The organism is Parvibaculum sp., assembly GCF_030651915.1.
Classification (GTDB): Bacteria; Pseudomonadota; Alphaproteobacteria; order Parvibaculales; family Parvibaculaceae; genus Parvibaculum.
On record NZ_JAUSBV010000002.1, the window covers coordinates 1 to 57,671 of the forward strand.

General features: G+C 63.9%; 47 protein-coding genes and 1 tRNA gene (1 of these 48 running past the window's edge). 23 read left to right on the forward strand and 25 right to left on the reverse strand.

What is annotated here, in order from left to right; translation table 11 throughout:
* Positions 1–135 precede the first annotated feature (135 nt).
* Positions 136–2,391: a xanthine dehydrogenase family protein molybdopterin-binding subunit gene (locus Q7V31_RS00480; protein WP_304731750.1), complete on the reverse strand. Its 2,256-nt coding sequence runs from the start codon at positions 2,389–2,391 to the stop codon at positions 136–138.
* Positions 2,392–2,405: 14 nt separating this feature from the next.
* The gene (locus tag Q7V31_RS00485) at positions 2,406–2,873 is read right to left on the reverse strand and encodes a (2Fe-2S)-binding protein (protein WP_304731751.1); all 468 of its coding nucleotides are present in this window, start codon (positions 2,871–2,873) and stop codon (positions 2,406–2,408) included.
* 189 nt (positions 2,874–3,062) lie between these two features.
* Between Q7V31_RS00485 and Q7V31_RS00490 the strand changes: the two genes are divergently transcribed.
* Positions 3,063–3,596 carry a superoxide dismutase family protein gene (locus Q7V31_RS00490; protein WP_304731752.1) on the forward strand — a complete coding sequence of 178 codons (534 nt, stop codon included), beginning with the start codon at positions 3,063–3,065 and terminating at the stop codon, positions 3,594–3,596.
* 228 nt (positions 3,597–3,824) lie between these two features.
* On the opposite strand, the gene Q7V31_RS00495 is transcribed toward Q7V31_RS00490, so the two are convergent.
* From Q7V31_RS00495 to Q7V31_RS00525, 7 genes are all read right to left on the reverse strand, one after another.
* Complete coding sequence (locus Q7V31_RS00495) at positions 3,825–6,281, reverse strand: PAS-domain containing protein (RefSeq protein ID WP_304731753.1); 2,457 nt, start codon at positions 6,279–6,281, stop codon at positions 3,825–3,827.
* Between the two features lie 279 nt (positions 6,282–6,560).
* Positions 6,561–7,979, reverse strand: coding sequence for an adenosylhomocysteinase (ahcY, locus tag Q7V31_RS00500; RefSeq protein WP_304731754.1), 1,419 nt, complete (start codon positions 7,977–7,979; stop codon positions 6,561–6,563).
* 182 nt (positions 7,980–8,161) lie between these two features.
* Positions 8,162–8,461 (reverse strand): HPr family phosphocarrier protein, encoded by a 300-nt coding sequence (locus Q7V31_RS00505; protein WP_304731755.1) that lies wholly within the window; start codon positions 8,459–8,461, stop codon positions 8,162–8,164.
* The gene (locus Q7V31_RS00510; RefSeq protein WP_304731756.1) at positions 8,458–8,865 is read right to left on the reverse strand and encodes a PTS sugar transporter subunit IIA; all 408 of its coding nucleotides are present in this window, start codon (positions 8,863–8,865) and stop codon (positions 8,458–8,460) included. The genes Q7V31_RS00505 and Q7V31_RS00510 overlap by 4 nt, the downstream gene beginning before the upstream one ends.
* Before the next feature lie 163 nt (positions 8,866–9,028).
* Complete coding sequence (locus tag Q7V31_RS00515; RefSeq protein WP_304731757.1) at positions 9,029–9,520, reverse strand: HPr kinase/phosphorylase; 492 nt, start codon at positions 9,518–9,520, stop codon at positions 9,029–9,031.
* A 6-nt stretch (positions 9,521–9,526) separates the two neighbouring features.
* Complete coding sequence (locus tag Q7V31_RS00520; protein WP_304731758.1) at positions 9,527–11,314, reverse strand: sensor histidine kinase; 1,788 nt, start codon at positions 11,312–11,314, stop codon at positions 9,527–9,529.
* 62 nt (positions 11,315–11,376) lie between these two features.
* Positions 11,377–12,078: a response regulator transcription factor gene (locus Q7V31_RS00525; protein WP_304731759.1), complete on the reverse strand. Its 702-nt coding sequence runs from the start codon at positions 12,076–12,078 to the stop codon at positions 11,377–11,379.
* Between the two features lie 291 nt (positions 12,079–12,369).
* Between Q7V31_RS00525 and Q7V31_RS00530 the strand changes: the two genes are divergently transcribed.
* Positions 12,370–13,860 (forward strand): M20 family peptidase, encoded by a 1,491-nt coding sequence (locus Q7V31_RS00530; protein ID WP_304731760.1) that lies wholly within the window; start codon positions 12,370–12,372, stop codon positions 13,858–13,860.
* A gap of 328 nt (positions 13,861–14,188) precedes the next feature.
* Complete coding sequence (locus Q7V31_RS00535; RefSeq protein WP_304731761.1) at positions 14,189–15,802, forward strand: phosphoenolpyruvate carboxykinase; 1,614 nt, start codon at positions 14,189–14,191, stop codon at positions 15,800–15,802.
* Positions 15,803–15,884: 82 nt separating this feature from the next.
* On the opposite strand, the gene Q7V31_RS00540 is transcribed toward Q7V31_RS00535, so the two are convergent.
* Complete coding sequence (locus Q7V31_RS00540) at positions 15,885–16,157, reverse strand: hypothetical protein (RefSeq protein WP_304731762.1); 273 nt, start codon at positions 16,155–16,157, stop codon at positions 15,885–15,887.
* Between the two features lie 119 nt (positions 16,158–16,276).
* A complete protein-coding gene (gene polA, locus Q7V31_RS00545) occupies positions 16,277–19,156 on the reverse strand; it encodes a DNA polymerase I (RefSeq protein ID WP_304732487.1) in 2,880 nt (959 codons plus the stop codon).
* 169 nt (positions 19,157–19,325) lie between these two features.
* On the opposite strand from polA, the gene Q7V31_RS00550 reads away from it, so the two are divergent.
* Complete coding sequence (locus Q7V31_RS00550; RefSeq protein ID WP_304731763.1) at positions 19,326–20,330, forward strand: ABC transporter ATP-binding protein; 1,005 nt, start codon at positions 19,326–19,328, stop codon at positions 20,328–20,330.
* A gap of 4 nt (positions 20,331–20,334) precedes the next feature.
* Here the strand turns inward: Q7V31_RS00550 and Q7V31_RS00555 are convergent, their stop codons facing one another.
* On the reverse strand, positions 20,335–20,844 hold the full coding sequence (locus tag Q7V31_RS00555) for a PAS domain-containing protein (RefSeq protein ID WP_304731764.1): 510 nt from the start codon (positions 20,842–20,844) through the stop codon (positions 20,335–20,337).
* A 110-nt stretch (positions 20,845–20,954) separates the two neighbouring features.
* Complete coding sequence (locus tag Q7V31_RS00560) at positions 20,955–21,527, reverse strand: TetR/AcrR family transcriptional regulator (RefSeq protein ID WP_304731765.1); 573 nt, start codon at positions 21,525–21,527, stop codon at positions 20,955–20,957.
* A 125-nt stretch (positions 21,528–21,652) separates the two neighbouring features.
* Here Q7V31_RS00560 and Q7V31_RS00565 point away from each other — a divergent pair, with 125 nt between their 5' ends.
* The 7 genes from Q7V31_RS00565 (at position 21,653) to Q7V31_RS00595 (ending at position 25,961) form a co-directional block, all read left to right on the forward strand.
* Positions 21,653–22,720 (forward strand): hypothetical protein, encoded by a 1,068-nt coding sequence (locus tag Q7V31_RS00565; RefSeq protein WP_304731766.1) that lies wholly within the window; start codon positions 21,653–21,655, stop codon positions 22,718–22,720.
* Positions 22,721–22,805: 85 nt separating this feature from the next.
* Positions 22,806–22,882 (forward strand) — tRNA-Arg (locus tag Q7V31_RS00570).
* A gap of 281 nt (positions 22,883–23,163) precedes the next feature.
* Entirely contained in the window at positions 23,164–23,517 is a 354-nt protein-coding gene (locus tag Q7V31_RS00575; RefSeq protein ID WP_304731767.1) for a YbaN family protein, read from the forward strand.
* Between the two features lie 221 nt (positions 23,518–23,738).
* Positions 23,739–24,323, forward strand: coding sequence for a transcriptional regulator (locus Q7V31_RS00580; RefSeq protein WP_304731768.1), 585 nt, complete (start codon positions 23,739–23,741; stop codon positions 24,321–24,323).
* Entirely contained in the window at positions 24,316–24,747 is a 432-nt protein-coding gene (locus tag Q7V31_RS00585) for a hypothetical protein (RefSeq protein ID WP_304731769.1), read from the forward strand. The genes Q7V31_RS00580 and Q7V31_RS00585 overlap by 8 nt, the downstream gene beginning before the upstream one ends.
* 297 nt (positions 24,748–25,044) lie before the next feature.
* Entirely contained in the window at positions 25,045–25,596 is a 552-nt protein-coding gene (locus Q7V31_RS00590; protein ID WP_304731770.1) for a Panacea domain-containing protein, read from the forward strand.
* Complete coding sequence (locus tag Q7V31_RS00595) at positions 25,593–25,961, forward strand: hypothetical protein (protein WP_304731771.1); 369 nt, start codon at positions 25,593–25,595, stop codon at positions 25,959–25,961. Before Q7V31_RS00590 ends, Q7V31_RS00595 begins: the two co-directional genes overlap by 4 nt.
* 158 nt (positions 25,962–26,119) lie before the next feature.
* On the opposite strand, the gene Q7V31_RS00600 is transcribed toward Q7V31_RS00595, so the two are convergent.
* The 5 genes from Q7V31_RS00600 to Q7V31_RS00620 form a co-directional block, all read right to left on the reverse strand.
* Positions 26,120–29,287 (reverse strand): type ISP restriction/modification enzyme, encoded by a 3,168-nt coding sequence (locus tag Q7V31_RS00600; protein WP_304731772.1) that lies wholly within the window; start codon positions 29,285–29,287, stop codon positions 26,120–26,122.
* A gap of 348 nt (positions 29,288–29,635) precedes the next feature.
* On the reverse strand, positions 29,636–30,715 hold the full coding sequence (locus Q7V31_RS00605; protein ID WP_304731773.1) for a nucleotidyl transferase AbiEii/AbiGii toxin family protein: 1,080 nt from the start codon (positions 30,713–30,715) through the stop codon (positions 29,636–29,638).
* Entirely contained in the window at positions 30,708–31,316 is a 609-nt protein-coding gene (locus tag Q7V31_RS00610; RefSeq protein WP_304731774.1) for a DUF6088 family protein, read from the reverse strand. Before Q7V31_RS00610 ends, Q7V31_RS00605 begins: the two co-directional genes overlap by 8 nt.
* A gap of 171 nt (positions 31,317–31,487) precedes the next feature.
* On the reverse strand, positions 31,488–31,841 hold the full coding sequence (locus Q7V31_RS00615; RefSeq protein ID WP_304732488.1) for an MmcQ/YjbR family DNA-binding protein: 354 nt from the start codon (positions 31,839–31,841) through the stop codon (positions 31,488–31,490).
* A gap of 773 nt (positions 31,842–32,614) precedes the next feature.
* Complete coding sequence (locus tag Q7V31_RS00620; RefSeq protein WP_304731775.1) at positions 32,615–35,917, reverse strand: carboxyl transferase domain-containing protein; 3,303 nt, start codon at positions 35,915–35,917, stop codon at positions 32,615–32,617.
* Positions 35,918–36,175: 258 nt separating this feature from the next.
* Here Q7V31_RS00620 and Q7V31_RS00625 point away from each other — a divergent pair, with 258 nt between their 5' ends.
* Positions 36,176–38,458, forward strand: a complete 2,283-nt coding sequence (locus Q7V31_RS00625) for a TonB-dependent receptor domain-containing protein (RefSeq protein ID WP_304731776.1) — start codon at positions 36,176–36,178, stop codon at positions 38,456–38,458.
* Between the two features lie 276 nt (positions 38,459–38,734).
* The gene (locus Q7V31_RS00630) at positions 38,735–40,117 is read left to right on the forward strand and encodes a porin (RefSeq protein WP_304731777.1); all 1,383 of its coding nucleotides are present in this window, start codon (positions 38,735–38,737) and stop codon (positions 40,115–40,117) included.
* 88 nt (positions 40,118–40,205) lie between these two features.
* On the opposite strand, the gene Q7V31_RS00635 is transcribed toward Q7V31_RS00630, so the two are convergent.
* The 3 genes from Q7V31_RS00635 to Q7V31_RS00645 form a co-directional block, all read right to left on the reverse strand.
* Positions 40,206–41,009 (reverse strand): PstS family phosphate ABC transporter substrate-binding protein, encoded by an 804-nt coding sequence (locus Q7V31_RS00635; RefSeq protein ID WP_304731778.1) that lies wholly within the window; start codon positions 41,007–41,009, stop codon positions 40,206–40,208.
* 89 nt (positions 41,010–41,098) lie between these two features.
* On the reverse strand, positions 41,099–42,106 hold the full coding sequence (locus Q7V31_RS00640; protein ID WP_370690623.1) for a zinc-dependent alcohol dehydrogenase family protein: 1,008 nt from the start codon (positions 42,104–42,106) through the stop codon (positions 41,099–41,101).
* A 93-nt stretch (positions 42,107–42,199) separates the two neighbouring features.
* The gene (locus tag Q7V31_RS00645; protein ID WP_304731780.1) at positions 42,200–43,534 is read right to left on the reverse strand and encodes an MFS transporter; all 1,335 of its coding nucleotides are present in this window, start codon (positions 43,532–43,534) and stop codon (positions 42,200–42,202) included.
* Positions 43,535–43,756: 222 nt separating this feature from the next.
* On the opposite strand from Q7V31_RS00645, the gene Q7V31_RS17325 reads away from it, so the two are divergent.
* The 4 genes from Q7V31_RS17325 (at position 43,757) to Q7V31_RS00670 (ending at position 46,329) form a co-directional block, all read left to right on the forward strand.
* Positions 43,757–45,229: an AlkA N-terminal domain-containing protein gene (locus Q7V31_RS17325; RefSeq protein ID WP_370690612.1), complete on the forward strand. Its 1,473-nt coding sequence runs from the start codon at positions 43,757–43,759 to the stop codon at positions 45,227–45,229.
* A gap of 11 nt (positions 45,230–45,240) precedes the next feature.
* Entirely contained in the window at positions 45,241–45,756 is a 516-nt protein-coding gene (locus Q7V31_RS00660; protein WP_304731781.1) for a methylated-DNA--[protein]-cysteine S-methyltransferase, read from the forward strand.
* A gap of 75 nt (positions 45,757–45,831) precedes the next feature.
* The gene (locus Q7V31_RS00665; RefSeq protein ID WP_304731782.1) at positions 45,832–46,011 is read left to right on the forward strand and encodes a PLDc N-terminal domain-containing protein; all 180 of its coding nucleotides are present in this window, start codon (positions 45,832–45,834) and stop codon (positions 46,009–46,011) included.
* A gap of 132 nt (positions 46,012–46,143) precedes the next feature.
* Positions 46,144–46,329 (forward strand): Thivi_2564 family membrane protein, encoded by a 186-nt coding sequence (locus tag Q7V31_RS00670; protein ID WP_304731783.1) that lies wholly within the window; start codon positions 46,144–46,146, stop codon positions 46,327–46,329.
* A gap of 64 nt (positions 46,330–46,393) precedes the next feature.
* Here the strand turns inward: Q7V31_RS00670 and bioD are convergent, their stop codons facing one another.
* Genes bioD through Q7V31_RS00685 form a run of 3 tightly spaced genes read right to left on the reverse strand, consistent with a single transcriptional unit; the run spans position 46,394 to position 49,207 of the window.
* Positions 46,394–47,047: a dethiobiotin synthase gene (bioD, locus tag Q7V31_RS00675; RefSeq protein WP_304731785.1), complete on the reverse strand. Its 654-nt coding sequence runs from the start codon at positions 47,045–47,047 to the stop codon at positions 46,394–46,396.
* 1 nt (position 47,048) lies between these two features.
* Positions 47,049–48,230, reverse strand: coding sequence for an 8-amino-7-oxononanoate synthase (bioF, locus tag Q7V31_RS00680; protein WP_304731786.1), 1,182 nt, complete (start codon positions 48,228–48,230; stop codon positions 47,049–47,051).
* Positions 48,227–49,207, reverse strand: coding sequence for an NADPH:quinone oxidoreductase family protein (locus tag Q7V31_RS00685; protein WP_304731788.1), 981 nt, complete (start codon positions 49,205–49,207; stop codon positions 48,227–48,229). Before Q7V31_RS00685 ends, bioF begins: the two co-directional genes overlap by 4 nt.
* A 121-nt stretch (positions 49,208–49,328) precedes the next feature.
* On the opposite strand from Q7V31_RS00685, the gene bioB reads away from it, so the two are divergent.
* The 6 genes from bioB (at position 49,329) to Q7V31_RS00715 (ending at position 55,575) form a co-directional block, all read left to right on the forward strand.
* Positions 49,329–50,366, forward strand: a complete 1,038-nt coding sequence (bioB, locus tag Q7V31_RS00690; RefSeq protein WP_304731789.1) for a biotin synthase BioB — start codon at positions 49,329–49,331, stop codon at positions 50,364–50,366.
* 11 nt (positions 50,367–50,377) lie between these two features.
* Entirely contained in the window at positions 50,378–51,679 is a 1,302-nt protein-coding gene (locus tag Q7V31_RS00695) for an adenosylmethionine--8-amino-7-oxononanoate transaminase (protein ID WP_304731790.1), read from the forward strand.
* Between the two features lie 246 nt (positions 51,680–51,925).
* On the forward strand, positions 51,926–52,621 hold the full coding sequence (locus tag Q7V31_RS00700; protein ID WP_304731791.1) for a ParA family protein: 696 nt from the start codon (positions 51,926–51,928) through the stop codon (positions 52,619–52,621).
* Positions 52,621–53,559, forward strand: coding sequence for an SPOR domain-containing protein (locus Q7V31_RS00705; protein WP_304731792.1), 939 nt, complete (start codon positions 52,621–52,623; stop codon positions 53,557–53,559). Before Q7V31_RS00700 ends, Q7V31_RS00705 begins: the two co-directional genes overlap by 1 nt.
* A 60-nt stretch (positions 53,560–53,619) precedes the next feature.
* Positions 53,620–54,261 (forward strand): HAD-IA family hydrolase, encoded by a 642-nt coding sequence (locus tag Q7V31_RS00710; RefSeq protein WP_304732490.1) that lies wholly within the window; start codon positions 53,620–53,622, stop codon positions 54,259–54,261.
* A 60-nt stretch (positions 54,262–54,321) separates the two neighbouring features.
* Positions 54,322–55,575 carry a cytochrome P450 gene (locus Q7V31_RS00715; RefSeq protein ID WP_304731793.1) on the forward strand — a complete coding sequence of 418 codons (1,254 nt, stop codon included), beginning with the start codon at positions 54,322–54,324 and terminating at the stop codon, positions 55,573–55,575.
* A 90-nt stretch (positions 55,576–55,665) separates the two neighbouring features.
* Here Q7V31_RS00715 and Q7V31_RS00720 read toward each other — a convergent pair whose 3' ends face one another.
* Positions 55,666–57,671 carry the 3' portion of an RND family transporter gene (locus Q7V31_RS00720; RefSeq protein WP_304731794.1) on the reverse strand. The gene runs 349 nt beyond the window's last position, so only the last 2,006 of its 2,355 coding nucleotides appear in the window; its start codon lies off the right edge, out of view; its stop codon occupies positions 55,666–55,668.

Genomic DNA, 57,671 nt, shown 5'->3' on the forward strand with positions numbered 1-57,671 from the left:
TCGGCAACAAAGGCTTGATTAAAGCCCATTCCGCATCGCTCAGATCGAACCGTCCCATCTCTCCCTCCCAGAAAACCGAGAGAGAAAGTGAATCACGCTTCGCCTGTCAGCGGAATCCCTTTATGAGTACAGAACCTAGTCCGCCGCGCGGGCGAACTGGCCGGAGGCGGGGGAGAGTTTGTGGTTCTTCAGCGGCAGTTGGCGGATGCGCTGGCCGGTCAGCGAGAAGACGGCGTTGGCGACCGCGGCCGAGATCGGCGGGGTGCCGGGCTCGCCGAGGCCGCCCAGCGGCGCACCGCTTTCGATGAAGTGGACGGCGATCTCGGGCGTGTCGGCCAGCTTCAGCATTTCGTAGTCGGTGAAGTTCGACTGCGCGACGGCGCCACCTTCGATGCTGATCTCGCCGAAGAGCGCAGCGGTGAGGCCGTAGATGATCGCCGACTCGACCTGCTGGGCCGCCGTGTCCGGATGGATGACCTCGCCGCAATCGACCGCGGCGGTGACGCGGTGGACCTTCACTTCGCCGGGCTCGACGATCGAGATTTCGGCAACCTCGGCGACGATCGAGCCGAAGCTTTGCTGGATGGCGATGCCGTGGGCGTGGCCGGCAGGAAGCGGGCGGCCCCAACCGGCTTTTTCGGCGGCCAGTTCCAGCACCGCCAGATGACGGGGCTGGTCCTTCAGCATGGCGCGGCGATATTCGAAGGGGTCCTGCCCCGCTTCATGCGCCAGTTCGTCGACGAAGCTTTCGTTGAAGAAGGTGTGCTGGGTGTGGGCGACCGAACGCCAGGGGCCGCGCGGCACCGGATTGTCGATCTCGACAAAACGGATCGACTGGTTGGGCACATTATAGGGAATGTGCGGGGCCTCGCCGGGCTCGTCCTTGTGGACATAGCGGTTTTCCCAGGCGAGCGGCATGCCCTTGTCGTCGAGCGCGGCGCGCAGGCGCGAGGTCGAAGCGATGCGATAGGCGTCGTGCTGGATGTCGTCCTCGCGGGTGTAGATCAGCTTCACCGGCGCGGCGACCTCTTTTGCGATGATCGCGGCGAAGTCGATCTCGCTCGGGAAATCGAAGAAGCCGGCGCGGATCGGGATGCGGCGGCCGAAACCGCCGCCGAGCAGCATCGGATGCAGCGTCACATTGTCGAAGTCGAGACCGGCGATTTCGGCGATGCGGGCGCGGGCGCCGAGCGGGTCCTGCACGCCGAGCCAGACATCGGCCTTGCCGTCGCGGATCCAGATGGTGCAGTTCATCGGCTCCATGCAGGCATGGGCCAGGTAAGGCACGCGGTAGGATGCTTCGACCACGCGGGTGGCACCTTCGAAGGCGCGGGGGGCGTTGCCGGTTTCGAAATCCTTGTCGCTCTTGCCGGCATCAAGCGCCGCGTCGTGACCGGCGAAAATCGTTTCCGACGAGATCGCTTCGTTGCCCTTGGTGTCGAAGGTCACGTCGAGGGCAAGCGCGGCTTCCTTGGCGCGCCAGTAATTGTCGGCGATGACGGCGACGCCGCCGGGAAAGTCGACGACCTGTTTGACGCCGCGGCGGGTGAGGATTTCCGATGCGTCGTAGGCGGCGACGGTGCTGCCGAAAACCGGGGCGAGATGGACCGCCGCATAGAGAAGACCTTCGGGGCGGGCATCGACGCCATACATTGCCGAGCCGTCGACCTTGGCCGGAATGTCGAAGCGGGGGCGCGCCGTGCCGACGATGGTGTAGTCCTTTTTGGCTTTCAGCTTCGGCGCGGCGGAAGGCGAATAATCCGCCGCGTCGGCCGCCAGCTCGCCGTAAGTGGCGGACTGGCCGTTCGGGCCCTTGACCATGCTCATGGCGGCCGTGCATTGCGCCGGCGAGACGCCCCAGCGGGCGGCGGCGGCCTTGACCATCATGTCTTTCGCGGCCGCGCCGGTGACGCGCATGCCGTGATGGCCGGTATAGCGCACGGCCATGGAGCCGCCGGTGACCTGCAGGTTCATGAACTGCGCGACCTTGGTCCAGGTGGCGGCGGTGACGCCTTTCAGCATCGGCGGCACGGCATCGCCATCGAGGAAGCGGTTGCCCAGCGCCTCGTTGGCGAAGGCTTTCTCGGCCGGCGCCTGTTCGGCGCGGACCAGCGACCAGTCGGCCTCGAGTTCTTCGGCCGCCATCATCGCAAGTGCGGTGATGGGACCCTGGCCCATGTCGGAATGGGGGACATAGACGGTGACAATGTTGTCGGGCGAGATCTTCAGCCAGGTGGTGACGAAGCGTTCGCCGTCTTCGGCTGCCAGCTTGTCGGCGAGGCCGCGGCGCGAGGGACCCGATACGGCGACGCCGAGCAGCAGGCCGCCGCCGGCGATGCCGCCCGCGACCAGCAATTGACGACGCGAGGGCTTTTTGAGTTCGATGGCCATGATGCTGTTCTCCCTCAGGCGGCGGTGACGGAACGGATGGCGGCGCGGACGCGCGGATAGGTGCCGCAGCGGCAGATATTGGTGATCGCCGTGTCAATCTCTTCATCCGTAGGCTGAGGAGTTTCGGCGATCAGCGCCGAAACCGCCATCAGCATGCCGGACTGGCAGTAACCGCATTGCGGCACCTGCGCCTCGATCCAGGCCTGCTGGAGGGCGCTCAGCATGCCCTCGGCAGCGCCGGCGGATGCGGCCAGTCCTTCAATGGTCACGATGTCGGCGCCGTCGACCGCTTCGACCGGGGTGACGCAGCTGCGCATCGCAACGCCGTCGACATGAACCGTGCAGGCGCCGCAGGCGGCGACGCCGCAGCCGAACTTGGTGCCGGTGAGGCCGATCTCGTCGCGGAGCGCCCAGAGGAGCGGCATGTCGGGCTCGATGTCGAGCTCGTGAAGGGTGCCGTTGACGCGCAGCGTGACGGACATGGGGGTTCCTCCGGCGGTTTGGGGGCGGGCGCGGGGTCGCGGTCGCCGTGACTGACCGGTTTTACCATTTCGGTCATTCGGTATCCAGCCTCGATTTGGCGGTCACGGTTTTGTGATGGCCGGGCTGGGCGCCGGGGGCGCGGCGGTCTATGTTTTGTCGAGGTTTGTCTGCCGTTTCCGGAGGTCCCGATGCGTGTTGCCGCTCTTGCCGCCCTGTTCACTCTTCTTGCCAGCGGCGCGCTGGCCGATCCGCGGCTCGCCGCCGGACAATTCATGAGCGCCGACGGGAAAGAAGCCGGCTCGGCCGATCTCAGCGAAGGGCCGACCGGCGTGCTGCTGCGAATCGAGGTGGAAGGCCTCGCGCCCGGCTGGCACGGGGTTCATTTCCACGCCACCGGCGATTGTTCGGACGAGAAGTTCATGGCTTCCGGCGGCCATCTCAACCACGCGCATGAGAGCGACAAGGCGCCGCACGGGCTGCTCAACCGCGACGGCCCCGACTTTGGCGACCTGCCGAACCTCCATGTGCATGAGGACGGGACCGGCAAGGCCGAGATGTTTTCGGCGCTGGTCAGCTTCGACGGCGCGGACGGGCGCGCCGCCCTTTTCGATGCCGACGGCGCGGCGATCGTGATCCATGAGGCGGCGGACGATCATGTGAGCCAGCCGATCGGCGGCGCCGGGGCGCGGGTCGCCTGCGCGGTGCTGGAGCGCGCCGAATAGGCCAGTATTTTTCGGTTGAATAATGACCCGCTACCGGGTCGGCGTGGGCGAGAAATTTCCGATGGCCGAACGGCTGAGGCGCGAATTCGAGCGCGGCGCCGCGTTCCAGGTCAAGGGGCCGGACAGACAGGCGGTGCCTTACCGGATTTTTTTGTAGAGGGCCTCTTCCCTCTTTCCGAACGAGAGACGGTGAACGAGACCATCCGCTTGCGGATTTTCCCGCTCGCCCTAGCCCACTTCGGCCCTTGTCGGCGCGTCGGGCGCGGGGGCGATGCGGGCCGGTGGCGCGGCGCGGACGGGGAGATGGCAGGCGACGCGGGTGCCGATGCCGGGCGTCGATTCCAGTGTCACCCAGCCGCCATGCAATTCGACAAAGGAATGCACGAGGCTGAGGCCGAGGCCGGCGCCGCGGCGGCGGTCGCCCGTTGCATGGGCCTCGAAACGGTCGAAGACGTTGGACTGGAATTCCGGCTTGATGCCGTCGCCGGTGTCGGCGACCCAGAGTTCGACCGAGTTCTCGAAACGCGCCGCGCCGACCGTGATGGTGTCGCCGGGACTGGTGAAGGCCAGTGCGTTCGACAAGAGGTTGATCATGATCTGCTTGATGCGTTTTTCGTCGGCGCGGACGATGCCGATGTCCTTCGGGCAGTCGACCTTCAGCACGACCTTGTTTTTCTGCGCCGGGCGCTGGGCAAATTCCTCGGTCGCATAAATCACTTCCGACAATTCGACATCGGAGAGATCGAGCGTCATGGCGCCGGCTTCGATGACCGCCAGATCGAGAATGTCGTTGACGACGTCGATCAGCGTTTCGGAGCTTTCGAGAATGCCCTGCATGTATTCGTGCTGACGCGGATTGAGGGCACCGAACATTTCGGCTTCGAGAATTTCGCCGAAGCCGAGAATGTTGGTCAACGGCGTGCGCAGCTGGTAGGAGACGTGGCTGATGAATTCCGACTTCAGGCGGTCGGCCGTTTCGAGCGCGTCGTTGCGCTCGCGCAGGGCCTTTTCGATCTGAATCGAATCCGTGACGTCGACGAAGGTCATCAGCGTGGCGCCATCGGGCAGCGGCACCTGCGCATAGTCGATGACGGTGGCGTCCGGCCGGTTGAGGCGGCCCGTCGATTGCGCGCGCGTGGCCGAGGCGCTGGTGATGCCGGCAATGACACCGGGCACTTCCGGCACGCCGTCGATCAGCGCGTGGGCGATCGTGGCAAGCTCGTTGACATGCGGTTCGCCCTCGAGGCTGGCGATGTCGAAATTCCAGATGCGGGCGAAGGCCGGGTTCGAGAGTTTCAGGCGGCCGTCGGAACCGAAAACGGCCACACCTTCATAAAGGTGGTCGATCGTTTCGCGCTGCACGCTGGCCAGCGTGTTGTAGCTGCTTTCGAGATTGAGCCGCTCGGTGATGTTTTCGTAGAGATAGACGACGCCACCGAAGGGATGTGCCTGACCGATCAGCTTGATCGTGCGGCCGTCGGGCAGGTGCCAGAATTCCTCGACCGGATCGGGCGAGGTGTAGAGCTCCATGCGGGCCTGTTTCCAGACCTGGAAATTCGCCTGTTCGGGCAGGCGGCGGCGGGCGCGCAGTTCGTCGAGAATTTCGCCGTCCGACGGGCCCTGATCGAGCCATTGCGCATCGAGACCCCAGAGCGTTTCGAAGGCCCGGTTGTGGAAGGCGAGGCGCTTGTCCGGCCCGCAGATCGCCACCGCCGTCGTCACCCGGTCGAGCGTCGCGGCATGGCTTTCGATGTGACGGCGGAGTTCGCTTTCCGCTCCGTCGAGCGCCGAGACGTCGATGGCGATGCCGGCGACACCGCCGTCGACGCGCTGTTCGACGATGTCGAGCGTGCGGCGCTCGCCGGCCATGATGGCGCGGCTGCGCTCGCGGGCGCGCGGGCGATCGAAAAGGCCACGGCGCAGAACCGAGAGCGTTTCCTCGTTCAGCAGTTCGAGGCCCTTCATCACCGCTTCTTCCGGCGAGGCCGCATCGACCGCTTCGGCATAGGCGGTGTTGACCCAGGTGAGCTTTCCGTCCGTATCGCGCCGCCAGGCCGGCAGCGGCACCGTGGTCAATTGTTCCTCGAAGCGGGCGCGCGCGGCTTCGGCGCTGCGCAGACGGTCCTTCAGGCGCGAGACCTCGGCCCGCTCGCCCGAGACGTCGCGCAACCAGAGCACGGCCAGCGCGCCAGCCGGCCGGCCTTCGGCCTCGAAGGTGCGCCCGTCGGTCGATTGCACATGAAGCGAAAAGCGCGCGCCGCGGGTGCGCAGGCGCTGAACCGCCGTGTTGAGACGGCCGGCGTTTTCGGGCTCGAGCCTGGTCAGCAGATAGTTGAAATCGAGATCGCCCGAGGAGGGATCGACCAGCGTCGCCGTCGAGCCGACGATGCGGGGACGGGCCTGGAAGGTCCCGGGCGCGGCGCGCAGACTTTCGGGCGTCCAGATGAAAACCGCGTCGGGCTCGGCGGCCAGTATTGCTTCAGCGGCGTCGAGCCTGGCGGCCAGCGCGCCGATACGTGCCTCGCGTTCAAGCGCCACCCGGCGCGCGGCGCGGGCGGCGCGCAGGCCCGTAATGGCGGCTAGCGCCCCGACAAAGGCAATGCCGCCAGCCACCGCATAGACGGCCGCAACAGCCGGATCGGCGGCCGCTTCCGGCGGCAGGCCAATGGCGGTCAGGCGGTCCATCAAGCCACGCGGCACAATTTCCTGGGCCGCGGCGGCAGAGGGGATCAACGCGGACCCAAGGCCCGCGGCAAGCTTCCCCATCCCTGAACGGCGTTTTCGCGCCCTCATGCCACATTTCCCGACTCAGGGTCGCCCCCCGGAGAGCACAAGACCCGATCGCCCGCAAATCAGCCGGCGGCGGTCATATTACACGATCAGCCGATGTGTCGCGAAAAAGGACAGAAAAAAGCCCGGCGATGCGGCCGGGCTTTTCCATATCAAATCATGCGTCGCGGCCGATCAGTAACGGTAGCTTTCGGCTTTGAAAGGGCCCTGCTGCGCGACGCCGATATAGGCCGCCTGCTTGTCGTTCAGCTTTTCGAGCTTCACGCCGATCTTGGCCAGATGCAGCATGGCAACCTTCTCGTCGAGCGACTTCGGCAGCACATAGACCTTCTTGTCGTAGTCGCCGGGCTTCGTCCAGAGCTCGATCTGGGCCAGCGTCTGATTGGTGAAGGAGGCCGACATGACAAAGCTCGGATGGCCGGTGCCGCAGCCAAGGTTCACCAGACGACCCTCGGCCAGCAGGATGATGCGCTTGCCGTCCTGAAACTCGATCTCGTCGACCTGCGGCTTGACGTTGTGCCACTTGAGGTTGCGCAAGCCGCCGATCTGGATCTCGCTGTCGAAGTGGCCGATGTTGCAGACGATGGCGCGGTGTTTCATCTTGCGCATGTGGTCGACGGTGATGACGTCGATATTGCCCGTCGTCGTGACGAAGATGTCGCCGCGCGGTGCGGCTTCATCCATCGTCGTCACTTCATAGCCTTCCATCGCCGCCTGGAGCGCGCAGATCGGATCGATTTCGGTAACGATGACACGGCAGCCGGCCTGACGCAGTGAAGCGGCCGAGCCCTTGCCGACATCGCCGAAGCCGGCGACGACGCCGACCTTGCCCGACATCATCACGTCGGTGGCGCGACGGATACCGTCGACCAGCGATTCACGGCAGCCATAGAGATTGTCGAATTTCGACTTGGTGACGCTGTCATTGACGTTGATGGCCGGCCAGAGCAGCGTGCCCTTCTTCTGCATTTCATAGAGACGATGGACGCCAGTGGTGGTTTCCTCCGTCACGCCCTTCACGCTTTTTGCGATCTGGCCGTAGAAACCGGGCTTGTGCTTCAGGCGGCGCTTGATGGCGGCGAAGAGGATTTCCTCTTCCTCGTTGCCCGGCGTCTCGAGGAAAGCGACGTCGCCTTCTTCCGCGCGCTTGCCGAGATGGATGAGGAGCGTTGCGTCGCCGCCATCGTCGAGGATCATGTTGGGCGCGCCGCCATCCGACCATTCGAAAATACGGTGGGTGTATTCCCAGTAGTCTTCGAGGTTTTCGCCCTTGATGGCGAAGACCGGAATGCCGCGCGCGGCAATGGCCGCCGCCGCGTGATCCTGCGTCGAATAGATGTTGCACGAGGCCCAGCGGATGTCGGCGCCGAGTTCGGCCAGCGTTTCGATCAGCACGGCGGTCTGGATGGTCATGTGCAGCGAGCCGGCGATGCGGGCGCCCTTCAGCGGCTTCTGCGCCCCGAACTCCTCGCGCGTCGCCATCAGGCCCGGCATTTCGGTTTCGGCGATGTCGATTTCCTTGCGGCCCCAATCGGCGAGATTGATGTCCTTGATCGCGTAGTCGCGCGGATCGGCTTTTGCGGCTTGGCTCATGGGGCAGGGCTCCTTCGGAGGGCTTGATTTCAGGCTGGCGGCGCGGGCGGCGCAACGCTGCGCCCCGGCCCGCAGGGCGGCCGGTTCGGGGTGGTTATAGCAATGGAGAGCGAAAGGGGCAAGGCAGATATAAAGAAATCTTTATATGCCCTGTTTCGCGAGACCGGAATTGGCGAAATCCCTCAATCGCGCTCGCCGAAGCCGTCCGAAACGAGCGCTTCGAGGGCCGAGAGCGCGGCTTCGGCGTCGGCGCCCTCTGCCTCGACCAGGATGCAGCAGCCGGGCGATGCGGCCAGCATCATCAGGCCCATGATCGATGTGCCGGGCACCGTATGGCCTTCGCGGGAGACGCGGATTTCAGCATCGAACTGTTCGGCGACCTGCACGAACTTCGCCGAGGCGCGGGCATGAAGGCCGCGGGTGTTGACGATGTTCAGAAGCCGGGATGCAGGACGCGATGCCCCGCCGCTTTCGACTGTCACGTGCCTTCGCCCGCCAGAACCCGGCTGGCGATCGAGATGTATTTGCGGCCCGATTCCTGCGCCTGATCGACAGCGTCGCCAAGGCTTGCCGTGTCGCGCACACTGGCGAGCTTGATCAACATCGGCAGATTGACGCCGGCAATCACTTCGACCTTCGCCTTGTCCATCACCGAAATCGCCAGATTGGACGGTGTGCCGCCGAACATGTCGGTCAGCAGGATGACGCCATCGCCGGAATCGGCTGCCGCAACGGCTTTCAGGATGTCCTTGCGGCGCTGCTCCATATCGTCATCGGGGCCAATGCTGATGGCCGCGACCTGCGCCTGGGCGCCGACGACATGCTCCATTGCGGCGACAAACTGGCTGGCCAGTTGACCATGCGTTACAAGTACCAATCCGATCATCGACCGCCCTCTTTGCCGCTGCCCGTCCGCCAAAGGCGACGGGGCGGCGATACCGCACCCCTGCGAGGGGCGTATCGTGACCTCATTCCGGCGTCAATGACAAGCGCTGCGATGCAACAATCGGCATCGGAATGACGCTTTTTCAAGAACCTGAATTTCGGGATCACAGGCGCCCGTCGGCGCCGGGAAAGCCGGCATCCGGGATCGCGGCCAGTGCGAGACGGAGCTTTTCGGGCGTTGTCGCGTCGAAGGCATGGATTGACAGCACCGGTAGCGACAGGCCGGCGATTTCCTCATGCCGCGGCTCGGCGAGGCGCGGCACGGCCTCGCGCGGCACCAGATCGACGATCAGCGCGACGGCGCCCCGCGCCGCGCTCGGCACCGTCACAAGGCCGAGGCCGCGCAATTCGATGAGACCGGCCAGCGCCACAGGCGCCGAGGCGACAAGACGATCACCATCCCGGACGAGCCGCACCTGATCGTCGGCAACGAGGCGCGTTTCACCCGCCGCATCGGCGCGTATCAGACGAAAGGCCAGATCGGATTTGCCGGCACCGGACGGCCCGCGCAGCAACAAGGCCCGGGCGCCGCAGAGAACGCATGTGGCGTGCATATAAAGAGCGTCATCGTTCGGCGGCGTGGCGGAGGAAGTCATGATGCGTCAATCCGCCGCTGGCAGGTCGACGGTGAAACTGGCACCGAGAATCTTGTCACCATCCATCCGGTTGCCGGCGCGGATGGTCCCGCCATGCACCTCGACAATCTGGCGCGAAATAGCGAGGCCCAGGCCCGAATGTTTGCCAAAACTGTCCGGTCGGTCGGTGTGGAAGCGATCGAAGATACGCTCGACGCTGTCAGGCGGAATGCCGGGGCCGTCGTCTTCGACACGGATGACGATGCGCCCTCGCCCGCGCGCGGCCGAAACGCGAATAACGCCGCGTGGCGGGCTGAAGGACAAAGCATTATCGATCAGGTTGCGCAGAACCTGGCCGAGCCGCATGTCGAAACCCTTGACTTTCATCCGCTCCCGGGGTGCGTCCGGATCGATTTCAAGTGAAACGCGAGCGTGGCTGGCGACGCCGGTTTCGGTGAAAAGATCGCAGACGGTTTCGAGCAGCGTCACGATATTCACATCTTCCATTTCCTCGCGCGACAACTCGGCGTCGAGACGAGAGGCATTGGAAATGTCGCTGATCAACCGGTCGATACGACGTACATCGTCCTGAATAATCTGCATCAAACGCTCCTTGGCGGCGTCGTCCTTCGCCAGGCGAAAGGTTTCGATGGCACTGCGAAGAGAGGTCAACGGATTCTTCAGCTCATGTGCAACATCGGCTGCGAAGCTTTCGATGGCGTCGATGCGACTGTAAAGTGCGTTGGTCATGTCGCGCAGCGAGCCCGACAACTCGCCGATCTCGTCCCGGCGGCCGGTGAAGTCCGGGATCTGGGCACGCGCATTCTTGCCGCGGCGGACGATCTCGGCGGCCTGCGCCAGACGGCGCACCGGCTCGGCGATCGTACCGGCAAGCACGACAGAGAGCAGGATGGTGACCCCCAGCGCAACCATGAAGACCTGCACAATCGCAAAACGTTCGGCACGGACGATGGCGTCGATATCGCCGCCACGTGTCGAGAGCATCAGCGCACCGAGCACCGCGCGATAGCGCTGGATCGGCACGGCAACCGAGACGATCAACTCGCCGCGATCATTGACGCGTTCCATGCTGGACGGCGTGCCTGACAGCGCGCCGATGACCTCGGCATACATGCTGCCGTTCTGGCTGCCCGCTTCGCGGAAGCGTTCGAGATCACGACCCGGCAGGACGCTCATTATCCGGTCGGCGATACCTTGAAAAAAGCCCGGATCTTCGGCGCCTTCGGGCGGCGGCAGTTCGAAAGCGACAACCTGCCCGGAGGCCGAGAGCTGACGCGAATCGAGAATGAGCCAACCATCCTTGTCATAGAGCCGGGCCCGGGTCTGGGTCGGCAGAACGAGACGCCGAAGGATGGGCGCCGCGTTTTCCGGAACGATCGGCAGCGCTTTTTCGGCCAGATCGCCGGCATCGAGCGGCGGCGGCGCGCCGATGCGGCTCGACGAAAGCGGATCGATCACCTGGGCGTCCGGCGTCGAGGTTGCGCCCTGCGCAATGGCGCCGGCAATGATTTCAGCCTGTGTCAGAAGGCTCTGGCGGCGGGCGTCGATCAGTCCTTCGCGAAACTGGTTGAGGTAGAGAATGCCGGTCAGAAGAACAAAAAGCGCGGCGACATTGAAAGCAACGATGCGGCGCGTGAGACTTGAAAAACGGCCGCGCGCCAGAAAGCCGCGAAAGGCGGCAAGCGCCCGCATCGCCGAGGCCGAGAGCCGGGCGAACGGCACCGCCGCATGAGGCGCGCCGGCGGGCTCGATGCGCCCACCATCCTCGCTCTCATCCTCGATCAGGCTCGCCATGACATCTCTTCGGCCCTTGCGTGTCGCAATGCGGCTTTGCGCATCCGTATCGACGACGGTTTTCAGGCCTCGCGGTAGCGATAGCCGACGCCATAAAGCGTTTCGATGGCGTCGAAATCGTCGTCGGCTTCCTTGAACTTCTTGCGCAGGCGCTTGATGTGGCTGTCGATGGTGCGGTCGTCGACATAGACCTGATCGTCGTAAGCTGCATCCATCAGCGCATCGCGGCTCTTGACGTAGCCGGGACGCTGAGCCAATGCCTGCAGGATCAGGAACTCCGTAACCGTCAGGACGACTTGCTTGCCGCACCAGGTGCAGGTGTGACGCTCCGGATCGAGCAGCAGAGAACCGCGTTCCATCACCTGATTGACCGCCCCTTCGGCAGGTGTGCCTTCGGTTTTGGGGGCGACGCGGCGCAATACCGCCTTGACGCGCTCCACCAGCAGGCGCTGCGAGAAAGGCTTGGTGATGTAATCGTCGGCACCCATCTTGAGGCCGAACAATTCGTCGATCTCGTCATCCTTGGAGGTGAGGAAGATCACCGGCAGGTCGGACTTCTGGCGCAAGCGGCGCAGCAACTCAATGCCGTCCATACGCGGCATCTTGATGTCGAAGACGGCGACATCGGGTGGGTTGGCCGACAGTCCTGCCAACGCCGCCGCGCCATCGGTGTAGGTCTGGACGTGATAGCCCTCGGCTTCGAGCGCGATGCTCACCGAGGTCAGAATGTTGCGGTCGTCGTCGACCAGCGCAATGGTCGGCATTTGCCCCTGTCCCTTTTGACACTCCAAGCCCTTTTGTAGGTCGGGCCCAATTCCGCTCATCTCGTTCCGGACCTCATCCATCGCGTACCCCGCTTTCGAACGCCACCCAGCGCGGCGACGAGGCTTAGGCATGCTTTTGGCCCAAAATATGGCGGCAGTATAAGGGGTTGATGTTTCACATGCCATGCCCCGCGCGGACCGCATTGTACCGATTTGACAAAGGAAGTGCCGGGCAGCCATGAGTAGGCGGACACACCAAAGCCGGGAAGCGGCCATCGAGGGGGGAATATCATGCTGAAGCGCGTACTTGCCGGGCTGGCCGGGCTCTTCATCCTGCTGGTCGCGGTTCTCGTCGGCCGGACGCTGATGGTGCCGGCGCTCGATGTCGCGGCGGCCGGGGACGCGGCCAGCATCGACGCCGAGCGGGCGGCCGCGCATCTTGCCCAAGCCGTACGTTTCGAGACGATCTCGCATCAGCGCGGCGCGGCGGCCGAAGATGTCGTGCGCTCGGAAGCGGCAATGACGGGCTTCCGCGACTGGCTGACCGCGACCTACCCCGCCTTCACCGCCGCCACATCGCGCGAAATTTTCGGCGGCTTCAGCCTTCTCTATACATGGCAGGGAACGGACGCCGCGCTCGACCCGGTGCTGCTGATGTCGCATCTCGATGTCGTGCCGATCGCACCGGGCACCGAGGACCGCTGGGAACAAGCGCCCTTTGCCGGCACGATCGCCGATGGTTTTGTCTGGGGACGCGGCACCATCGATACAAAGGCCTCGCTCGTCGCCATGGTGGAAGCGGCCGAGATGCTGGCGGCGAAGGATTTCCGGCCGACGCGCACTATCATGTTCGCGTTCGGGCATGACGAGGAAATCGGCGGCGGCACCGGCAACAAGGCGATCGCGACGGCACTGCAGGAACGCGGTGTGAAGCTGCATTGGGTCAACGACGAAGGCGGTGTGATCGGACATGGACTGCTGCCGGGTGTGACGGCGCCGGTGGCGATGATTGGCGTCGCCGAGAAGGGCTCGATCTCGCTCGACATCGTCGCCTATTCGCGCGGCGGCCACTCGTCAATGCCCTCGCCCGCCGCGGAAACGGCCATCGGGCGGCTCGCCCGCGCGCTGGAGCGGATCGGCGATGCTCCGTTCAAGAGCAGGCTCGACGGCGCGACGCGATGGATGATCGAGGATCTGGCGCCGGGTGTGCCGTTCCTGCAGCGTATGGTCTATGCCAATCTCTGGCTCTTCGAACCGGTGGTGCGCGGTGTGATGGAGAAGAGCCCGACCAGCGCCGCGCAGATACATACGACGATTGCGCCGACGATCATCGAAGGCGGCAACAAGGAAAATGTGCTGCCGCCGGAAGCGCGCGCGGTCGTCAATTTCCGTATCCATCCGCGCGACAATGCCGAGAAGATCATCGCGCATGTGCGCGCGGCGATCGACGATCCGGACGTGAAAGTCGAACCGCTGGACGGCATCCGCGAGGCGTCGCAGGTGTCGAACATCGAGGGCGACGGATACAGATTGCTGACGCGCGTGATTGGCGAAAGCTTTCCCGGCACGATCACCGTGCCCTATCTCGTCGTCGGCGGCACGGATTCGCGCCACTACCTGCCGATCACCGACAATGTCTTCCGCTTCATCCCGATCCATATGAGCCCCGACGACATGGCGCGCTTCCACGGTACCAATGAAAGAGTTTCGGTCGCCAATATGGGGGAGGCGGTGGCCTTCTATGTCCGGCTGATCGAAGCCATGGAGCCGGGCGCCGAATAGAGCCGGTTTCAAGGTTAAACCTGCCGCTTTTTGTATCATTCCCGCCGTTTTCCGGGCAGCGCGGGCGCTTCGCCGCACCCTTTGGACGTGGCCTGCAAAGCGGTTGCGCCCGGCAGGGGCGGCCAGTATGTTGGCGCCGAATTTCCGACCGACTGGAGAGGGACCGGGGCTTCTGGCCCGGGGTTTGCTATATTTTCAGCGGATGAGAGGCACGCCGGCCGGACCGGCGCGACAATGATCGCCCGGCGAAATTTCCGGAACCGGACGATGGGGAAGCGAACAAGCCAGACGGCCCGATCGGGCCTCTCGGGATCACGAGGAGAGAATTGTGAAACAGACCGGGCCCATAATCAGCCGTTTCGGCGCCGACAAAAGCGGCTTCAAAAATCTCGCGGCCGCGCACTGGAACTACCGCCCCGCCGCGCTTTACGAAGAAGCGATAAAACGGAACGAGGGCCATGTCGCCGCTGATGGACCGTTCGTCGTCAAGACCGGCGTCCATACCGGCCGCTCCGCCAAGGACAAGTTCATCGTCCGCGACGCCTCCACCGAAAAGACCGTCTGGTGGGACAACAACAAGTCGATGTCGACGGAAGCCTTCGACCTCCTCCACGCCGACATGCTGAAACACGCCGAGGGCAAGGAACTCTTCATCCAGGACCTTTTCGGCGGCGCCGACGAAACCCACCGCCTCGCGACCCGCGTCTATACCGAATTTGCCTGGCACTCGCTCTTCATCCAGAACCTGCTGATCGAGCCGAAGCCGGAGGAGCTCGACGACTTCATCCCGGAATTCACCATCATCGATCTGCCGAGTTTCGAGGCCGACCCCGCCAAATACGGCGTGCGCACAGGCACGGTCATTGCCTGCAACTTCGACAGGCGCATCGTGCTGATCGGCGGGACATCCTATGCGGGCGAAATCAAGAAGTCGGTCTTTTCGATGCTCAACTACGAATTGCCGCCCAAGCGCGTGATGCCGATGCATTGCTCGGCCAATGTCGGCGAAGCCGGCGACACGGCGATCTTCTTCGGTCTTTCGGGCACCGGCAAGACGACGCTCTCGGCGGTCGCAACGCGCACACTGGTCGGCGACGACGAGCATGGCTGGTCGGAAAACGGCGTCTTCAACTTCGAAGGCGGCTGCTATGCCAAGATGATCAAACTGTCGGCCGAAGCCGAACCCGAGATTTATGCCGTCACCAAGCGTTTCGGCACCGTGCTCGAAAACGTCGTGATGGACGAGGACACACGCGAACTCGATCTCGACAGCGCGGCGCTGGCCGAAAACAGCCGCGGTGCCTATCCGCTGTCCTTCATTCCGAATGCCAGCCCCACCGGCCGCGCGCCGCATCCGAAGAACATCATCATGCTGACGGCCGACGCCTTCAGCGTGTTGCCGCCGGTGGCGCGGCTGACGCCGAGCCAGGCCATGTATCACTTCCTGTCGGGCTATACCGCGAAAGTGGCCGGCACCGAAAAGGGTGTGACGGAACCGGAAGCGACCTTCTCGACCTGCTTCGGCGCGCCCTTCATGTCGCGCCATCCAACCGAATATGGCAACCTGCTGCGGGCGCTGATCGCCGAGCACAAGGTGTCGTGCTGGCTCGTCAACACCGGCTGGACCGGCGGCGTCTACGGCACTGGCAACCGCATGCCGATCAAGGCGACACGCGCGCTGCTCGCCGCCGCGCTTGACGGCTCGCTCAACAATGTCGCCTTCCGCACCGATCCGAATTTCGGGTTTGAAGTGCCCGTCAGCGTGCCGGGTGTCGACGACAAGATTCTCAACCCGCGCGACACATGGGCCGACAAGAATGCCTATGACGCGCAGGCGCAGAAGCTCGTCAAGATGTTCATCGACAACTTCGCCAAGTTCGAGGCGCATGTCGATCCGGACGTCCGCGCCGCTGCGCCCGCCGCGGCCCGCGCCGCCGAGTAAGCGTAAGCTTCATACGAGACAACAAAGCCCGGAGGAAAACCTCCGGGCTTTTTCGTTGGCGCGCGATCCGATGGTGCGGATTTTACTTCTTGTCCGGCGGGTTGTGACCGTCGCCGGCATGCGTTCCGGTCCATGAGGGCGGGTCGGAAGCCGGGAAGCTGTCGTCGAGCGTTTCGTCAACCTCCGCCTCTTCGGCCTCTCTTTCCGCCTCCCCCTCTTCGGCCGCCTTCACGGCGCGCGCCGCATCCGCCGCCGGCGCGGCGGTTTCGGTGTTGAGCACAGGCGGGTCGGAGGCGGGGAAGGATTCCTTCAACGCTTCGTTGACTTCCGCTGTTCTGCTTTTCGACCCTGTCATGGTTGGCTCTCCGGTTGTCGCACAAATCCGACGCCCCCCGACTTCTCAAAATCGATACAGGTCATATAAGGCGAAAATCCGGCGCGGCGAGCGCCCGCAGGTAATCACGGCTTCGAGCGCTAATGCGCCTCGTCCCAGTTTTTGGCGGCGCGGGCGTCGACATCGAGCGGTACCGAAAGCGTGAGCGCCGGCGCGGCGGCACCCGACATGATCTTCGCCACCGCGTCACAGGTCTTTTCGGCTTCCTTTTCCGGTGCCTCGAAGATCAGTTCGTCATGGACCTGCAGCAACATGCGGGCCGAAAGCTTTGCCTTTGCAAGCGCGTCCGGCATGCGGATCATGGCGCGGCGGATGATGTCGGCGGCCGAACCCTGGATCGGTGCGTTGATTGCCGCGCGTTCCATGAAACTTTTTTCAGCCGGATTTTTCGAATTGATCTGCGGCAGATGGATGCGGCGCCCGAAGATGGTTTCGACATAGCCGTTCTTGTGGGCAAAGTCCTTGGTGTCGTCCATATAGGCGCGGATGCCGGGGAAACGTTCGAAGTAACGCGCGATATAGTCGCCCGCTTCCTGACGCGAAATGCCGAGCTGGTTGGCGAGACCGAAGGCCGAAATGCCGTAGATGATGCCGAAATTGATCGCCTTGGCGCGGCGGCGGATGCCGGGGTCCATGTCCTTCAGCGGCACCGAGAACATTTCGGAGGCCGTCATGGCGTGAATGTCGAGGCCGTCGGCAAATGCCTTCTTCAACGCGTCGATATCGGCGATATGGGCCAACAGGCGCAGTTCGATCTGGCTGTAGTCGGCCGAGATCAGCAGGTTGCCTTTTTCGGCGACGAAGGCGGTTCTGATCTTGCGGCCATCTTCGGTGCGCACCGGAATGTTCTGCAGGTTCGGCTCGGTCGAGGCGAGACGGCCGGTCGAGGTCGCGGCCAGCGAGTAGGAGGTATGGATGCGGCCGGTGTCCTTGTCGATGAACTCAGGCAGCGCATCCGTGTAGGTGCTTTTCAGTTTGGCAAGACCGCGCCAGTCGAGCACGGCACGGGGCAGCTCATGGCCTTGTGCCGCCAGCGCTTCCAGCATCTCGGCATCGGTCGACCAGGCACCCGTCTTGGTCTTCCTGCCGCCGTCGAGACCCTGCTTGTCGAAGAGGATTTCGCCGAGCTGTTTTGGCGAACCGATATTGAAGCGCTCGCCGGCCAGCGCATAAATCTCGTCCTCGAATTGCGCCATCTTCTGCGCAAAATCGGCCGAAAGCCGCGCCAGCACCGCCTTGTCGACCTTCACGCCGGCACGTTCCATCTCAACAATGACGGCGACGAGCGGGCGCTCCAGCGTTTCGTAGACCGTCATGCGGCGTTCGGCGACGAGGCGCGGTTTCAACACATGCCAGAGTCGCAGCGTCACATCGGCATCCTCGGCCGCATAGGCGACGGCCTTGTCGACGGGCACGCGGTCGAAAGTGATCTGTGACTTGCCCTTGCCGGCGACTTCGGAGAAGGCGATCGGCTTGTGGCCGAGATGAAGCTCCGAGAGCTCGTCCATGCCATGACCATGGATGCCCGCATCGAGCGCATAGGACATCAGCATCGTGTCATCGAGGGTTGTGAGCGCGATGCCGTGCTGGCGGAAGACCAACATATCGAATTTGAGGTTCTGGCCGATCTTCAGTACCGAAGGATCTTCGAGCAGCGGCTTCAGCGCCTTCAGCGCATCCTTCAGCGGGATCTGGGTCTGCGCGGCGGCATCGGCGAAATCGAGGCCGTCGCCGGCACCGTGCTGCAGCGGCACATAACAGGCCTCGCCGGGCACCAGCGCCATCGAGACACCGACAAGGCGGGCCTGCATCGCATCCAGCGAATCCGTTTCGGTGTCGACGGCGACAAAGCCCTGTTCGCGCGCCCGGGCGACCCAGGTTTCGAGATCGGCGAGGGTCACGACCGCCGTGTACCGCGCATCGGCGAAATCGGCATCGATGCCCTTGGGCGTCGCGCCGGGCACGCCGCCTTTCGCGCTGCGCGAAACGCTTTGCTTTTCTTTCTGCGGTTCGGCGGCCTCTGCACCGATGTCGGCTTGTGGCGGGTGCGCACCTGTCGCCGGGATCGCATCGACATCGATGTTGAAACGCTCGCCGACGCGCCGCGTCAGCGTCGAAAATTCCATGTCCTTGCAGAAGCCGATCAGCGTTTCGGGATCGGGATCGCGCACGCCCATCGTGTCGAGATCAATATCGACGGGGACATTGGCGTCGAGTTCGACCAGCCGGCGTGATATGCGTGCCTGATCAGCGAATTCGATCAGATTCTCGCGCCGCTTCTGCTGTTTGATTTCACCAGCGCGGGCCAGCAGCGTTTCGAGATCGCCATATTCCACAATCAATTGCGCGGCCGTCTTGATGCCAATGCCGGGAACACCCGGCACATTGTCGGTCGAATCGCCCGCCAACGCCTGTACATCGACAACCTTTTCGGGCGGCACGCCGAACTTCTCGATCACCTGTTCGCGGGCGATGGTTTTCAGCTTCATCGTGTCGAGCATGTCGACCCGGTCGTTGACGAGCTGCATCAGGTCCTTGTCGGAGGAGACGATGGTGACGCGGGCGCCGGCTTCATGGGCGAGCCGCGCATAGGTGGCAATCAGATCATCGGCCTCATAGCCCAGCATCTCGATCGAAGGCACGCCGAAGGCGCGGGTCGCATCGCGCACCAGCGCGAATTGCGGGCGCAAATCTTCGGGCGGTTCGGTGCGATTGGCCTTGTATTCGGGATAGATGTCGTTGCGGAAGGTCTTGGACGAGGCATCGAAAATGACCGCGAGATGGGTCGGCTCGAACTCGTCTTTCGTGTCCTCGATCAGCTTGTAGAGCATGTTGCAGAAGCCGGCGACGGCGCCGACGGGCAGGCCGTCCGACTTGCGCGTCAGCGGCGGCAGGGCGTGATAGGCACGGAAAATATAGCCCGAACCGTCGACCAGAAAGAGATGGTCGCCCTTTTTCAGGGGCTTGCCCGCCTCGGTTTTCTTTTCCGTTTTGCCGCTTGCCACGCGCCTCGCCTTCCCTATCTATGAGGCCTATGCTTGCCCTCCGCCTCGCGGCGGGACGCCACTATAACGCGTTCGCCGCTCCGCAACAGAACCCGCATCGAAGCCTTTAAAAGAGCCCCGCGTCATGGCCCATTCGCTTGCCGACACCGATCCGACCGTCGAAACCCGCATGCCCGCCGAGCCCGCACCGCATTCAGCGGCGCGCTTTTCCATCGAGGCGCGGAATTTGCGGAAGGTCTACAAGGCGAGCGGCAACCAGCCGGCCAAGGAAGCGCTGAAGGGGATTGACCTTGCGATCCCGCGCGGTTCGATTTTCGCGCTGCTGGGGCCGAACGGCGCCGGCAAATCGACCTTCATCAATATTCTCGCCGGTCTCGTCATCAAGACATCGGGTGCGGCCTCCGTATGGGGTTTCGATATTGACGTCAATCCGCGCCAGGCGCGGGCTTCGATCGGCGTCGTGCCGCAGGAACTCAGCATCGATCCGTTTTTCACGCCGGCTGAAGTGCTGGAAATGCAGGCCGGGCTTTACGGCGTGCCGAAGCGCGAGCGCCGCACCATGGAGATTCTCGCGGCCATGGGGCTGGAGGACAAGGCGGATGCCTATGCGCGCACGCTGTCGGGCGGCATGCGGCGGCGGCTGCTGGTCGCCAAGGCCATGGTCCACAATCCGCCGGTGCTGATCCTCGATGAGCCGACGGCCGGCGTCGACATCGAGCTTCGCCGCCAGCTCTGGGACTATGTGAAGGGGCTGCATGCGCGGGGCACGACCATTGTGCTGACCACGCATTATCTCGAAGAGGCAGAAGCGCTGTGCGACACGATCGCGATCATCGACAAGGGCGCGGTCGTTTGCTGCGAGCCGAAGGAGCAATTGCTGGCACGGATCAGCGACAAGAAGCTGATCGTGCGGCCAGCCTCGCCCATTGCGGCGCTGCCGGCGGCGCTTCAGGGCCTGAAGGCCGAACTCAGGTCCGACGGCGCGCTGACCGTGCAGTACAATCCGGCCGAGACCGGCGTCATGGCGATCCTCGGGCAGATCGGGGCGGCCGGCATCGAGATCGGCGACATTTCGACCGAGGAATCCGACCTCGAAGACGTTTTCCTGCAGCTCACCTCGCCGCATTGACGGCTCAGGCCGAGGCGCGCTTGACCAGTTCGCCCATCACCATATCGACGCCCGCGCCGACGCTGAGCGGCAGCAGCACCGCCTCGATTTCGGTTGCCGGGCCCGACTTCGCAAAGACCGCCGCGCCATAGACGCGCAAGGGGCGGCGCAACTGGCAGACCACGCCCAGCACCTTGGCGAGGGCGGCGGCGGGCTTTTCCGAGATATCGCTTTCAAGCGTGCGGCCGGTGAAATCGCGGCCGAAAAGCTCGTTGAGCGCGGTGCCCATCAGGCGGACGCGGAAATGCGCCAGCGACAGCGCCGGCGGCTCGGCATCGACCAGAAAGACCGAGGGCAGGTGACTGACGATCTCGGCCGGGCGGATATCGGCGCGGGCCGGACAGGCCGTGCCGGCGCGCTTTGCTTCCCAATAGGCCAGCATTTCGCGGAGACGGGCGTCCTGGAACGACAGGAGCGGGTCGATGAAAACATCGAAAGGCGCGAGCCGCAGGGCTTCGGGCGCTTGGGTCGACATGGGAACGCGGAACTCTTTTCATGCACGGCGGGCGAAGGCGCGCGGCGGCGGAAATACTCGGTTCCTTCCTATAGGCGAATTCGAGAGGCCCGCCAAGGCGCGACGCGGCCTCAGGGCGCGGTCACCAGGCGCAGAATGGCGCGGGTCGCCTCGCGGGCGTTGAAATCGCTTTCGCCTTTGGCGCCCATATGCGGCCGCGTCATCGCCATGCCTTCGATGAAGGCGACGGCCTGGCGGGCGCGGCGCTCGCGTTCGCGCGGCGTCAGCGCCGGATTGAGCGTTTTGACGATGCCTTCAAAGCCTTCGAGATAGACCGCGTAATAGCGCTGCAACGCTGCGGCAATGGCCTGGTTGCGGGCGGCGAAGCTTGCGACTTCCAGCATGAAGATGCCGCAATCGCGGCGGTAGGCCTCGTCATTCAGCAGGAAATCGAGGGCGCGGTGGAGGCGCTGCTCGCCCGAACCGCCGCCGCCCGTGAAGCGCGCGATGATCTCATCGCTGTAGCGGCGGACGAAGCGATCGAGCAATTCCGCCAGCATTTCTGCGGGATTCTGGAAGTAATACTGCACATGGCTGAGGCGGAGGCCAGCGCGGGCGGCGACGCCGCGGGCGGAAAAACGCGCATAGCCGTCTTCGAGCAGCAGGGCGGAGGCCGCTTCGAGGATTTCCTCGCGGCGGCTCATGCCTTTTCCGGTGGCGGCGGGGGCGGATTGCATCATGGCCGGGAGACTAGCGCGCGCGCCCGGCCTTGACAAAATTGGTCATATGACCAATATCGCCCGCAACCGAAACACGAGGAGAGGCGACGATGACGAAACGCATTTTGCTGGCGGGCGGCTATGGCGTGGTGGGGGCGCAGGCGGCGCGGCTCCTGCGCAAGCACCACCCCGACGTCGAGATCCTGATCGGCGGCAGGCGCCAGGCGGAAGCCGAAAAGCTCGCGGCCGAAATCGGCAAGGCGCGCGGCGTCGCGCTCGACACGACTGAGGCCGATCCGTTGGCCGCGTTCGCCGAGATCGATGCCGTCGGCGTTTTTGTTCACGAGACGGACGATCTGCTGCTGCGCGCGGCGCTGAGGCGCGGCATCGCCTATATGGACATGACGCGCGGCTGGGACGCGATGACGCGCGGGCTGGCGACCGCCGCGCTTTTCGAGATGCGCGCGCCGGCGCTTTTCAGCTCGCACTGGATGGCCGGCGGACCGGCGATCGTCGCCCATGCGCTGGCGCAAGGGCTCGACGATGTGGCGCGCATCGACATCTCGATCCTTTATTATACCGGCGATAGAATGGGCCCGGATTCGGCGAGCGCGGGCACCGGCATGTCGCAAGAGTTTGTTGCGCGCGTAGGCGGCGATTGGCGGCGCGTCGCGCCGCTCAGCGACGAAAAGCGGGTGCGCTTTCCCTCCGGCGCGGTGCGGACGGTCTACCGGATGAACATGGGCGATGTGGTGACGCCGGCGCTGGCGAGCGGCGCGGCGGAAGTCGGCGTCAGGCTCGGCCTCGACAAGGGCAATGCGCTGGCGGCCATGCGGCGGCTGATCCGGCTCGGCATATGGGGTGTGCTGATGAAAATTCCGGGCATCAGCGCGATTGCGGCGACGAAGCCCGGCCCCGGCGCGGCGCATGAAATCGTCATCGAGGTCGAGGGCGCGACGGACGGGCGCCGCGAAACGCGGCGCGCGACGATCGTCGATCCGCTGGGCCAGTCGCATCTCACCGCCGTCGGCGCGCTTTATGCGCTCGAACGCGTGGCGGGGCTCGGACAGGCGCGGCTGCGCCCCGGCGCGGCGCTGCCCGAGAGCGATTTCACGGCGGCGGGTTTCGCGCGGCTGAAGACGCTTTACGCGGCCGAGGGCATCGCGCTGACGCTCTGAACAGGCGCCCATTCGGCCGATTGTCAGGACCCGCGCTTTGTTCTACCTTGCGCCCGCTTCGCCGGGCGACCCTCGTCCGGCCCTGGCACCCGTAGCTCAGCTGGATAGAGCGCTGCCCTCCGAAGGCAGAGGTCACAAGTTCGAATCTTGTCGGGTGCACCACTTTTCAGGCTGCGAAAACCGGCCTGGACCCCCCCCTCTGTCACAAATCTGTCATAAAACTGTCACAAACCGCCTTTTTATTGATCCGTGTACGGATGGAGCGGCCACTTATCCCCGGGTTTTACAGGCCGGCGCGCGGCGGGCCGGATGGTTTGAAGGGACGGGGATGGGGTTTTCGGCTAATAACGGCATCAAGATGTGAATGCCGCCGATCCACATCCCGGCCGCGCGCGGGGCGGCCGCGGGCGGATGGCCGGCGGTGGAAATCTCCGGAGCCTCGATTGACGAAACTTCTTTATCTGATCGCCGGGTTCGTGGCGCTGGGGCTGGGCGGGCTCGGCGTGTTGCTGCCGCTGCTGCCGACCGTGCCGTTCCTGATCCTCGCCGCCTTCTGTTTTGCGCGCAGCAACAAGGCGCTGGAGCAAAGGCTGCTGACGCATCCGACCTTCGGCTTCCATATTCGCCTGTGGCGGGAGCGCGGCGCCATCTCGCGCCGGGGCAAGCAGGCGGCGCTGATCGCTTTCGCCATCAGTGCGGTTGTCGCGCTGCTGCTGGCGCCGCTGCCCTGGTCGCTGGCGCCGCTGGCGGCGGCGCTGATCGGCGGCAGCTGGATCTGGACGCGGCCGGAGCGGTGAAGGGTTGGGGGGTGTACGGAGGAAGTTGGCGCCGCCCGCCGCCGCATGGGGCCTGTCCGCTGTGAAGGCGCGGCGGGCTTGGGCGGGCATAAAATCCCCAATTTGGGGTTGAACAAACCTGTTATGGGTATGTTGTTGATATAATAAGGTTATATCTGTCGTTCTTGAGTTTCCCCAAAATGGGGTCTATAATCCCCAATATGGGTAAAGAACGGAACCAGTTGAACATATCGGATGCGCTGTTCGCGAGCACGCGGCAGCGCGTTCTCGGTCTCCTGTTCGGCAATCCGAACCGCAGCTTCTACACTTCCGAGATCGTCAGGCACGTGCAATCGGGGACGGGCGGCGTGGAGCGGGAATTGTCGCGATTTCTGCGCAGCGGACTGGTGTCGGTCTCGAAGATCGGCAATCAGAAGCACTATCAAGCGAACCCGGCATCCCCGGTGTTCGAAGAATTGCGCGGACTGGTGCTGAAGACGGTCGGCCTGGCAGAACCGCTGCGCGCCGCGCTCGTGCCCCATGCGGGAAAGATCGAAGCCGCTTTCGTCTATGGCTCGATCGCAAACAGGACCGACACGGCGCGGAGCGACATCGACGTTATGGTGATCGGCGACGGTTTGAGCTACGCGGACCTCTATGTGGCATTCCAGCAGGCCGAGGCCATCCTGGGCCGCCAGGTTAAACCGACCTTCCTTTCGCCCGACGACTGGAAGCGCAAGCTTTGCCAAAAGGACTCGTTCGTCGACAAGATCAGTACGCAGCCGAAGATATTCCTCTATGGCTCGGAGGAACGGCTTCATGAGTAGCCAAGAACTCGACAACCTCGTCAGGATCGGCAAGCTCAAGCGCGAAGCCCCCGCGCGCGCGGAGTTCGACGGCCTCGTCGATTCCGCGAAGAAGCGGTTGGCGGACTCCCGGAACGAGGGCCTCTCGCCGGAGAGCCGTTTCGACCTCGCCTACAACGCTGCGCATGCCTTCGCTCTCGCGGCGCTGCGCCAGAACGGCTACCGCTCGGAGGATCGCTACATCGTGTTCCAGGCTCTCGTCCATACGGTCGAGATTGAGCCCGTTGTCTCGCGCGTGCTGGCGAGGTGCCACAACGAACGCAATCTCGCCGAATATCAAGGCCGCACCGAGGTGGACGAGCGGCTTCTGAGCGAACTGATCGACTGCGCCACGAAACTGGAGACGGCGGTGGCGCGACTCACGCCGCCGCCCGCCGCGAAATGAGGGCGGCGGGAGCGTCCGCCGCAGGCTGCGGCGAGCCGGCGGTGCTGATCGGCGGCAGCTGGATCTGGACGCGGCCGGAGCGGTGAGGGTTTGGGGGGGTTATCGAGACGCGCACCCGATAACACTTTGTCAGCACTATGAGTGCTATACCATTGAATTAATTGGGAGAAAATTTTCAGTACCGGGATTGTGCAGGATGCCGCAGGTGCTGTAAATGCGCCACACCGATTGAACCGGTGATTCCTGCGCGCCATATATAAAATGACAAGTCAAGAATTTTGTGAGATAGCCTCACGTATGAAGGCGAATATGCTGCGATTCCAGTTCAATGAGAAGAAGGGCGTCGAGGCATTGACATATATTGCCTCGACATGGCCCGGCCTGACCGCATTTTTCGCGGCCAAGGTTCTTTTCTTCGCTGAAAAGCAGCACCTGAACCGCTATGCGCGGCCGATTGTCGGCGACACGTTCATTGCCATGCCTAACGGTCCGGTGCCGTCGACGCTCTATGATTTCATCAAGGGCCGACTCGACCAAGCTGGCGACCCTGACGCTATTATGGCTGCGCTTCTGATCGAGCGCGATCCGTATCCGCGTGTTGCCGCCCAGCGTGACCCGGATCTGAATGTATTGTCGCCGAGCGACTTGGAGTGCCTCGACGAAGCGATCGCTTTTTGCAGGGGTCGCGGCTTTGGTGCTCTGTCGAGCCTGACGCATCAGGAGCGCGCTTGGCTGGAAGCTCCGGCCAATGGTCCGATGGACTACGAACACATGATCGATGGCGAGGGCGACGAGCGAGAAGCTATCGTTTCCGAGGCCAGAGAGTTTGCGGCCTACGGTGTTCTGTGAACGTCGGCCACGTCTATGTCATCCACACTGCTCTTGCGCGTCCTCCGAAGGACAAACTCACAGTTTGCATCTGCGCGACTGACAACCTGTTCTTCTGGATCAACACCAATCCCCAGCGGCATAACATAGGGCAGCTTGCCCTTGTCGCAGCCGATCATGGCGCATTGAAACACGACTGCTTTCTGGACTGTTCGCGGGTTACGACATTTTCGCAACACGAGCTGGACGCCGCCCAGCCTCGCGGGAGCATTTCAGCCGCGCTGGCTCAGCGCATCGTTGCGCTGCTGGAAAACGATCCGCCAAAGACCTTACCACCGCGCTTTCTGAAGCTCGCGATCGACAACATCACGCCGCTGTTTCGATAGCAGTTGCTCGCTGGTCCAGATCGCTGCATCGATGAGGCAGGGCAGCGTTAACGCCAACGATTTCGCTGCGGACTGCCTTCGTTGCGAGAGCGCTTGAAGAATTCTCGGTCGATGGCTCGGACCTTTGAGTTTTGGCATGTCCGGATTACCCCGATTTCCTATTCATCCGCTTCGGTAGCGTCCGCGTCGCCCGACAAGTCCATCTCGATGGTCTTCATGATCCGGTCGGTCTCGGCGAGGATTTTGACGATCTTCTGGTAGTGCTTCACATCCTCGAAGGTCAGTGCGCGTCCCTTGCGGTCCTTCAGCCATTTTTGCGCCGGCTGGTAGCCGCCGATGAAGAAATTCCACGCGACTTCCGGTACGCCGTCGAAATATTGCACGGCGTTGATGAAGACCTTGCTCTTTTCAAAGCGGGGCTTGTCCACCTCGTTGTCGCCCGCGCCCTTGAAGGGGAAGGGTGTCTCGCCCACGGCGTCCGCTTCCATCAGGTGCAGGCGGCGCAATAGGCCGCCCTTCTCCGCCACGTCCCAGAATTCCGTAGGGCTCGAAGGCCAGGGGATGCGCGGAAAATCCGATTTCAGGAATTCGGCATAGGCCTCGCGATAGGCGGGGCAGTGCAGCACGCCATAGATGTAGTCGAAGGTTGCGATCTCGTCCGGCTCGCCATGCTTCTTGTCCTTCGCCAGCCCTTTCAGTTTTTTCCAGAGCTTGGGATCGAAATTCACGCGACGTGTCTGGTCGAGGTCGGATTCGGAGGGATAGAGGTACAGGGGAAAGTTCTTGGCGTTGGACGCAGTGGTTCCAGAAAGGAAAATAACCTCGGAAATATTCTCAGTAACGAATGCGTGATGAAACCTGGCATCCCTGAAAGCTGCAGGAGCAAGAAGACCGATATTTCTGTGACCAACGTAGTGACGCATAACATCCCCACGGGGGTAACAATGAAATCCACGAGAATTTCCGGTATAGAGCGTCCAACAAGTATCAAACGGCCGATATGATATTTGTGTTAGATGTTCGCGGTCAAAATGCTCGTGAACATCTTTTTTTGCCCCTGCAACAGTCCAATCTCGTACGTCCTTTCCAAGGTTGTACTTCTCCCGAAGTTCTTCGACTTCAAGTTTGGTGAAGTCCTGCACCCTCTTCCACAACTCTTCCTTGTCCATGTCGATGGTAAGTGCGTCGCGCGCAGTGACAATACCTACTGAGTTGACGGGCATGAACTCTTGAACGCCGAATCCGGCCCGATATGCCTCTTCCCGGTCGGAGTTGCGCGGTGCCAATACATAATGAGGAGAGGCAGGCTGCAAACTCTCCCATGAGCTTCCAGTGAGTGACCCCTTCCAAAGCGCATCGTATTTCGCGTTTCGCTCGCCCCACAAATCCCTGTGGAGAATTTCAGCAAGCGGTTTGCCCTTAGTGTCACCTCCCTTCTTAGTCGCAATGACAATCGCCACGCCGGTCAAAATATCGAAGACGTTCTTGTCCGACTTGCCGTCAGGTGTCTTTTCCTTCTTGTTCGAGTTTCCGTGCAGATCGAGCACGAAAATCTTGTCGAACGTGTTCATCAAGTGCCATCGCATGCCCCGGAAGGTCGGGTTGTCGAGATAGCCATGGCTGGAAATGAAACCGAGAATGCCCTCACCGTTCTTCTCGATCAGATGTTCCGAAAAGCGGATGAACTTGACGTAGTCATCATTGATCCATTTCGGATTGCGTTCCTTCAACTTCTCCTTGCCGCCGGGCTCTTTCTTGTAGGCTTCCATCAGACGCATGATCCAGTCGCCCTTGTTAGCGCTCTCGCCCGAATAAGGGGGATTGCCGATCACCACCATGATCGGCATGTCGCGTTTGATGGTGTTGGCCTCTTTCACCTCATTGGACAGCCATTGCGCGAAGGGCAGCGTCTGGTTCGCCGGTTCGCCTTCCTCCAGACTGTTTGTCAGATAGACGCGGAGGCGCGGTGGCGAGCCAGTCGGCTTGTAGCCGAGTTCGGTCAGCACCATGTCGAGCTTCATGTGGCACATGGCATATGATGCCATCAGAAGCTCGAAGCCATGCAGGCGCGGGATCAGGTCTTTTTCGATGTAGGCGGACCACATGCCCTCGGCGACGTCCTTGACCTTGGGCGCGATCTGCTTGACGACTTCGGCGAGGAAGGTGCCGGTGCCGACGGCGGGATCGAGAATCTGGACGCGATGGACTTCCTTCTTGATTCTGACGGGCTTTGCGTTCTTGGTTTGCCCGGTATCCCAATCCACCACCACCTTCGATGTATCGGCCAGACCATCCGGCAATCCGAATTCGGTCTGCAACACTTCGTCCACGGCACGGACAATGAAATTCACCACCGGCTCGGGCGTGTACCAGACGCCGCGTGCCTTGCGCTTGGCCGGATTGTAGGCGGCGAGGAAGGTTTCGTAGAAATGCAGGAACGGGTCGTTGCGGCCGGTCAACTTGCCGAAGCCGCTCATCAGCTTGCCGAGATCGCAGGCCTGAAAGACTTCCGCCAAATCGTCGATGATCCATCTGATGCGGTCGTCGAGATCGGGTCCGGCGATATAGCCGAAGAGATTGCGCAGGAAGGGGTTCGATTTCGGCAGCAGTTCCAGCGCTTCCTGCCTTGAGAAGGTGTCGAGCGTCGTGTCGTGCAGCCGCGCCGCGAACATGCCGTAGGCGATGGTCTCGGCATAGATGTCGGCGAAATCCTCCGGCGTGATGTCGTGGATCAACTGTTCCTTGAAGACGCTGTATTGCTCCGAAAGCGTCGACCGGAATTCCTTGTCCGCCCGCAGCACATTGCCGAAAATATCCTTGATGAGGGTCGCCTTGCCCGCCATCATTTTCGCCAGCACGGCGGGCGAGGTGATGCTCTGCGGCGTCTGCGCCAGAAAATCCTTGAGCAGGTTTTCGAGTTCTTCGAATTTTTCGGACTTCAGCTCGACGCCCTTGCCGAGCGTGGCGACCGACACGCGGGACATGCGCTCGCCGTCGCGGAAGAATTCGAAATCGATTCCGTTGGTATAGATCAGGTTCGGCAGGCCCTTCAGGTAGCGTTCCTGCTGTTCCTTGTTGGTGCCTTTCAGCGCGCGAAGATCGACATCGATGTCCTTGGCCTCAACATGGCCGATGACGATATCCTTGCGCTGGATGATGAAGTCGGGCGCGCCGCAGTCGACGCGCTTCGGCTCGTTGAGCGCCGTCACGCCCCCGTCCATCGCGTGAAAGAGAGATTCGATGGCGGAACGGTAGGAATGTTCGGTTGCCTTGCCGCTTTTGGCGACGGCCTGAATTTTCGAGAGATAGTCGCCGATCGCGCTCATGCCCGCCCCTGACTTCATGCTTGCCCGGCAGACTACCGGCTACGAATGCATTGTGTAAGGGGGTTATGCCATTCTTTGCCCTGGCATGCTGGCCGGGATTGCCGCGCCGAATCGCGGCTCTCTCCGCCAGCAATCAAATCGGAGAGAATGTCACGGGGCGATGTCGCCGAGGCGGGCGTGATCGTCCGTGTCGTGACGGAAGCGGGGCCGAGCAAAGCCTCAATCGCGGCTACGCCCGCACATCACTCAACGGCTGCGGCAAGCGGCGCTGCGAGTGGGTCCCGGGGACAAGCCCCGGGATGACACCGCGTTTTTGGGCGGGCGCTGTGGTTCTGGTCGGACGCCGCCTCAGAGCCCCAGCTCGGCGCGTTTGTTGAGGCGATCTTCCAGTTGTTCAATGCCCGTCCACAGGTCCTCGAATGCCGGCGGCGCGACCATGAACATTTCCGCCATGTTCTCGTAATCCGCCTTGAGGCGGGCTCTGGTTTCTTCCGAGGGGACAAGCCGCAACGAACCGATGACGGCGGTGCCGTAGGAGGCGGAGGCGTCGGCAAACATCAGGCTCTTGTTGCGCGCGACACGGGCAAGGAGTTCAGGCTGTTGCAGCGCTTCGCCGGCGATGCCGTTTTGCGCAAGCATCAGCATGTCGTAGTAGTGGCGGGACATGCCGTCGCGCAGTTTGCCGTTGTGATGCAGGGCATGGAGGATGGTCGCCTTTTCCCAGAAGGTCCGCACCACCGCCAAAGTCGGGATCGCGGACACGGCATCGGGCAAGTCGTCCGGAAATGCTTCGGCCAGCCAGGGCGTGATGTCCTTCAGTTCCGAGGGTTCGGTGTCGCCGCGCGCGCCGAATTCCAGCTTGATGCGGGGCTTGATATAGCCGATCTCGCCCTCGTTAAACCGCCCGGCGCCCCACCCGCCCCGGCCGAATCCCTGGCCGTAATTGGCGAGACGCGGATAAATGAACAGAAGGGTCTGGCCGTCGGGATCGTCCGGGTCGGGAACGACCTGCCACCCTTCGGCCGTGCCGAGCGCGGCCTCGATTTCCGCCATCAGCGCCGGCATGACGAGGGTGGTCACATATTCCCGCGCGGCGGCCTTGAGCGCATCGGTTCGGCGTTTGCGCTCGTTGCTGCCGATGCCGTCCTCCATGGGAGAGGGAACATCGCGGACCAGCGGTGCGTTCTTGTCGATGGTCAGGTCGATGTCTTCCGAAAACCGCTGAACGATCCCATAGGCTTTCGAGAGCGACGTGCCGCCCTTGAAGGTGAAGTGACCGTTCAGTTCCTTGCAGCGGACGAGCCTTCTCAGCGTCCAGCAGACCCAGAAGTCCTTCTCGATGATGGCATCGGTCAGGTTGCGCCTGTTCGCCGCTTCCTGGATGAAAGCGCGGCGATCGTCCGCCGGTCTGCGGGCGAACTCATCCATGTCTGGCCGCTTCGATCTTCAGGACGATATCGCCCAGCCAGCCCGGCATAAGCGGGCGCGCCCCGGTGAGCATCTTCATGTCGCGGTCGTCGAGACGGCGCGCCAAGCGCCGGATGGTATCGGCGTCGATGCGGTCCTTTCCGATATGGGCGAGGGCCTGCAACAGCGAATTGGCGCGGTCCGACGCCTTGTCGATCACCGGCGCGCGCGCGTGTTTGAGGGTCAGCGTGCGTCCCGCGACGGTCCGGACGCGCGTGGGGCCGCTGGTCGCATAGGTGGCTCTGGCCGGAACCTGGGTCGAAAATCCAAGGCGGTTTGCGGCGACCGCACCGGAAGAGGTCAGCTTGTCGCCGCTCTGGCGCGAGACGGCGCGGGCAAGCCTGTCGGTGTTCGGGCCGAGAGCCCCGAGCGTCGCATGCCGCTCCGGGTAGTCATAAAGGCCGCGTCCGATACGCCGGATCGTGCCCGAGCGGACAAGGCGCGACAGCGCCATATCGACAGAGCCGCGTGTGCCGAAGTCGATGAAGTCTTTGGGCGTAAAGACCCAGCCACGGCCCTTGCCGCGCACGCGCTTCATGATCTTGCCGGCGATTGCAGACATTCCGTCTCACTTTCTTGTTAGATATTATCATATATATTTCCAACAATCAATTTTCATGTTTTGTCTGAAAATCATTTATTTACAGTGAGTTGATGGATTAAATATATATGGTGTCGTGCTTTTATATTCCAAGACCCGGCGCTCATGTTCCGGCGCGCGCGCGGCGCCGCCTCAGAGCCCCAGTTCGGCGCGTTTCCTTTTGCTGAGGCCGGCGGCGACCAGGGCGTGGGAGGCTTTCAGATATTGCTTCAGCTCCCGCTTGCCGAGGCCGGGTCCGTGGTTCTGGATCCATTTCATGCCGCGCGAGGCGAGCCAGGGCGCCGGGCGGCAGCCGGGCGCGTCGCGCAGGATTTCCCAGCCGATGTCGGAGACCTTGAAGGTGATGCCGGGATGGCTTCCGCGCTCCCAGCCGCCGATCGCGAAGACCTTGCCGCCCACCTTCCAGACATGCGCGCCGCCCCATTGCACGACATGGGTGGTGGCGGGGAGCGCGGCGCAGTAGGCGTTGAATTCGCGGTAGGTCATCGGCATGGGGGAATGGTGGCGCATGGGGGGCGGGAAGGGAAGAGAAGGGTTTTCACGCGAAGGCGCGAAGGCGCGAAGGAAGTTCGGTGGTGCGGTTTCTTCCCACCCTCCCCTTGGGGGAGGGTCGACAATTTGTGAGCGTCAGCGAACAAATTTCGGGGCGGGGTGAGCGTGGGACTTCGGCGCATAATCGATTGCGCGTCATTTGCCGATAGCGGAGTCCCCCGCCCCGAAAAATTCGAAGAATTTTTCGACCCGCCCCCCAGGGGCGGGTGGGGAGAGAAGGCAAGAGGGTCACGCGAAGACGCGAAGGCGCGAAGGAAGTTCGATGGTGCGACGTGGGGTTTCTTTCCACCCTCCCCTTGGGGGAGGGTCGATAATTTGTGAGCGTCAGCGAACAAATTTCGGGGCGGGGTCGCGGCGGTGGCGGCATCGCGAAACGAGAGGGCGTGCGTTGACGCGCTTCTGTGCCCCCGCCCCCCAGGGGCGGGTGGGGAGATGAAGAGGCGTCGTGCGCAACTCTTCAGGTGGATGAAGAGTCTTTGCGAAGAGAGACGGCGCTCGCGCGCCTTCTGGATTGCCGGATCAAGTCCGGCAAAGACGAGAAAGAAAGCAAGACGTGGATGGCCCGCATAAAGCGGGCCATGACGACGTTGGGTTGGGGGGCGAGTTGGATTGTTCCGTTGGCGGATTGCCCTTCGCTTCGCTCCGGGCGTTCGGAACTCGAAAGGGTCCACCGGACCCTTTCGTTCGCTGCGCGAACCGTTCCTCACTCACCACGTATCGACGAACCCGCGGCCCTTGCGGTCGCGGAGGGGGCCGGCGGATTTCAGGCCGCGGGTGATCCATCCCCTTGTGTCCTTCGGGTCGATGACGGCGTCGATTTCCAGAAATGACGCCATGTTGATCGCCTTGCCGTTTTCGTAATAGCGGGCGACCATTTTCTTGTAGAAGGCGTCGCGTTCCTCGAGGTCTTCGATCGCTTCCATTTCGCGGCGGTAGCCCAAACGCACCGCGCCTTCGAGGCCCATGCCGCCGAATTCGCCGGTCGGCCAGGAGACGATGAAGAAGGGGGCGTGGAAGGAGCCGGCGGCCATCCCTTGCGCGCCGAGGCCGTAGCCCTTGCGCAGGACCACGGTGAAGAAGGGAACGCGCATGGCAGCGCCGGTGACGAACATGCGGCTGACATGGCGGACTTGCGCGCGCTCTTCGATTTCCGGGCCGACCATGAAGCCCGGCGTGTCGCAGAGCGAGAGCATGGGGAGACCGAAGGCGTCGCAGAGCTGCATGAAGCGGGCGGCTTTATCACCCGCTTCGGCGTCGATGGCGCCGCCCAGATGCATCGGGTTGTTGGCGATCAGGCCCATCGGCCGGCCCTCGATGCGGATCAGGCAGGTGAGGATGCCGATGCCGAATTGCGGGCGGAGTTCGAGCACCGAGTTTTGATCGGCGAGCGCGTCGATGACCTTGCGGATGTCATAGGCGCGCAGGCGATTTTCGGGGATCAGGCGGCGCAGGTCGCGCTGGTCGGCGGCGTCCCAGTGCGGCAGGCTGCCTTGAAAATAGGAGAGGTATTTCTTCGCCGCGGCGACGGCTTCGGCCTCGTCCGCGACCGCGATGTCGACGACGCCGTTGGCCGTCTGCACATGGATGGGGCCGATGTCTTCGGGTTTGTAGACGCCGAGGCCCCCGCCTTCGATCATGGCCGGGCCGCCCATGCCGATGTTGGAATCCTTCGTCGCGATGATGACGTCGGAGCAGCCGACCAGCGCGGCGTTGCCGGCAAAGCAGCGGCCGGAGACGACCGAGATCAGCGGCACCTCGCCCGAGAGCTTCGCGAATTTGACGAAGCTCGGCGTGTCGAGGCCGGCGACGCCGGCGACATCGGTGTCGCCGGGGCGGCCGCCGCCGCCTTCGCCGAAAAGGACGATCGGCAGATGCCAGTCCTCGGCTATCGTCAGCATACGGTCTTTCTTCTTGTGGTTCATCGCGCCTTGCGTGCCGGCAAAGACGGTGAAGTCATAGGCCATGACCATGGCGCGCGACTTTTCCTCGCCGAAATCGCGCCCGTTGATCGCGCCGACGCCGGCGATCATGCCGTCGGCCGGGCTCATCTTGATGAGTTCCTCCATCGGGCGGCGGCGGCGCTGGGCGGCCAGCGCCAGCGCGCCATATTCGATGAAGCTGCCTTCATCGACGAGGTCGGCGATGTTTTCGCGCGCGGTGCGCTGGTTGCGGGCGCGGCGGCGGGCGACCGCTTCGGGGCGGCCTTCGTCGAGGCCGATGAAATGACGCTCGATCACTTCGGCGAGATCGGGGCGGATATGATCGGGGTCGATATGGGTTTCGGCGTCGGCCGCGCGGGCGGCGGCGTCCGTTGAAGGTTCGATGAAGAGCAGCGGCTCGTCTTCGAAGAGATTGTCGCCGGGGCGCGCGGCGAGGGCGCGCACATAGCCGCCTATTGCCGCCGTCACCACATGTTCCATCTTCATCGCCTCGAGCACGGCCAGTTGCTGGCCTTCGCTCACCAGCGCGCCTTCGGCGACGTCGATCGAGACCACACGGGCCTGCATGGGTGCTGTGACGGCTTCCGTGCCCGCCGGGCCCTTGACGGTTTGCGCGGGTGCGGCGGAAGCGGCGCCGGCGCGGCTCGCATGGAAGAGTTGCCGGTGGCCGCTTTCATGCGGGCGGGCGAGTTCTGCCGCGTGGTCCTCGACGAATTTTGTGTAGACGTCGTTCAAGACAAATTCCGGGCGCTTCAGCAGGTTCTGGTGGAAGGCGATATTGCTGGCGACGCCTTCGAGGCGGAATTCGCAAAGCGCGCGGTAGGCGCGGGCGGCGGCCTCGGCATAGTCGGGCGCGGGCGAATGGGCGATGACCTTCGCCAGCAATGAATCGTAATTGGGGCTGGTGCGGTAGCCGGCATAGCCGAAGCCGTCGACGCGGATGCCGGGGCCGGAGGGCGGCTCGTAGGCGCTGATGACGCCGCCGGCCGGTTTGGCCGCGCCGTCGGCGGTCATGGTTTCCATGTTGATGCGGAGCTGGATCGCATAGCCGCGGGGGGCCGGCGCGTCGGCCTGCGAGAGGCCGAGATCGGCCAGCGTGGCGCCGCCGGCAAGGCGCAATTGCGTTTTCACGAGGTCGATGCCGGTGACTTCCTCGGTGACCGTGTGTTCGACCTGCAGGCGCGGATTGGCTTCCATGAAGGCGAAGGTTGCCGCGTCGCCCTTGGCGCCGGCGTCGAGCAGGAATTCGAAGGTGCCGAGACTTTTGTAGTTCGCCTCTTCGGCGAGGCGGATGGCGGCGGCGCAGAGGCGGTCGCGCATTGCCTTGTCGAGCGTCGGCGAGGGCGCGATCTCGACCAGTTTCTGGTTGCGGCGCTGCAGCGTGCATTCCCGTTCGCCGAGATGGGTGACATGTTTGCCGTCGCCGACAATCTGGATCTCGATGTGGCGGGCCTTGCGAATCAATTGCTCGACATAGACATCGGCGCGGCCGAAAGCCGATTGCGCTTCCGAGCGGCAGCGGGCGAAGGCCTCGTCGATTTCGGCGGCGTCCGTTACCGCGCGCATGCCGCGGCCGCCGCCGCCGGCGACGGCCTTGATCATCATGGCGGGATTTTTTCCGAGCGAAGCGAAGAAGGCTTTGGCGTCTTCAAGGCTGGTCGGGCCGTTGGTGCCGGGGAGCAAAGGCACGCCGCATTTTTCGGCGAGCGCGCGGGCGGCGATCTTGTCGCCGAAAAGGTCGAGCATTTCGGGCGTGGGGCCGACAAAGGTGAGGTTTGCGGCGGCGCAGGCGCGGGCGAAATCCGCGTTCTCCGACAGGAAGCCATAGCCCGGATGGACGGCGTCGCAATGCGTGGCTTTGGCCAGCGCGATGATGGCCGCGCCGTCGAGCCAGGCGGCGGCGCCCTGGCCCTTCAGGGCGTGGGCCTCGTCGGTCGCCTTGACATGCAGCGAGGCCGCGTCGTCCTCGGCGAAGATGGCCACCGTCTCGAGGCCGAGCTCGGCGGCGGCGCGGGCGATGCGGATGGCGATTTCGCCGCGATTGGCGATCAGCAGTTTGCGGATGCTCATGCGGCAGCCGCCGCGCCGGTTTTCAGCGTCATTGTCTCTCTTCCCCAATAGCAATGGCCCGCAAGATAGGGGGCGGGGTCGCGGGGGGTCAAATGGGGGATGGGGGCAAGAAAAGGGGGCGGCTGCGACATTCCTGCAACTAGAAATGCGAGGCATTTGCATTTACAGGCACCCGCGAAGTCTGTATGAAGGCTTCCTGATAATCATTCGCAAGAACGGTTCCGCGTTCCGGGGCCGGATGTGTTCAAGGGGGCTTCCATGCGTTCACGACTTTCGACCACCGGTTTTCTGATGCGCGGCTGCAGCGGGCTGGCGCTGGCGACGGCGCTGATGGCCGCGCCCGTCCTCGCCGAAGAGCCCGCCGCCGAAACGGCGCAGGCCGAGGCGGGCAAGGTGCATATTCTGAAGGGGCTGCTGGTGACCAGCAGCGCCGAAGAGACGGCCGCGGTCGGCGGCGGCGTCACCTTCATCGACAAAGAAGAGCTCGAGAAGTTCTCCCATACCGACGTCAACCGGGTGCTGCGCGTGGTGCCGGGGGTGCAGATCCAGGAAGAGGACGGCTACGGGCTTCGCCCCAATATCGGCATTCGCGGCTCGGGCAACGATCGCAACAACAAGATCGTGGTGATGGAAGACGGCGTGCTGATGGCGCCGGCGCCTTATGCGGCGCCCGCCGCCTATTACTTCCCCTTCACCGGCCGCATGGAAGCGATCGAAGTGACCAAGGGCGCGGCGGCGATCAAATACGGGCCGTCGACGGTCGGCGGCGCCATCAACATGTTCTCGACCGCGATCCCCGACAATGAAGATGGCAGCCTGTCGGCGTCGCTGAAGGTGCTGGGCGGCGAAGACAACACGTTGCGCGTGCATGGGCATGCCGGCGGCTGGATGCCGCTCAGCCAGGCCTGGGATATCGGCATTCTCGCCGAGACGCTGCAGGACCGCACCGACGGCTTCAAGACCGTCGATGGCGGCGGCGACACCGGCTACAGGGTGCAGGATTATGTCGGCAAGCTCGCCTTCCGCAGCAAGGCGGGATCGGGCTTGCGGCAGGCGTTCGAATTCAAGGTGCAGGTGTCGGACGAACATTCCGACGAGACCTATCTCGGTTTGACGCCGGCCGACTTCGCCGCCAATCCCTATCGGCGCTATGCGGCCAGCCGTCTCGACGAAATGAATGTCGACCACAAGACCTTCCAGGCGACGCATCGCGTCGATTTCGACAACAACACCAATCTGACGACGACCGCCTATTACACCGAGACGGCGCGGGCGTGGTACAAGATCAACGATGTGCGCGTCGGCGCCGGACCCTGGCGCAGCATTTCGAGCGTGGTCGGCGATCCCGCCACGTTCGGCGCCGAACTCGACGTGCTGCGCGGCACCGCCAATGGCGACATCCGCGTGCGCAACAACAACCGCGAATATTATTCGGCCGGCATCCAGTCGGTGCTCGGCACGACCTTCCTGACCGGCGATATCGCGCATTTCCTCGAAGTGTCGGCGCGCTATCACCAGGACGAGGAAGACCGTTTCCAGAACCAGGATGTCTATGCGATGGCGGGTGGCGCGTTGACGCTGACCACCGCCGGGGCGCCGGGCAGCCAGGAAAACCGCGTCGGCGACGCCAAGGCGTGGGCGTTCTTCGTGCGCGACACGATCGACTGGGGCAAGCTCACCGTGGTGCCGGGCCTGCGCTACGAGACGATCAAACTGCGCCGCACCGACTACGCGCTCAACGATCCGGCGCGCGTCACGCCGATCGCGGTGCTCGAAAACTCGGTCGATGTGCTGATCCCCGGCATCAGCGCCACCTATCATCTCAGCGATGAATGGCAGTTGCTCGGCGGCGTGCATCGCGGCTTCGCGGCGCCCGGACCCGGCTCGACATCGGATGCCGAGCGGTCGGTCAATTACGAAGCGGGCTTGCGCTACGGCGCCGGCGAATTCTCGTTCGAGGCGATCGGCTTCTTCAACGACTACTCGAACCTGCTCGGCACCTGCACGGCCTCGACCGGCGGCGGCTGCGTGATCGGGGCGCAATTCGACGGCGGCGATGTCGACGTCAAGGGGCTGGAAGTGGCGGCCGGTTACGACGCCGGCGGGCTGCTCGGCCTCGGCCTCAAGGTGCCGCTGGGTGCCGCCTATACCTATACGACGAGCGAGTTCAAGACGAGCTTTGCCAGCGGCTTCGGCCCCTGGGGAACGGTGACGGCGGGCGACGAACTGCCTTACGTGCCGGAGCACATGCTGACGGTTTCGGCCGGTCTCGAGGGCGAAAGCTGGCGGACCAACCTGCTGGTCTCCTATGTCGACGCGACGCGCTCGCGCGCCGGCAGCGGCGCCATCCCGGCCAACGAGCTGATCAACGAACGGCTGATCTTCGACCTTTCGGCCGAATACGATATCGCGCCGGGGGTGACGCTGATCGGCATCGTCGAGAACCTGACCGACGAGGTCTACAACGTCGCCTTCGACCCGGCCGGCGCGCGGCCCGGCAAGCCGCGGACGATCCTGGGCGGGGTCAAGCTGAGCTTCTGAGGGCCCCTCCCTCTCCGGCTCCGATCCGCGGGGCGGCGCTGCCACAGCAGCGCCGCCCCGTTGCGTTTCAAGCCCTTGTCACAAAAGCGAAAAACGGCGGCGGCCCGAAGCGATGCAATCCGGCCACAGGCCGGGGCTGTCATATCACTGTCACAAAAGCGCATCCGAACTGTCACATAGCTCTGTTACTTGCCAAGCCATGGGGGGTGTTCGCGGCGTCTGTCGCGGCTGCCAATCCTGCAACAGAAGCTCATCCACGGAACATGGAGACGTCAAATGACGTTGCGAAACATTCTGCTGGCCGGCACCGCCCTTGGCGCCGCCGCAATCCTCTCGGGGCCGGCCTTCGCCGCGACCAGCACCCAGGCCGAACTCAACGCCCTCAAGGCGCAGATCGAGGCGCTTCAGAAGAAGATCGACGATGTCGAAATCCAGCACGGCAACCAGATCAAGTCGCTGGAAGAACGCAAAAGCGACGTCGAGGTTTCGCTGAAGGACGGCCGCCCGGTTTTCAAGACGGCTGACGGCAATTTTACCTTCGGCATTACCGGCCGCGCCCATCTCGATGTCGGCGCCTACGACCAGGACACCAACAGCGAGGCGAATTTCGGCGCCTTGCGCGGCAACGCCAACTTCCGCCGCGCCCGTCTCGGCTTCAACGGCACCTTCGCCAAGGACTTCGGCTACAATATCGAATTCAACTTCGGCGACAGCGGCACGGAATCGAACGCCCGTATCTATGAAGTCGCGCTCACCTACAAGGGCATCGAGGGCGTCAACCTCGTGCTCGGCGCGACCAAGCCGAAGATGACGCTGGACGATTCGACCTCGTCCAACGACATCACCTTCATCGAGCGTGCGACGGCGGTCAATCTCGCCCTCACGCCGGCGGCCGGCGAAGCGCGCATGACGGCGGGCGGCACCTTCAACACCGACAATTTCTTCAGCGCCGCCTATTACACGATGGGTTCGGCGGCGGCGGGCGGCGGTCTCGACGACTATGACAGCTCGAACATCGTCGGCCGTCTTGCCTATGCGACCTCGCCGAAGGAAGGCCTCAACGTCCATATCGGCGCTTCGGGCTCGCACTCCTTCAACCTGCCGGCCGATACGATCCGCTTCCGCGATCGTCCGGAACTGCGCGTCGATCCGCTGCGCTATGTCGATGCCAACTTCGCCGGCACGGCCGACGAGGTGACCGTCTACGGTCCGGAACTGGCGCTCAACTACGGCCCGTTCCGCGCCCAGGGCGAATATTACATCTACGACGTCGCCCGCAATGGCGTGCTCGCCGATGCCAGCTTCGATGCCTGGTATCTGCAGGCCTCGTGGGTCATCACCGGCGAAGCCTACAAGTACGACATCAAGAAGGCCGCCTATTCGGGCGTCAAGCCGGCCAACCCCTTCGGCTTCGGCGGCAAGGGCATGGGCGCCTGGGAAATCGCCGCGCGTTACAGCTCGGCCGATCTCAACGATGCCAGCGCCGGTATTGCCGGCGGCCAGCAGGACATCATCACGGTGGGCCTCAACTGGTACGTCAACAACAATCTCCGCTTCATGCTCAACTACCTGAACGTGGATGTGGAAGATCGCGGCGGCGTCATCAATCCGAACTTCGGTCACGACGCGGTGGCGCTGCGCACGCAGTTCACTTTCTGAGCTTGCGGCTGATCCGATCCTCGCAGATCGTCAGACGGCAACTCCCGGCGGGCAACCGCCGGGCGTTTTCGTTTGTGCGCTTTCGCCGTCAGTCGAGGCCGAGCGCCTTGCGGTCTTCCGATGCAAAGACATGGGGCAGCGCAAAATACCCGGCGATCGCAACGTCGCGCTGGCCGTCCTGCGACAAGACATAGTCGATCATGTTTCGCGCCGCCGGCCCCCGCGCGACAATGCGCAGGATGCGCGCCAGCGGCCAGTGTCCCCGATGCGCATTGGCCTCGCTGAGGCCGACGCAATCGCCGCCATCGGAAAGCCTGAGCACGCGCACGGCGTCGCTGCGATAGCCGACCGGCGCGAAGGAGATCGCGCCCGGTGTCCGGCCGATCTCGCGCAGCAGAACCGAGGCGCGGGCAACGCGTTTCGCATCGGGCGCGATCGCACCGCCTTTCAGCGCCGCGGCGACGAAAAAGCTGCGTTCGCCGCCTGGTGGCCGGTCAAAGAGGATGACGGGCCGCGATGCCCAATCGCCATCGAGGCCGGCCGCACCCCATGCCGCGTTGCCGGCAAAGAGCGGCCCGAGATTTTCAAGCGGCAGGCAGACAAGCGGATTGTCCTTGTGAACAAAGACGGCGAGCGCCTCGACGGCGGCGCGTGCGGTCAACGCGTCGGACGTCGCCGCATCGAGGGGCTCGATCCGCACCGCCGGATGACGGGCGGCGAAGCCTTCGCGCCAGAGCAGCATCAGCCGTTCATTGGCGGGTTCGACGGCGACCTCGACCACGCCACCGAGAGCCGGTGGCGCCACATAGGGCGCGTAGCGCTCGTCGACGGCGCACGCGTCGCCCGCAGCGACGAGCGAAAGGAGGCCGACAAAGGTTGCGAGATGTTTCATTGCCGATCCGGGCGTCCCTGCATCCCGACCAGCCATGCCGGAAATTTGCGACGATTGCGTGACACAACTTCCCCAAACATGCCCCGGCCTCACAGCCCCATGGTCAGCACCGCTGCGCCGGTCAGGCGGCCGTCGCGCAATCGCGCCAGCGCCTCGTTGGCCTGTTCGAGCGGCAACGTCTCGACCGTCGTCACCACCGGTACAAGCGGCGCCAGCGCCAGGAATTCGTCGCCGTCGGCGCGGGTCAGATTGGCGACCGAGTGGACCGATCTTTCGTGCCAGAGAATATCGTAGGGAAAGGACGGAATGTCCGACATGTGGATGCCGGCGCAGACAAGGCGACCGCCCGGTGCCAGCGCGCGCAATGCGGCGGGGACCAGCGCGCCGACCGGCGCATAGATGATGGCGGCGTCAAGCGCCACGGGCGGCCTTTCGTCGGAACCGCCGGCCCATTCGGCACCGAGCATGCGCGCGAATTCCAGCGCGGCACGGTCGCCCGGCTTGACGAAGGCAAAGAGCCGCCAGCCCTGATGGCGCGCCAGTTGCGCGACGATATGGGCGGCGGCGCCGAAGCCGTAGAGACCGAGCGCGCCGGCCGCATCCGGTCGCTGCGGATCATGCGCCATTTTCAGCGAGCGATAGCCGATCAGCCCGGCGCAGAGCAGCGGCGCCGCTTCGGCCGCGCCATAATGGCCGGGAACGGGGAAGACGTAGCGGGCATCGGCGACCATGTATTCGGCATAGCCGCCGTCACGCGTGTAACCGGTGAAGAGCGGCCGCTCGCAGAGATTTTCGCGGCCGCTCCGGCAATAGGCGCATTGGCCGCAGGTCCAGCCGAGCCATGGTACGCCGACGCGATCGCCCGGCCGGAAGCGCGCGACGCCCCTGCCCAGCGCTGCCACGCGCCCGACCGCCTCATGGCCCGGCACCAGCGGCAGCTTCGGATCGGGCAGTTCGCCATCAACGACATGGAGGTCGGTGCGGCAGACGCCGCAGGCCTCAAGCCGGATCAGCACCTCGTCCGCGCCCGGTCGCGGCACCGGCAGCTCCGCGAGACGCAAGGGCTTGCCCGGCAACTCCAGAAGCATGGCGCGCATGGTTGCAGGCAAAGCGGGATCGGACATGATGGAGCTCCTGACGTCCCATCATGCTTGCATGGATCGATCCGTACTTCGAGTGGCCGGCACGGTTTACCGCAGGCCGTGCGTGCGCGCCTTTTCGAGGTCGGCCTTCAGCGATTTTGCCCCCAGAAAGAAATGCACCGCCGACCAGGGCCAGACGAACATGATAGTCAGCAACGCATAGCGCAGCGATTCATCGCCGAAGGCCGGCGCATAGAGATCGCTGACGATGCCGACGGCCTGCGGCCCGAGCCCCATGCCGATCAGGTTGAGGATCAGGAAGAGCACGGCCGAAGCGACCGCGCGCATGCGCAGAACGACGAGCCCTTGCGTCATGGCGAGGCTCGGCCCGATATAGGCCGCGCCCGCGAAGGCTGGCACCAGGAAGAAGAACAAGGCCCAGTACTTGTCGGGCGAGAGATACATCGCCACCGAAAACGGGAAGCAGGCCATCATGACGATCGCCACGACCCAGACGTTCCAGCGTATGTCGCGCTTGCCGAAACGGTCGGCGGCCCATGCCGTCGCATAGGTGCCGGCGCCGCCGACAAAGCCGATGATCAGCGCCAGCCAGGTGCCGATCTCGCCCGGCTGCATCTGATAGGACCGCATCAGAAAGGCCGGTATCCAGGTAACGCCGGCATAGCCGGCGAAGGCCGCCAGCGCGCAGCCGATCGAGATGTGCCGGAAGGAACGCTGCGACCAGAGCAGACGGAAGACCTCGCCCACTTTCGGCGCATTGCCCGCGGCTTGCGCGGTCGTGCCATCGGCATGGCCGCGCTGCGGTTCCTTCAGCGTGAAACGCACCAGCAGCGCGATCAGCAGGCCCGGCGCGCCGACGATGAAAAAGGCCGCGCGCCAGCCATACCACTGGCTGACCCAGCCGCCGACCAGGAAGCCGATCAGGATGCCGATATTGATGCCGAGCGAATAGATGCCCATCGCGCTTGCGCGCTTCTCGGGCGGGAACATGTCGGAGATCATCGAATGAGACGGGGGACTCGATCCCGCCTCGCCGATGCCGACGCCAATGCGCGCCAGCGCGAGTTGTGCGAAGTTCGTCACGAAGCCGCAGACCACCGTCATGCTGGAAAAGATCGTCAGCGCCAGTGCGACGATGTTGCGGCGGTTGGAGCGGTCGGCCCACATCGCAATGGGAACACCCAGCGTCGCGTAAAAAATTGCGAAGGTGATGCCAGAGAGAAAGCCGAGCTGCGTGTCGGTCAAGCCAAGTTCGAGCTTGATCGGCTGCAACAGGATCGCGAGGATCTGCCGGTCGACATAATTCGCCGTATAGGCGACCATCAGCACGAAAAGTGCATAGTTGCGATAGGCGGGCGTGAAGCCCTGCGACGGCTCCCCCGCAACCGCGGCGCCTGAAACGGCGCCGGCCCGGTCTGTCATTGCCTTCCTCCCAAATTCCCCTCGCCGGCGCAGATGCCTTGCCGCGCCGGCCTCATTCCCGCTAGCGATTCTCGTGTGCCGCATTTCGGTCGGCGGCGAGCCTAGCAGCGGCCCGGCCGAACTCAAGCGCCCGATCGGGTGACGCATGGGCCGCGCCCGGCCGGCAACGGCCATGTCCGATTTTGGCGAGCGGCGGCGGCCCGTCCGCCCTAGACTGTCCCCATGAAACAGACCGCCGACATCGCCGCGCCCGGCCTCGACCCCGATCTCTGCTACCGCGCGATCATGGCCAAGGACGCCCGCTTCGACGGACGTTTTTTCGTCTGCGTCAGCACGACCGGCATCTATTGCCGGCCGGTCTGCCCGGCGCGCGTGCCGAAGCGCGAGAACTGCCGCTTCGTGCCGAGCGCGGCGGCGGCGGAAGCGCTCGGCTTTCGCTCCTGCCTGCGCTGCCGCCCGGAAGCCGCACCCGGCACACCTGCCTGGGCGGGGACCGCGGCCAGCGTGTCGCGCGCGCTCCGGCTGATCGAGGAAGGCGCGCTCGACGAAGGCCGACTCGACGATCTCGCCCAGCGCCTCGGCATGGGCGAGCGGCAATTGCGGCGGCTGTTCCTCGCGCATGTCGGCGCCGGGCCGCAGGCGGTGGCCGCCAACCGGCGCCTTCTGACCGCCAAGCAGCTCATCAGCGACACCGGGTTGCCGCTTTCCGAGGTCGCGCATGCGGCGGGTTATCAAAGCCTGCGGCGCTTCAACGATGCGATCCGCCAGGCCTATGGCATCGCCCCGGGCGAGATCAGGCGGGCGTCCGAGACGGCAGCGGGCAGCACGATCCGTCTCAGGCTCGGCTATCGCCCACCCTTCGATTTCGCGCGTGTGCTCGCCTATCTCGGCGGCCGCGCCATACCGGGCGTCGAAAGTGTGACGGCGCGGCGCTACGCGCGCAGCTTCGCGCTCGACGGCGTCAGCGGCGTCTTGTCGGTTGCGCCGGCGAAAACCGGAAAGGCGCTGGAGGCGCGCATTTCGATCCTGCAGGCCGAACGCGGCGCGGCATTGCCGATGCGGCGCATATCGGCGCGGCTTCGGCGGCTGTTCGATCTCGATGCCGACCCGGCGGCGATCGCTGCCGCGTTTCGCGGCGATCCGCTGATCGGGCCGCGCATTGCCCGCGCGAAGGGATTGCGCGTGCCGGGCGCGTTCGACGGTTTCGAGCTGGCGATCCGTGCCGTGCTCGGCCAGCAGATTTCGATGAAGGGCGCGACGACCATTGCCGGCCGCATCGTGGCGAAGTTCGGTACCACCATCGATGGCGGCGAAGACGGCATCACGCATTTCTTTCCGGATGCCGAAACGCTGGCGCATGCCGATCTTTCGGGGCTTGGACTGACCGGCGGACGGATCTCGACACTGAAGGGCCTCGCGGCCGCCGTCGCTTCCGGCGCGCTCGATTTTTCACCGCGCGAAATGCTCGACGCAAAAATTGCCGAGCTGACGGCGCTGCCGGGGATCGGCGCATGGACCGCGCATTATGTTTGTCTTCGCGCGCTTGGCGAGCCCGATGCCTTTCCGGCCTCCGATCTTGGGCTTCGCAAGGCGGCGGGCGGCGGCATGCCGGTCAACGCCAAAGCGCTCGAAGAGATAGCGCAGGACTGGCGACCTTGGCGCGGTTACGCGGCGCTGGCGCTCTGGACAGTATGAAAGGAAAAGCGATGAAACTTCCCGACGACGACACGCTGGCCACCGCGACGCTCGACACGCCAATCGGCCGGCTGCGCGTCGCCGCCACCGATGCCGGCCTTGCGATGGTGCTGTTTCCGAACATGAAGGATGTTTCCTTTCCGAAGCGCGAGGGCAGCGCGCGGGCGCGGGCGCATCGCGACAAGGCGCTGAAAGCGCTCGACCTCTATTTCGAAGGAAAGAAAAAGGATTTCGGCGGATTGACGCTTGCCGCCGCCGGGACGGATTTCCAGAAGAATGTCTGGCGGGCGCTTGCCGCCATTCCCTTTGGCGAGACGCGCTCCTATGCCGAGATCGCGCGCGCCATCGGCAACCCGAAGGGCATGCGCGCCGTCGGACTTGCCAATGGCCGCAATCCGATTCCGGTCATCGTTCCCTGCCATCGCGTCATCGGCGCCGACGGTTCGCTGACCGGATTCGGCGGCGGCTTGCCAACCAAGAAATGGCTGCTCGAATTCGAAGGCATCATGAGCCCGCGCCTGCTCTGAACAGTTCCCCCGCCGGAGATAAGGCCCTAGACTTGCGTCTTCCCTTTCATGTTCATGCGGCGAGGAGACGAAGCGATGCCCGGCGGTCCTTTCGGAAGTATTTTCGGCCTGTTGCTGCTGGTGGCGGTTATTTACGCGATTGTCCGTATTGCCCAGAGCAGCGCCGATCCGATCTGGAAGGCGGTCTGGATCGCCGGCGTAATCGTCGTGCCGGTTATCGGTGTGATCCTGTGGGCCCTGTTTGGCCCAAAATAGGGCGGAAACAAGCCAGAAAAAACGCAAATCGCGTGCTCTTTCCGGCATCGGCCTTCATTCCGCCTTGCTTGAGTGGAAAATTATCCGGCGAGACGCTGAATCGCCTTCCAGCAACCGGAACAGGAAATCCAGATGCCCCTTCTCAATCTCATCATCATACTGGTCGTCGTTGGCCTGCTGCTCTGGCTCGTCAATAACTACATTCCGATGGATTCGAAGATCAAACAGATCCTCAACGTCGTCGTCGTCATCGTCGTGGTGCTATGGCTGTTGCAGGTCTTCGGCATATTGGGCGGCCTCGGCATCCGCGTCGGCTGAGAAACCACTTTGCCGATAACGGCAGGCAGACGGGGCCGCGCGGGAAACTGCCGGCCCCGTTTTCCTATTTGCCGAGGAGACCGGCAAGCGCGATCATCTGCCCGCGCGGCAGGGCGCGCACCGGCACATGACCCGAGAAACGTGCAATCGCCGCCGCCGTTTCCTCGACCGGCACGGGGCTTTCCGGGCCCTCGCTGACGATGATGGCGCGCGGTGCAAGGCCCTCGGCGCGCATCACGGCCAGCGTTGTCAGCGTGTGACTGATCGTGCCGAGATAGGAACCGACAACGAGTAGCGGTACGAGATCGATCTGCGCATCGAGCGCCTTCATCCAGTCGAGAACCGTGTGGACCGCATCGAGCGGCACCATCAACCCGCCAACGCCTTCGATGACCAGCGGATCGTGTTTTGCCGCCGCGTCCACGCATTCGGCAACCAGTTCATCGAAATTGATTTCGCGACCCTCGCGCGCCGCGGCCATGTCGGGCGAGAGCGCCGCCTTGAAGCGCCAGCGCGAAACGAGCGCGGCGTTCGCGAAACTTGCCGCCTCGCCCATGGCGGCGAGCAATTGCGCCGGGTCGCTGTCGGCGAAAGTCGTTTCATCGAAACCGCTGACCAGCGGCTTGATCGCGCGCGCCTTCAATTCGCGCGTCAGCATGGCCGAGACGTAAGTCTTGCCGATTTCGGTGCCGGATGAGGTGACGAAGATCGCGGTCATCTTACTCTGCGGCCCTGCGGGATAAAATCCGCTCACGGACGATATTGACGAGGCGCGCGATATCGGCGTCGTCGTGCTCCGCCGTGAAGGTGAAGCGCAGCCGCGCGGTGCCCGGCGGCACGGTCGGCGGGCGGATGGCGGTGACGAGGAAACCTTCGGTCTCGAGCAGGGCGGACGCCGCCAGCGTCTGCTCGGCGTCGCCGAGGATCAGCGGCACGATCGGGCTTTCGGGTGCGGGCAAACCCAGGGCGCGGGCAAAGCCTCGTGCCTTCTCGACCGGGCGCTTGCAGAAATCCGGGTTGTCGCGAATGAAATCGAGCGCGGCGATCGAAGCGGCGACAACACCCGGCGGCAGACCTGTCGAGTAGATCAGCGTGCGGGCGCGGGTGCGGATCAGGTCGCAGACGGCGCGGCTGGCGCAGAGATAGCCGCCATAGGAGCCGACCGCTTTCGAGAGCGTGCCCATCTGCAGCGGCACCGCGGCCTTCTCTTTCCCCATGAAGCTCGAACCACGCCCGTCGCGGCCGACAACGCCGATGCCGTGGGCGTCGTCGGTCATCAGCCAGGCATCGTGCCGCGCCGCCAGCGCGGCCAGGGCTTCGACCGGCGCCGCGTCGCCATCCATGCTGAAAATGCCGTCGGTCAGGATCAGGCGATGTTGTGCGTCGCCGCGATGTGCGGCCAGCAGCGCTTCGAGATGGGCGAGATCGTTGTGGCGGAAGATGGCGAATTCAGCGCCCGAGAGCTTCGCACCCGACATCAGGCAGGCATGGCTGAGTTCGTCGGCAAGGATCAGGTCGCCGGCGCCGACAAGCGCCGGCACGATGCCGAGATTGGCCATGTAGCCCGAGCCGAAGACGACGCAATCTTCCGATTGCTTCCAGTCGGCGAGGCGGCGCTCGAGTGCGGCGAAGAGCGGATGATTACCGCTGACGAGGCGCGAGGCGCCGGCGCCGACGCCATATTCTTCTGTCGCCACCATGGCGGCGCGCTTGATGGCCGGATGCTGCGAGAGATTGAGATAGTCGTTGCAGCAGAAGGAGATCAGTTCACGGCCGTTCCGCGTCGCCCGCACGGCTTCGCGGCGATCGGTCTCGATCAGGCGGCGGCGCAGCGCTTTTCCTTCGAGCGCCGCCAGCTTTTCTGCCGCGAATTCATCGAGCGAGGTGTGCCTGCCGTTCATGCCGTCATCCCGATCACCGGCTTGCCGATGCTTTTGCGTTCCAGCAAATCCTGCAGCACGGCGCCTGCCTTTTCGAGCGGGAAAACGGCGGCTGGTTCCGGATGAAGCGTTCCGTCGGCGACCCAGTCGGCCAGCTTCTTCATCAGTGGCAGATTGGCTTTCGGATTGGCGCGGATCTCGCCGCCCCAGTCGACGCCGACCAGCGAAGCGCGCTTCAGCAGTGCGAGATTGAGCGGCAGTTTCGGAATTTCCCCGGCCGCGAAGCCGACCACCAGATGCCGGCCGCCCGGCGCCAGCGAGCGGAAAGCCGGTTCCGAGAACGGCCCGCCGACCGGATCGTAGACCAGATCGACGCCCGGCTTGCCGATGAGTGCCTCCAGTGCCTTGCGCCAGTCGGGTTGTATGTAATCGAGCGTCATGTCGGCGCCATGCGCCAGCGCCGCCGCCCGCTTTTCCGGCGTCGAGGCGGCGGCCACCACACGAGCGCCCATCGCCTTGGCCACATCGATCGCGGCCATGCCGACGCCGCCGGCCGCGCCCAGCACCAGCAGCGTTTCACCGGCGCGCAGATGCCCGCAGGTTTCAAGGCCGTAAAGCGCCGTACAATAAGAGACAATAAAACCGGCCGCGGCCTCGGCGCTCATGCGGTCCGGGATCGGCATCAACATGGCGGCCGGCAGCGCCAGTCTTTCGGCCAGCGCGCCGCGGTTCGACAGCGCCATGACGCGGCGGCCGACAAGATTGTCCGCAACGCCCTCGCCCACCGCGACGACCCGGCCGGCCACCTCGCTGCCCGGCACGAAGGGCAGCGGCAGCTTGACCTGATAGGTGCCGCGCACGAAAAGCGCGTCGACATAGCCGAGGCCCGCCGCCTCGACCGCGACCAGCGCCTCGCCGGGACCGGCGACGGGTTCGGGCATTTCCTCGACCGCGAGGTCTCGCGGTTCGCCGTAGTTGACGCAACGGATGACGCGCATAAGCGGGTAACTTTCGTGCTCTGCCGGATTTCAGGCGCCGACCCTAGCCAATCTTGCAATGCGGGGAAAGCTGCCTATGCTGCCTCGCAACAATCCGACTGGCAGCAGAAAGCCCGAGCCCATGACGATCCAGACCCGCATTGGCGAAACGCAAGCGCAAGGCGGTATTTCCACCGCGCGCACCAACCCGGATCAATTGCGCCACGACTGGACGCGCGCCGAATTGCAGGCGCTGTTCGACCTGCCCTTCAACGATCTCCTGTTCGAGGCGCAGCTTGTCCATCGGCGCTGGTTCAAGGCCAACCAGGTGCAGATGTCGACGCTGCTCTCGATCAAGACCGGCGGCTGCCCGGAAGATTGCGGCTATTGCGCGCAAAGCGCAAAGTTCGAGACCGGCCTCAAGGCCTCGAAGCTGATGGAAGTCGAAAAGGTTCTCGCCGAAGCGCGCAAGGCCAAGGACGCCGGCGCGACGCGTTATTGCATGGGTGCGGCGTGGCGCGAGCCCAAGGACCGCGACATGGACATGGTCTGCGCCATGGTCGAGGGCATCAAGGAAATGGGCATGGAAACCTGCATGACGCTGGGCATGCTGTCCGGCCAGCAGGTGCACCGCCTCGCGCAGTCGGGTCTCGATTATTACAACCATAATATCGACACCTCGGAAGAGTATTATCCGAATGTCATCAGCACACGGACCTATCAGGACCGGCTCGACACGCTGGAGCGCGTGCGCAACGCCGGCATCAATGTCTGCTCGGGCGGCATTGTCGGCATGGGCGAGAGTGCCGACGACCGCATCGGCATGCTGATGACGCTGGCCAATCTCGAAGAACATCCGCAAAGCGTGCCGATCAACATGCTGATGCCGGTGGAAGGCACGCCGCTGGGGATGAGCGAGAAGGTCGATCCGATCGATTTCGTGCGCCTGATCGCGGTGGCGCGTATCGCCATGCCACAATCGGTGGTGCGGCTCTCGGCCGGCCGCGAGCACATGTCGGAAGAGACGCAAGCGCTCTGCTTCCTCGCCGGCGCCAATTCGATCTTCATCGGCGAGAAGCTGCTGACGACCAAGAATCCCGAAGCCGACAAGGACGCCAGGCTGTTTGCCAAACTCGGCATTGAATCCATGCCGGCGCATAGCTGCCCGTCGGAGAAGTGACGGCCCCGCCCTTGTCCGTTCCGCCCCCCAATCCGTTGGTTCCCAAGCCGCCGCGCTGGCTTGCGGAGGGCGCGCCGCATTTGTGGCTTCCCTATACGCAGATGCAGACGACGCCGATGGCGCTGCCGGTGGTCAAGACCGACGGCGTGCGCCTGACGCTTGCCGACGGGCGCGAACTGATCGATGGCACCTCGTCATGGTGGACGGCGGCGCATGGCTACAATCACCCGCATATCCGCGAAGCCGTCACGGCGCAGCTTGAGAAAATGCCGCATGTGATGCTGGGCGGTCTGGCGCACGAGCAGGCCTGCCGGCTGGCAACGCGACTGTCGGATCTGCTGCCCGGCGATCTCGGTCATGTGTTCTTTTCCGAGTCAGGCTCGGTCTCGGTCGAGATCGCGATGAAGATCGCCGTGCAATACTGGATCAACAAGGGCATAGGCGGGCGCACGCGCTTCGTCGCCTTCAAGGGCGGCTATCACGGCGACACGCTGGCCACCATGTCGGTCTGCGATCCCGACGAAGGCATGCACGCGCTTTTCAAAGGCGCGATCGCCGAACAGCTGATCGCCGAGCTGCCGGTGGACGCGGAAAAGACCGCCGCGCTCGACATCTTTCTCGGCCAGCATGCGCATCAAATCGCCGCTGTCATCACCGAGCCGTTGGTGCAGGGCGCGGGCGGCATGCGCTTTCACGATGTCGAAACGCTGCGCCGGTTGCGGACATTGTGCGACAAGCACGATCTGCTGCTGATCCACGACGAGATTTTTGTCGGCTTCGGGCGCACCGGCACAATGTTCGCCTGCGAGGCGGCCGGCATCGTGCCCGACATTGTGACACTGTCGAAAGCGTTGACCGGCGGCACCATGGCGCTGGCGGCCACCATTGCCCGCGCGACCGTGTTCGAGGCGTTCCTGGGCGAAGACGGCGGACGGGCGCTGATGCACGGGCCGACCTATACGGGCAATGCGCTGGCCTGCGCGGCGGCCAATGCCTCGCTCGACCTTTTCGAGCGCGAGCCCCGGATCGCGCAGGTGGCGGCCATCGCCGCACAGCTTGCCCGCGAACTCGAACCGGCCCGCGACATCAAGGGCGTCAAGGATGTGCGCGTCATCGGGGCGATCGGCGTCATCGAGCTTGAGCGGATGGGCGACCTCAATACCATCAAACAGCGCTTCATCGAGGAAGGCGTTTTCATCCGACCCTTCGGCCATATCGTCTACACAACGCCGCCGTTTGTCATTGGAGCCGACGATCTCGCCCGGCTGACGGCAGCGATGCTCAAAATCACGGCAGAAATCACTGCGGTCTGAGGGGGGCTGTGGCGTCAGAACCACATTTTGTAGCGTGAACTGGCTTTTTCACTTCAATATGTTGAGGTGAAATGGGCCAGCCATTACTCTCGCCCGAGGGGCTGATTCGGCCTTTTCGATATTCGTCCAAATCCCGTGTCGGTGGGTCGCAAGGCGCATAAGCGCTTTCGGACCGCGGCGGAAGCGTTACGTTCTTTGCGGCCGCGCTTGTCTCAGTCGCGGTCCGGCAGCAGGAATACGAAAGCCATGTACGTCATCGCATTTGCCTCGCAAAAAGGCGGTTCCGGCAAGACGACCCTCGCCGGCCATATCGCCGTCGAGGCCGAGCGTCAGGGCGCGGGCCCCGTCGCGCTGATCGACACCGACCCGCAAGGCAGCCTGTCGCAATGGTGGAATGCGCGCGAGGCCGAGCGGCCTTTCTTCGCCCGCGCCTCCAGCAAGGGGCTGGAGGAAGACCTTGCGGCACTCAAGGATGGCGGCGTTCGTCTCGTCGTCATCGACACGCCGCCGGCCATTACCGCGACCATCGGACATGTCATCGGCCTTGCCGATCTCGTCGTCATTCCGACCCGGCCAAGCCCGCACGACCTCCGGGCCGCCGGGGCCACTGTCCGGTTGTGCGAAGAAGTCGGAAAACCGCTGGTTTTCGCCGTCAACGGGGCAAGTCCGCGGGCCCGCATCACCACCGAAGCCGTTATCGCACTCTCCCATCACGGCCCCGTCGCCCCCTCGATCCTGCATCAGCGCATTGACTTCGCGTCCAGCATGATCGACGGCCGCACGGTCATGGAAATCGCCTCCCAGACCAAATCGGGCGACGAGGTCAGCGAACTCTGGCGGTTCCTCGACGACCGCCTGAAAGGCCGCGAAACAGCGCCGCTGGCGACTGCCACCTTTTTGACCGGCGAGCGTGCCGACCGTGACCTCCGAGGCGCCGCCTGATGTCAAAGAAGCCTGCCTCATTGACGAGCGACCTGCTTGCGCGCAAGGGTGAGGCGGAGCCTTCCTCGGCCGACGCGGCGGCACGCGTGACGCTGTCGGGCGGCCGGCAGCCGGACCTTGGCGGGTTCGGCGTCGGTTTCGGCCGTTCGGAAGGCCCTTCCCAGGGGCTTTATGCCAGCCCCGCCACGGAGAGGCCGGAGATGCAGGGAATGGACGAGGACGAGCGGCCGCGCCCGCCGGAGCCCGAGATCATCTATACGCCCGAGGATTACGAGAGCGGCGGCCGGACGCGGCTGATCGCAGGGGCCTTTATCGGCCTGGCGTTGCTCGGCGGCGTCATCGTGGCAATTTCGCTCAGCGGCAATGAAGGCGTCGCGCCGGTTTCACCGGAGATCCTGGCCGCGGCGCCCGACGCAGCGCCGCAAGCCGTGCAGCCGCAACCGGCCGCGCCGGTTGAAGCGGAAGCGCCCGACGCGGCGGCAGACGCCTCGGCCGTGGAAACCGAAATGGCGGCAATCGAAACCGCGGAAATCCCGGCTCTGCCGGAGGCACCTGCCCCGGCCGAAGCCGAGGCGCTCGTTCCGGCCGCTCCCGTGTCGCCCGCGCCGGCGACCGCAGCGCCTGCAGTGCCTGCGGCACCGGCCGCAACCGCCACACCGGCGCCGCCGGCAGCGGCCCCGGCCGCCGGCGGTGCCTTTGTCGTGCAGTTGATGGCGGTCCGCGAAGAGGCTGCGGCCAGGCCCGCCTATGAAGCGCTGCAGGCCAAACATCGCGTCTTGCTTGGCGGCCACGCGCTCGATGTCGAACGCGCCGATCTCGGCGATAAAGGTATTTTCTATCGCGTTCGCGCCGCCGGCTTCGACAGCAAGGCGGCGGCCACCACCGCCTGCGGCAAGCTCAAGGCCGCCGGTCAGGACTGCCTCGTCCGGGCGCGCTAGCCGCCCGCCCGCCCGGCGTGTAGGTTCCCGCCAAACGATATTTGGAAAGTGGAGCGTTACATGGTCGAGGCGGTGATCTGGGATTTCGGCGGCGTGCTGACGACGAGCCCCTTCGAGGCGTTTGCCCGTTATGAGCGCGAACGCGGTCTGCCGAAGGACCTTATTCGCAGCATCAACGCCGCCAATCCCGACAACAATGCCTGGGCGCTGTTCGAGCGCAGCGAATGCACACTCGACGAGTTCGACCGCCTGTTCGCTTCCGAAGCGGCCGCGCTCGGGCATGAGGTGCCGGGCCGCCATGTCATCGAGCTTCTGTCGGGCGACATCCGCCCTGAAATGGTCGAGGCGCTGAAACGCTGCAAGGCGCGGGCGAAAGTCGGCTGCATCACCAACAATGTCTCGGCCGGCGAAGGGACCGGCATGGCGCGGAGCCATGACAAGGCCGCCGCCGTGCAAGCTGTCATGTCGCTCTTCGACCATGTGATCGAAAGCTCGAAGGTCGGCATCCGCAAGCCCGATCCGCGCATCTACGAAATGGCATGCGAAGCGCTCGGCGTTTCCGCTGCGTCATCGGTTTATCTCGACGATCTCGGCATCAATTTGAAGCCCGCCCGCGCGCTCGGCATGACGACGATCAAGGTCGTGACACCGGAGCAGGCGCTGAAGGAGCTTGAGGCGGCCGTCGGCTTTCCGGTCGCCTGAGCTTGAGCGGCCACATCAAAGGGGCCTAAGCTTCCCGGAAAGAAACACGGGAGGACCAACATGCTCAGGCCCCAGGCGCAGGCGATCGATCTCGGCGGCAAGCCGGATCTGAAAGACCCCGACCTCTATATGCGCGACGCACATCATGACGTGTTTCGCAAGTTGCGCGCGGAAGAGCCCGTCTACTGGAATCCCGAAGCGGATGCAGCCGGCTTCTGGGCCATCACGCGCCATGACGACATCGAGGCGATCTCGAAAAATCCCAAGCTTTTCTCGTCGGCCAAGAACAATGGCGGACACCGGATTTTCAACGAGAACGAAATCGACGGCAACGAAACCGATGCCTCGATGATCTCGATGGATCCGCCCGAACATGCCGGCTACCGGCGCATGGTGACGCCGGGCTTCGTGCCCAAGCGTATCACCGGCATGGAAGAGCGCATTCGCGCCCGCGTGACAAACCTCCTCGACAATCTGCCGAAGACCGGCGAGGCCGAGTTTATTTCCGCCGTCGCCGCGGCGCTGCCGATCGAGGTGCTGGCCGAACTTTTCGGCGTACCGCAAAGTGACGGCGCCAAGCTTTTCGAATGGTCGAATGCCACTGTCGGCGAAGACGACCCGGAACTTCGCGTGTCGGACGAATATATGCGCCAATGCGTGCTCGAAATGGCGGGCTATGCGGCCGGGCTCTGGCAACAGCGTCTCGAAAATCCGGGCGAGGATCTGATCTCGATGCTGGCGCATTCGAAGCCGGGCGGCGAGGCGATGAATTTCCCGACCTATATCGGCACCTTCATCCTGCTGGTCGTCGCCGGCAACGAGACGACGCGCAACTCGATCTCGGGCGGCCTGCTGGCCCTGTCGCAGAACCCGCAAGAACGGCAGAAACTGATCGACGACCCGTCGCTGATCCCGAGCGCGGTGCAGGAAATCGTGCGCTGGGTCAGCCCGGTTCTCCATATGCGGCGCACGGCAACCGAAGACACCGAAATCCGTGGCCAGCGGATCAAAAAGGGCGACAAGATCGTGATGTGGTACGCATCCGCCAATCGCGACGAGGCGGCCTTCGACAATCCCTTTCGTTTCGACGTGACGCGCTACGCCAGGCCCGATGTGCCCGCACAACTCGGCTTCGGCGCCGGCCAGCATTTCTGTCTCGGCTCGCGGCTTGCGGAACTGCAACTCAAGGTACTGTTCGAGGAACTGCTGAAGCGTTTCCCCGACATTCAGGTATCGGGGCCGGTGCGCCGCCTGCGTTCCAACTTCATTTCGGGCATCAAGGAAATGCCGGTGCGCTACACGCCGGAGGGTTGAACCGCGCTGCTGCCTGAATCAGCTGCTGCCTGAATCAAAAGAGCCGCCGGGTCGCCCCGGCGGCTCTTTCCATGTTGACCGACGCGCCGCTCAGTGAACGGGCGCGTTCTTCATTTTCGCAACCGGCCGCGAACGCGGGAAGAACATTTCCAGCGTCACCGCCAGCGCCGGCAGCACCGTCAACGCCATGATCATGTTGACCATGAACATGAAGGAGAGCAGCAGACCCATATCGGCCTGGAACTTCAGGTCCGAGAAGGCCCAGGTCGACACACCCACCGCCAGCGTCAGCGCGGTGAAGAAGGTCGCCATGCCCGCCTCGAGCAGCGACTGACGGAAGGCGTCCGAGATGTTCAGCCCTTCGCCCAGATAGTAGGGCACACGGTTGTAGATGTAGTAGGCGTAGTCGACGCCGATACCGACGGCCAGCACCATCACCGGCAGCGTGGCGACCGTCAGGCCGATCTGCAGCACCTCCATGAACCAGTAACCGAAGAAGGTGCCGAAGGTCAGCGGCAAACAACAGGCGATGACGGCGCGCCAGTCGCGATAGGTCAGTGCCACAAGCGCGATAATGACCGCATAGACCCACATGATCATCGGCAGTTCGGTTTCCGATATCTCCTGGTTGACGGCGGCCTGCACGCCCATGTTGCCGGAGGCGAGACGGATCGTGACGCCTTCCATTTTGTGTTTGTTACGGAACTCCTCGATGCCGGCGATCGCCGCCTTGATCGTCGTCGCCTTGGCATCCCGCAGATAGAACATGTGCGGCAGGACCGTACAGGTCTGATTGTAGAGCGCGGAGGCGCCGGGCACCGTGTTCGAGGCCTGCGCCAGCGCCGGCCGGTTGCGCGGAATGTCCTTCCACTTCAGGTTGCCTTCGTTCCAGCCGGCGGCCGAACCCTTGATCGCGAAGGGCAACGAGACGACCAGTGTCACGTCCGGCACGTTCTGCATGTGCCAGGAGAAGCGGTTGAGATAGTCCATGTAGGAATATTGCACGCAGCTGTCGGGCGGCGTTTCGACAACGGCGATCAGCACGTTGAGGCCGAGCGCATAGCTATCGGCGATTTCGGTCGAGTCGATATTGTAACGCGCATCGGGGCGCAGCTCGGGGGCGCCGGCATGGAGCGCGCCGACATGGCGATGCATCGCCTGGTTGACGGCGATGGCGAACAGCACCGTCGCGCCGACCAGCAGGAACGGTGCGATCTTGCGGTTGGCGACGAAGCCCATCGAGGTCATGATCTTGAGGCGCACGACGCGCGAGCGCTTGACGCGCTGGACGAAACTGTCGTCGAACCTCAGGTAGCTGACCAGAAGCGGCAGCATGACGAGGTTGGTCGCGACTTTCAGGATCACGCCGATCGAGGCGGTGATCGCAAGCTCGCGGATCATCGGCACCGGGATCAGGTAAAGCGTCGCGAAGCTCACCAGCGTGGTGATCAGCGCCATCGAACCCGGAACGAACAGACGCGAGAAGGCGGTCCGCGCCGCCTGTTCGGCCGTCGCACCATTGCTGATTTCGGCGGTGACGACGTTGATCTGCTGCACGCCGTGACTGACGCCGATGGCAAAGACCAGGAAGGGCACCAGCACCGCCAGCGGATCGAGGCCGTAGCCGAGGAAGTTCAAGAGACCGAACTGCCAGACGACCGAGGTCAGCGAAGCAAAAAGCGTCGCCCCGGTCAGCAGTACCGAGCGCGAATAGAGATAGACGGCAAGCGCGGTCAGAACGAAAGCGACGAAGAAGAAGATGACGACGGACTGCGCGCCGTCGGCAATGTCGCCGATCAGCTTGGCAAAGCCGATAATCCGGACCGTCTGCTCGTCGCTTTCGTATTTGGCGCGAATCTCGGTTTCGAGCTTGGCGGCGAGATCGAAATAGTTGAGGCGCTGGCCGGTCGAGGGATCGAAGTCCTGAAGCTCGGCCACAACCATCGCCGAATGGAAATCGTCGGCGACGAGGCGGCCGACATAGCCGCCACGAATGACGTTGTTCTGAACATTCATCAGCGCCTGTTCGGTCATCGTGTCGGCGGTGACCTTGCCGGAAATCACGTCGTCGGCGCTGATGCCGTCCTCGGTGATTT

Excerpts from the sequence above, each read along its gene's own strand:
- Q7V31_RS00480 (WP_304731750.1), bottom strand. The coding sequence starts at position 2,391 with ATGGCCATCGAACTCAAAAAGCCCTCGCGTCGTCAATTGCTGGTCGCG.
- Q7V31_RS00485 (WP_304731751.1), bottom strand. The coding sequence starts at position 2,873 with ATGTCCGTCACGCTGCGCGTCAACGGCACCCTTCACGAGCTCGACATC.
- Q7V31_RS00490 (WP_304731752.1), top strand. The coding sequence starts at position 3,063 with ATGCGTGTTGCCGCTCTTGCCGCCCTGTTCACTCTTCTTGCCAGCGGC.
- Q7V31_RS00495 (WP_304731753.1), bottom strand. The coding sequence starts at position 6,281 with ATGGACCGCCTGACCGCCATTGGCCTGCCGCCGGAAGCGGCCGCCGAT.
- ahcY (WP_304731754.1), bottom strand. The coding sequence starts at position 7,979 with ATGAGCCAAGCCGCAAAAGCCGATCCGCGCGACTACGCGATCAAGGAC.
- Q7V31_RS00510 (WP_304731756.1), bottom strand. The coding sequence starts at position 8,865 with ATGATCGGATTGGTACTTGTAACGCATGGTCAACTGGCCAGCCAGTTT.
- Q7V31_RS00515 (WP_304731757.1), bottom strand. The coding sequence starts at position 9,520 with ATGACTTCCTCCGCCACGCCGCCGAACGATGACGCTCTTTATATGCAC.
- Q7V31_RS00520 (WP_304731758.1), bottom strand. The coding sequence starts at position 11,314 with ATGGCGAGCCTGATCGAGGATGAGAGCGAGGATGGTGGGCGCATCGAG.
- Q7V31_RS00525 (WP_304731759.1), bottom strand. The coding sequence starts at position 12,078 with ATGCCGACCATTGCGCTGGTCGACGACGACCGCAACATTCTGACCTCG.
- Q7V31_RS00530 (WP_304731760.1), top strand. The coding sequence starts at position 12,370 with ATGCTGAAGCGCGTACTTGCCGGGCTGGCCGGGCTCTTCATCCTGCTG.
- Q7V31_RS00540 (WP_304731762.1), bottom strand. The coding sequence starts at position 16,157 with ATGACAGGGTCGAAAAGCAGAACAGCGGAAGTCAACGAAGCGTTGAAG.
- Q7V31_RS00550 (WP_304731763.1), top strand. The coding sequence starts at position 19,326 with ATGGCCCATTCGCTTGCCGACACCGATCCGACCGTCGAAACCCGCATG.
- Q7V31_RS00555 (WP_304731764.1), bottom strand. The coding sequence starts at position 20,844 with ATGTCGACCCAAGCGCCCGAAGCCCTGCGGCTCGCGCCTTTCGATGTT.
- Q7V31_RS00560 (WP_304731765.1), bottom strand. The coding sequence starts at position 21,527 with ATGAGCCGCCGCGAGGAAATCCTCGAAGCGGCCTCCGCCCTGCTGCTC.
- Q7V31_RS00565 (WP_304731766.1), top strand. The coding sequence starts at position 21,653 with ATGACGAAACGCATTTTGCTGGCGGGCGGCTATGGCGTGGTGGGGGCG.
- Q7V31_RS00585 (WP_304731769.1), top strand. The coding sequence starts at position 24,316 with ATGAGTAGCCAAGAACTCGACAACCTCGTCAGGATCGGCAAGCTCAAG.
- Q7V31_RS00590 (WP_304731770.1), top strand. The coding sequence starts at position 25,045 with ATGAAGGCGAATATGCTGCGATTCCAGTTCAATGAGAAGAAGGGCGTC.
- Q7V31_RS00600 (WP_304731772.1), bottom strand. The coding sequence starts at position 29,287 with ATGAGCGCGATCGGCGACTATCTCTCGAAAATTCAGGCCGTCGCCAAA.
- Q7V31_RS00605 (WP_304731773.1), bottom strand. The coding sequence starts at position 30,715 with ATGGATGAGTTCGCCCGCAGACCGGCGGACGATCGCCGCGCTTTCATC.
- Q7V31_RS00610 (WP_304731774.1), bottom strand. The coding sequence starts at position 31,316 with ATGTCTGCAATCGCCGGCAAGATCATGAAGCGCGTGCGCGGCAAGGGC.
- Q7V31_RS00615 (WP_304732488.1), bottom strand. The coding sequence starts at position 31,841 with ATGACCTACCGCGAATTCAACGCCTACTGCGCCGCGCTCCCCGCCACC.
- Q7V31_RS00620 (WP_304731775.1), bottom strand. The coding sequence starts at position 35,917 with ATGAGCATCCGCAAACTGCTGATCGCCAATCGCGGCGAAATCGCCATC.
- Q7V31_RS00625 (WP_304731776.1), top strand. The coding sequence starts at position 36,176 with ATGCGTTCACGACTTTCGACCACCGGTTTTCTGATGCGCGGCTGCAGC.
- Q7V31_RS00630 (WP_304731777.1), top strand. The coding sequence starts at position 38,735 with ATGACGTTGCGAAACATTCTGCTGGCCGGCACCGCCCTTGGCGCCGCC.
- Q7V31_RS00635 (WP_304731778.1), bottom strand. The coding sequence starts at position 41,009 with ATGAAACATCTCGCAACCTTTGTCGGCCTCCTTTCGCTCGTCGCTGCG.
- Q7V31_RS00640 (WP_370690623.1), bottom strand. The coding sequence starts at position 42,106 with ATGCGCGCCATGCTTCTGGAGTTGCCGGGCAAGCCCTTGCGTCTCGCG.
- Q7V31_RS00645 (WP_304731780.1), bottom strand. The coding sequence starts at position 43,534 with ATGACAGACCGGGCCGGCGCCGTTTCAGGCGCCGCGGTTGCGGGGGAG.
- Q7V31_RS17325 (WP_370690612.1), top strand. The coding sequence starts at position 43,757 with ATGAAACAGACCGCCGACATCGCCGCGCCCGGCCTCGACCCCGATCTC.
- Q7V31_RS00660 (WP_304731781.1), top strand. The coding sequence starts at position 45,241 with ATGAAACTTCCCGACGACGACACGCTGGCCACCGCGACGCTCGACACG.
- Q7V31_RS00665 (WP_304731782.1), top strand. The coding sequence starts at position 45,832 with ATGCCCGGCGGTCCTTTCGGAAGTATTTTCGGCCTGTTGCTGCTGGTG.
- Q7V31_RS00670 (WP_304731783.1), top strand. The coding sequence starts at position 46,144 with ATGCCCCTTCTCAATCTCATCATCATACTGGTCGTCGTTGGCCTGCTG.
- bioD (WP_304731785.1), bottom strand. The coding sequence starts at position 47,047 with ATGACCGCGATCTTCGTCACCTCATCCGGCACCGAAATCGGCAAGACT.
- bioF (WP_304731786.1), bottom strand. The coding sequence starts at position 48,230 with ATGAACGGCAGGCACACCTCGCTCGATGAATTCGCGGCAGAAAAGCTG.
- Q7V31_RS00685 (WP_304731788.1), bottom strand. The coding sequence starts at position 49,207 with ATGCGCGTCATCCGTTGCGTCAACTACGGCGAACCGCGAGACCTCGCG.
- bioB (WP_304731789.1), top strand. The coding sequence starts at position 49,329 with ATGACGATCCAGACCCGCATTGGCGAAACGCAAGCGCAAGGCGGTATT.
- Q7V31_RS00700 (WP_304731791.1), top strand. The coding sequence starts at position 51,926 with ATGTACGTCATCGCATTTGCCTCGCAAAAAGGCGGTTCCGGCAAGACG.
- Q7V31_RS00705 (WP_304731792.1), top strand. The coding sequence starts at position 52,621 with ATGTCAAAGAAGCCTGCCTCATTGACGAGCGACCTGCTTGCGCGCAAG.
- Q7V31_RS00710 (WP_304732490.1), top strand. The coding sequence starts at position 53,620 with ATGGTCGAGGCGGTGATCTGGGATTTCGGCGGCGTGCTGACGACGAGC.
- Q7V31_RS00715 (WP_304731793.1), top strand. The coding sequence starts at position 54,322 with ATGCTCAGGCCCCAGGCGCAGGCGATCGATCTCGGCGGCAAGCCGGAT.